We start from the raw sequence: 47,579 nt of genomic DNA on the forward strand, positions 1-47,579 counted from the left end.
GTCCTTCGGAGGGGTATGTCCGGACGGCGTGACTTACGCCGCGTGCAGGGCTCGTTGGACCCGACGACCCGGGCTGTTCACGCGGCACAAGTCAGCCTGAGTGTCCGGACACACCCCTCCTGCGGCCCCGCCCCCCTCTCGCCGTCACGTGGCGCTGTTCAAACCCACTCCCGCGGGTTGGAAGGGGGACGCGCAGGGGTCGTGGCCGGACACTCAGGCTGACTTGTGCCGCGTGGAAAGCCCGGTTCTCAATACACCAACGAACGTTGCACGCGGCGTAAGTCACGCCGTCCGGCCATGACCCCGGAGCGGCACCCGGACACCACCGCAACCACCCAGCCCGCCGCAGGCGCGAACGGCCCGCCGGGCGGCACCCGGCAACCACCCACGCCCGCCGCAGGCGACCACCTCAGACCCGCGTCCACGCCTCCAACGCCAGCCCCGGCTCCGCCTTCTGGCGGGCCACGCGCAGGGTGCCGTCCTTGGCCAGCGCCGCCATCACCACGCGGCCACGGCCGTCCAGGGCCAACGCGGGTGCGCCCACGCACTGTTCGCCCGTCGGGGTCCAGGTGACGCCCGCCGCCTCGTCCTCCGTCGGGTAGGCGGCGAGCAGGGGCCGTCCGTCGAGGCCGCGTTGGGCCAGGATCGTGCAGTCGTGGCCGTCGACGGGCGTGCGGAGCAGGGCGATCGGGCCGGTGCCGGGACCGCCCAGCGGGGCGGTCTCGCCCGTGTCGAGGCGCCAGGCGTGCACCGTACGGTCGTCGGTGTCGCGCCAGTAGTGCGTGAGCCGGTCGCCGCCGGTGCTTTCGGAGGCGAGGGTGCCGGGGGCGACGCGCGCCGCGAAACTCTTCAGGTCGCGCTCGGCCTTCGCCGCCGGCTTCGGCTGCCGCCAGCGCATCACCGCGTCGTCGGTCGGGCCCAGGGCCTCGATCAGACCGTCCTCGCCCACCACCGCCGCCGCCTCGCCGGTCATCCGGGACCCCTTGAGGTCCGCCCACGCGAGCCAGGCCCCGGTGGCCTTCTGCTGTCGGCCCGACAGGCCGCGGCCCGCGTTGCGGGCGAAGAGGTGCAGCGAGCCGTTGGCGTCGATCACGGCCGTGGGCAGCCCCAGCAGCCCTCCTCTGGCGAGGTCCTTCGGGTACGGCGTGCCGAGCGCCTGCCAGTCCCGCAGCGGGCGGCCGGTCTGGAACTGCACGGCGTACACGACGTCCGTCCGGATCTGCCCGCCGGTGGCCGGCGTGCGGCGCAGGCCCACCAGGTGGACGTAGCCCTCGGTGCCGCTGGCGATGGACAGGTACGGCAACAGGCCGGGGGCCGGGAGGAGTTCGGGGCCGGACCAGTTCGGCCCGCCGAGCCGGTCCTCCGTCCACCGCAGCACGCCGTCCTCGGTGGGCGCGTACGCGGTGAGCCTGCCGTCCTTGCCGCGCACCAGCCAGCCGGTGGTCGCGGGCAGTACGCCGTCGGCCGTGGGAACGGGGACGGATTCAGCCGGCCGGCCGCCGATGTCCGGGGCCTCGCCGGGGCTGCGACCGGATCGTTTCGACGTCCGTGCGGACCGCAGTGCCATGACCCACTGCCACCTTCCCAGCGCATGAAATTTCCCCGACGATAGCATTCGCGGGCGAACGGGAACCGTACCGCCCCAGTCGGCTGTGGCACGCTCCTGAAGTGCGGATTCTACTGATTGTCGACGGGGCGAACGTAGTCGGTTCGGTGCCCGACGGATGGTGGCGCGACCGGAGCGGAGCGGCCGAGCGGCTGCGCGACCGGTTGGTGCCGCTCGCCGGGGACGGGCTGCCCGACGCCGGGATTCCCGGGCCGCTGGAACTGGTGCTGGTCGTGGAGGGCCGGGCGCGGGGCGTGGAGTCCGTGCCGGGCGTACGGGTGGAGTCGGCGCCCGGCAGCGGCGACGACCTGATCGCGGAACTGGCCGCGGGCGCGGGAGAGCGGCCCTGTGTCGTCGTCACCGCCGACCGGGAGCTGCGGAGGCGGGTCGAGGCGTACGGGGCGCGATGTGTCGGGCCCCGTACGGTGCGTCAGCTCCCGGAGGAGCGGACGTAGAAGACCGTGCCCTCGACGGTCCCGGGGAGCGGCTCGTACTGCCCGGCCAGCAACCGCCGCAGCGTCGGGAGGCGTTCGGGGGCGTAGGGCTTGCCCCGTGAGTCGTCGACGATCAGCGCGGGCGGTCGCGCCCTCATCTCCTCGGCGAAGACCCGCCAGGCGCCCGGCACCCCGTACGCCTCGCCGACCTGCGGGCCGTCCCTGCCGCCGCTGAAGTTGGTGAGGAGCCCGGCGGTCAGATAACGGCTGGCGGGGGCTCGGTCGGCCAGGCGGTACATCTGCGGGTGTATGCCCCACACGAGGACCCGGTCCGTCGGGGCGCTGTGCTCCCGTACGGCGGTGGCGACGCGTTCGGCGTGGATGAGTTCCGAGCGGGGTGCGAAGACCGCCCAGGCCACGAAGACCGCGCAGACCCACGCCGGCACGGACAGGACGGATCTGAGCCGTTCATGGCGCAGCGACCGCAGGGTGGCGGTCGCCAACAGGGTGATGGGCGGCAGGAGTTGCAGGAAGTAGTGGCCGTAGAAGTGGAACCCGACGGTGACGGCTCCGGCGGAGGCGGCGAACCAGACCCAGAGGTCCTTGAGGGGCTTCCCGGCCGGTCGGTGGGCGGTCCGAAGGGCTCTGCGGACCGGTGGGACGATACCGGCGCAGCAGAGGCAGAGAATGAGGCTGTTCACCAACGCCCGGATGAGGACGTGGAGTTCGGAGCCGGTGAGGGAGAAGGCGTACGCCCCCGATCCGGTGACCGTCCAGAAGACGAAGCCCGCCGGGTCGGTCAGCAGCGCGGCGGCGGCGACCGGGACGGCGAAGCCGGCCGCCGTACGGAGCAGGGCCGGCCGCAGTGCGGGTCCGGCTCCGACGGTCCGCCAGAGCAGCCACAGCACCGGGACGAGGACCACGCCGCCGGTCTGCTTGGTGAGGAACGCCCCGGCGACGGCCACTCCGGCGGCGACCCAGCGGCCCCGGTCGGCGCAGAGGACGGCCGCCGCCGTGAAGGGCAGCATGACGACCTCGAAGGTGACGGCCTGGGTGTCCTGCGGGATGAACCCGACGGAGATCAGCAGGAAGAGCACCCCGGCCGTGGCACCGGACCGGTCGCCCCAGCGGCGCCGGGCGAGCGCCGCGAGCAGGGCTGCCGTGCCGAACTGGGCGGCGACAGCGAGGAGTTTCATCGCCTGGACGGATCCGTCGCCGAAGAGCGTGAACGCCGCCTCGTACAGCCAGGGCAGCAGGGGCGGCTTGCGGTCGACGACGGTCTCGTACAACTCCCCGCCGTTCGCCAGTATCCGGGCCTGCACGGCGAGATAGCCCTCGTCGGGGCTCCAGAAGGGGTGCAGGAAGGACGGGAGCCTGATGGCGAGGGCGACGGCGGCCAGGACGGGCAGCAGTCTTCGCCAGAAGCCGTACGCGGGCGTACGGCCGGGCTGTCGCCGGGCGGGGTGCGGCCTCGTGGGTGCGGGGCGTGGTGCGGTGGACGGCGGCTCGACGGACATGCGTGACTTTCGTACGGGGGGTAAGAACTGACGTACTGTCAGCCGGACTTGCCCAGGCGGCTGTTGCCCCGCCCGTAGGCGAAGTACACGACCACGCCGATGGCCATCCAGATGGCGAAACGCAGCCAGGTCTCGGCCGGCAGGTTGAGCATCAGCCAGAGCGAGGCGAGCACGGACACGGCCGGCAGCCACGGCACCAGCGGGGTGCGGAAGGATCTCGGCAGATCGGGGCGCGTGCGGCGCAGGATGACGACGCCGATCGCGACGACGACGAAGGCGAAGAGCGTGCCGATGTTCACCAGGGAGGCCAGTTCCTCGATGCTGGTGAAGCCCGCGACGATCGCGATGACCACACCGAGCAGCACCGTCGAGCGGTACGGGGTGCGGAACTTGGGGTGGACGTGCGCGAAGATCCGCGGGAGCAGTCCGTCCCGGCTCATCGCGAAGAACACACGGGTCTGGCCGAGCAGCAGGATCATGCACACGGTGGTGAGGCCGACGGCGGCTCCGAAGCTGATGACGCCCGCGTAGAACGGATGCCCGGTGGCCTTGAAGGCGTCGGCAAGGGGTGCGTCCACGGTGAGTTGGGTGTAGTGCTGCATGCCGGTGACGACGATGGACACGGCGACGTAGAGCACGGTGCAGATGACCAGCGAGCCGAGGATGCCGCGCGGCATGTCGCGCTGCGGCACCTTCGTCTCCTCGGCGGCCGTGGCGACGATGTCGAAGCCGATGAAGGCGAAGAAGACGACGGAGGCGGCGGTGAAGATTCCCATGACGCCGAAGTTGGTGGGCGCGTAGCCGAACATCAGCTGGATCAGCGGGGAGTCGAGACCGGCGCCCTCGGGCTGCTCCTGGGCCTTGGGGATGAACGGCGAGTAGTTCTTGGAGTCGATGAAGAACGAGCCGGCGATGATGACGATCAGGACGACCGCCAGTTTGACGGCCACGACGACCGCGGTGACGCGGGCGGAGAGCTTCATACCGAGGACGAGGATCGCGGTCAGCAGGAGGACCAGGAGGAACGCCAGCAGGTCGAAGCCGAAGCCGGTCTCCTCGTTGGTGCCGGCGAGGGAATCGGGCATGTGCCAGCCCGCGTTGTCGAGCAGCGACTGCACGTAGCCGGACCAGCCGACGGCCACCACGGCGGTGGCGAGGGCGAATTCGAGGACCAGGTCCCAGCCGATGATCCAGGCGGGCAGTTCGCCGAGTGAGGCGTAGCTGAAGGTGTACGCGGACCCGGCCACCGGCACGGTCGACGCGAACTCCGCGTAGCAGACGGCCGCGAGGGCGCAGACGATGCCGGCGGCGACGAAGGCGAGGGCGGTGGCGGGGCCCGCGTTGTCCTTGGCGACGGCGCCGGTGAGGACGAAGATGCCGGTGCCGATGATGACACCGACTCCGAAGACCGTCAGATCGAGCGCGGAGAGCGACTTCTTGAGCGCGTGCTCCGGCTCTTCGGTGTCCTGGATGGACTGTTCGACGGTTTTCGTGCGGAACATCGAATTTCTTCTGGGTCCCGTGTCGTGCTGGGTGCTCACCGGCGTACCTCCGAGTGCGTGGTTGCCGCCATGATCGAGAGGTGCTCGGCGGCGCCGGTGCCCGGAAGCGTTTATTTCACACGGATGGGCCGGTCGGACCACCCGTACAGGGAGTCCGACCGGCCCGTCCGCCGATGTGCGCGGTCGCGTTCGCGGCGTGTTCGGCCGCGGTCACGTCAGTCGCGCGCGACCTCCTCGACCGACGGCTCGTCGGCCATGCGGCCGTCGATCCGCGACACGAGGCCGGTGACCTGGCGTGCGATGTCCGGGGCCGTCAGACCGATCTCGGCCAGCAACTCCTTGCGCGACGCGTGGTCGAGGAAACGGGCCGGGATGCCGAAGTCCCGCAGGGGGATGTCGACACCGGCGTCCCGCAGGGACTGGGCGACGGCCGAACCGACGCCGCCCGCGCGGCTGTTGTCCTCGACGGTGACGACGACGCGGTGCCGCTCGGCGAGCGGCGCGAGCGCCTCGTCGACGGGCTTGACCCAGCGCGGGTCGACCACGGTCGTCGAGATGCCCTGCTTGTCGAGGAGATCGGCGATCTCCAGACACATCGGGGCGAGCGCGCCGACCGAGACGAGCAGGACGTCCGCCGTGCCCTCGGCGGGCCTGCGCAGCACGTCCATGCCGCCGACCTTGCCGACGGCGGCGACCGCGGGGCCGACGGCGCCCTTGGAGAAGCGCACCACGGTCGGGGCGTCCTCGACCTCGACGGCCTCGCGGAGCTGCGCCCGCACCTGGTCGGCGTCGCGCGGCGCGGCGATCCGCAGGTTGGGCACGCACTGGAGGATCGACATGTCCCACATGCCGTTGTGGGAGGCGCCGTCGGTGCCGGTGACCCCGGCGCGGTCGAGGACGAACGTGACTCCGCAGTTGTGCAGTGCGACGTCCATCAGGACCTGGTCGAAGGCACGGTTGAGGAAGGTCGCGTACACGGCGAAGACGGGGTGCAGTCCGCCGGTGGCCAGACCGGCCGCCGACACCGCCCCGTGCTGCTCGGCGATCCCCACGTCGTACACCCGGTCCGGGAACGCCTTCGCGAACTTCTCCAGGCCGACCGGCTGGAGCATCGCGGCGGTGATGGCGACGATGTCGGGGCGCTCGTTGCCGAGCTTGACCATCTCCTCGCCGAACACCGAGGTCCAGTCGACGCCGGAACTGGCGATCGGCAGACCGGTGTCGGGGTGGATCTTGCCGACGGCGTGGAAGCGGTCGGCCTCGTCCTGGAGCGCGGGCTGGTAGCCGCGGCCCTTCTCGGTGAGGCAGTGGATGATGACGGGGCCACCGAAGCGCTTGGCGCGCTGGAGGGCCGACTCCATCGCCTCCAGGTCGTGTCCGTCGATCGGGCCGACGTACTTCAGGCCGAGGTCCTCGAACATGCCCTGGGGGGCGATGAAGTCCTTGAGGCCCTTCTTCGCGCCGTGCAGCGTCTCGTAGAGCGGGCGGCCGACGACCGGGGTGCGCTCCAGGATGTCCTTGCCGCGGGCCAGGAAGCGCTCGTAGCCGTCGGTGGTGCGCAGGGTCGCGAGATGGTTCGCGAGGCCGCCGATGGTGGGCGCGTAGGAGCGCTCGTTGTCGTTGACGACGATGACGAGCGGGCGGTCCTTGGCGGCGGCGATGTTGTTCAGCGCCTCCCAGGCCATGCCGCCGGTGAGCGCGCCGTCACCGATGACGGCGACCACGTGGTCCTCGCGGCCCAGGACCTGATTGGCCTTGGCGAGGCCGTCGGCCCAGCCGAGGACCGTCGAGGCGTGCGAGTTCTCGATGATGTCGTGCTCGGACTCGGCTCTGGACGGGTAGCCGGACAGGCCGCCCTTGCTCTTGAGCTTCGAGAAGTCCTGACGTCCCGTGAGCAGCTTGTGCACATAGGACTGGTGACCGGTGTCGAAGAGGACCTTGTCCCTGGGTGAGTCGAAGACCCGGTGCAGGGCGATCGTCAGCTCGACGACCCCGAGGTTGGGACCGAGGTGTCCGCCGGTCTTGGAGACGGCGTCGACGAGGAAGGACCGGATCTCTGAGGCGAGCTGGTCCAGCTGCTCGGGGCCGAGGCGGTCCAGATCACGCGGGCCCTTGATCCGGGTCAGCAGGTCCCATCCGTCGCCCACTGCCGCCTCGGGCGGTCGCGCTGCGCGCGGCTGTGTCACCGTGCCTCCTTGCGTTGAACTCATCTGGCATGCCGGTCCGCCGAGTCTAATGTTCCCGGCGAGGCGGGCGTCATCGGGCGGCGCGAGATTCACCGTACGAGCATGTGTGCGTATGTCAGACGTACGCCCCGTGAGGCCCCGCCAGGACGCGAACGTGCCCGGTACCGGGGTCCGGTACCGGGCACGGCGTGCGACGACGGCTGTCAGGCGCGACCAGCGGTCTTCTGGGTCTTCCGGGTGACCGCGTCGATGACGACGGTGGCGAGAAGCACACCACCGGTGATCATGTACTGGATCGGCGAGGCGATGCCCTGGAGGGCGAGCCCGTACTGGATCGACGTGATGACAAGCACACCGAGCAGCGCGTTCCAGGTGCGGCCCCGGCCGCCGAAGAGGCTGGTGCCACCGATGACGGCCGCCGCGATGGCGTTCATCAGCAGCTCGCCGGCGCCGGCGCCCTGGTTGGCGGAGGTGATCTTCGAGGCGATGAAGAGACCGCCGATCGCGGCGAAGGTGCCCGCGATGGAGAAGACCGCGACCCGCACGCCGATGACGCTGATACCGGCACGCCGGGAGGCCTCGACGCTGCCACCGAGTGCGAAGACCTTGCGGCCGAAGGAGGTGCGGCGGAGCACGAAGTCCGTCACCACCAGCACGACCAGGAAGATCAGCACGGCGAGCGGCAGGCCCTTGTACTGGTTGAACATGATCGCCGCGGCGAAGGCCAGGACGGCGAGCAGCGCCGTACGGACGACGATCTCGCTCAGCGGGCGGGACGGGACACCCGCGGCGGCCCGGCGGCGGTTGTCGAAGAACGACGAGAGGAAGAAGCCGACCACCGCGATCACCGCGAGCCCGTAGGCGGCGGCGACGTCGGAGAAGTAGTAGCCGGTCAGCTTGGCGACCAGGCCCTCGGAGTCCAGGTTGATCGTGCCGTTGTCGCCGAGGATCTGGAGCATGAAGCCGTTCCAGAACAGCAGACCGGCCAGGGTCACGGCGAACGCGGGCACGCCCACGCGGGCGAAGAAGAAGCCGTGGAGCGCGCCGGCGGCGGCGCCGGTCAGGATGGCCAGGATCAGCGCCAGCCACTCCGCCATGCCGTGGGTGACCGCGAGGACCGCGAAGACGGCGCCCGCCACACCGCTGACCGAGCCGACCGACAGGTCGATCTCGCCGAGCAGCAGGACGAAGACGATGCCGACCGCGATCATGCCGGTGCCGACCATGGCGACCGAGATGTCGGAGAGGTTGCCGGCGGTCAGGAAGTTCGAGTTCAGGCTGGTGAAGATCGCCCAGATGATGATCAGGCCGATGACGACCGGTATCGAACCGAGGTCGCCACCGCGCATCTTGCGCTTGAACTCCGACAGGTAGCCGGCGAAGCCCTGCTCGCGGACGAGGAGCCGGGGGTCCACCGCGACGGTGCTCGCGGCGGCGGCCGGTGCGGGCGCGTCGTCGGCGGTGCCGACGGGTGCGGAGGTCTTGTCGAGACTCACTTCTTAACCTCCACATTGCGCGCCGCGCGTCGGGTCACGGCGTTGTCCGTGGCACCGGTGATCGCGGAGATGATGTCTTCCTGCGAGGTGGTGGCGACGTCGAAGAAGCCGTTGTTACGGCCCAGCCTGAGCACGGCGACCTTGTCGGCGACCGCGCGGACGTCCTCCATGTTGTGGCTGACGAGGATCACCGCGTAACCGCGTTCACGCAGCCGCTCGACCAGGTCGAGGACCTGGGCGGTCTGCTCGACGCCGAGGGCCGCGGTGGGCTCGTCGAGGATCACCAGCTTGGGCTCGCCGAGCATGGACCGGGCGATGGCCACGGTCTGGCGCTGGCCGCCGGAGAGCGAGGCGATCGGGATGCGCACGCTGGGGATGCGGATCGACAGCGTGGTGAGCAACTCGCGGGCGCGGCGCTCCATCTCGACCTCGTTGAGGACGCCCCAGGAGCGCAGCTCCCGGCCGAGGTACAGATTGCCCACGACGTCGAGGTTGTCGCAGAGCGCGAGGTCCTGGTAGACCGTCGCCACACCCAGGGCCTGGGCGTCGTGCGGTTTGTTGATCGCGACCGACCCGCCCTCCCACTCGATGACGCCGTCATCGATGGGGTGGACTCCGGCGATCGTCTTGACGAGCGTGGATTTGCCGGCTCCGTTGTCGCCCACGAGGGCGACCACCTGTCCGGCATGGACCTCAAGCTCTACGTCGGTGAGCGCCTGCACGGCACCGAACCGCTTGGAGACCCCTCGCAACGCCAGCACGGGCGTAGCGGTCACTTGAACCATCTCCTTCGCCGCCTGGCCGGCGGGGATACCGCGCCCGGGGGTGATGAGCGCGGGGGTCGAGCAGAAGAGAGAAACGCGGGAGACGACACACGAAAAGCCGTGAAGTGGTCCGTCCGGCGCCCCGCCCGGTAGCGGGACAGTTGAGGGCGGGGCGCCGGACAGGCTTCAGGGCGGGTTTCCGTGGTCTGACGTGTCGGCTACTTGAGGCCGAGGGTGTCGCACTTGGCCTTGAACTTCGCGGTGCAGATCTCGTCGAGGGTGTAGATGCCGTCCTTGAGGACCGTGTCGTTGATGTTCTCCGTGGTCAGCGAGACGACCGGGACGAGGACCGACGGGATGCCCTTGGTGGTGGCGCTGTCGAGCTTCGTCTTGGCGATGGAGTCCAGCGCCTCGCCCTTGGCGACCTTCACGGCCATCTCGGCGGCGACGGCGGCCTCGGCCGGGTACGGCTTGTAGACGCTCATGAACTGCTCACCGGCGACGATGCGCTGCACACCGGCGAGTTCGGCGTCCTGGCCGGTGACCGGCGGGAGCGGGCTCAGACCGGCACCCTTGAGGGCGGTGATGATGCCGCCCGCCATGCCGTCGTTGGCGGAGTAGACGCCGACGATCTTGTCCTTGCCCAGGGCCGAGATCGCGCCTTCCATGTTGGCGTTGGCGTTCTCCGGCTTCCACTCCTTGGTGTCGTACTCCTTGCCGATCTTCACCTTGCCGTCCAGGACGGACTTGGCGCCCTTCTTGAAGAGGGCGGCGTTCGGGTCGGTGATCGCGCCGTTCATCATCACGATCTCACCGTCCTTCGCCTTCGGGCCCAGCTCGTCCAGGAGCGCCTGGCCCTGGACGCGGCCGACCTCTTCGTTGTCGAAGGAGACGTAGCCGTCGATCGGGCCCTCGGCGAGGCGGTCGAAGGCGATCACCGGTATGCCGGCTTCCTTGGCCTTCTTGATCGAGCCCGTGATGGCCTTGGAGTCGACGGCGTCCACGATCAGCGCGTCGACCTTGTTGGTGACCATCGTGTCGGCCTGCTGGTTCTGCGTCGACGCGTCCTGCTTGGCGTTGGCGTAGACGACCTTGCCGGTGCCGTCGGTCAGTTCGCTGACCCGCTTCTCGATGAGCGGCTTGTCGAACTTCTCGTAGCGCGCGGTCTGGTTCTCGGGCAGCAGCAGACCGATGGTCAGCGGGCCGTCCTTCTTCTTCGTCTCTTTCGCGGAGTCACCGGACTCTTCGGCGCTTCCACAAGCGGCGAGCGAGACGGCCATCGCGGTGGCAGCGGCGGCCACGGCAGCACGTCGGAGATGTGCGTTCACTTCAGAAACCTCCCTGACGAGGCCGCGACGTTGCGGCCGAGGTGGCTGGAAGTCAACTCCGCTGCGGACGCAGCGTCAAGGAGTAAATCCTTAACGAGATGACAACGGTGCCATTCGTTATCTAAGTGAAGACAGCCGAGCCGACGGGCAGCGTGCTCTCAAGAAGGGTCGAATCGCCCATTTCACTCAGTACGAGGGCGAGCGCGCCGAGCACTTCGGCCCGTCCGCCGAGGGCTCCCGGAAGCACCGAGAGCTGTCTGGCCGCACTCGGGATCGCGTACCGGGAGACCGACTCGCGTATCGGCGCCAGCACCAGTTCCCCAGCCTCGGCCAGATCACCGCCGAGCACCACCCGGCTGGGGTTCAGCAGATTGCAGAGATTGGCGACGCCGCTGCCGATGTGGCGCCCGACGTCGGCGATCACCCGGCGGCAGCCCGGATCGCCCTCCCTGGCCAGCTGCACGACCCGCTCCATGGTCAGATCGCGGCCGTGGCTGGACCTGAGCAGGGGCAGTACGTAGCGGGCCGCCGTGAACGTCTCCATGCAACCCCGGTTGCCGCAGCGGCAGACGGGGCCCGACTCGTCGAGCGTGATGTGCCCGATCTCGCCCGCCGTACCGCCCGGTCCGCGGTAGATCTGACCGTCTATGACCAGACCGGCGCCGACTCCGCTGGCGACCTTGATGTAGGCGAGGTCCTTCACCCCCCGGCCGCTCCCCCAGACCAGCTCGCCCAGCGCGCCCAGATTGGCGTCGTTGTCGACGTACACCGGCACGCCGAGCCGGCCGGCCAGCTCCTCGCCGGGGTTTATCCCCGTCCAGCCCGGCAGGATCGAGGTGGAGCCGAGCGTGCCCGAGACGACGTCGATCGGGCCCGGCACCCCGAGCCCCACGCCGATGACCTTCTGGCGGCCGATCCCGGTGGCCTCGATCAGCCTCTCCACCAGCTCCTCGGCGCGCCCGAAGCCGTGCGCCGACGAGGCGTCCACGTCGAGCGGTTCAGACTCCTCGGCGAGCACCTGGTGGGCCAGGTTGCCGACGGCCACCCGCAGATGCGTATGGCCGAAGTCGACGCCTATGACGATGCCGGCGTCGCCGCTGAGCGAGACGCTGCGGGCCCTGCGGCCCCCCGCCGAGGTGGGCGTCACCTCTACGGTGCCGCCCTCCCTGAGCTCGCGGACGATGTTGGAGACCGTGGCCGCCGACAGTCCTGTGCTCCGGGCGATCTCCGCCTGGGTGAGCGAGCCCGCCATGCGCACCGCGCGGACGACCCGCTCTAGGTTCGCCCGGTGCAGAGACGACTGCGACCCTGGAGTCTCCACAACTGATCCACTCCTGCCCTTGGCAGGCGGCACGACCACCGCCCCCGGCCGGGGTCGCGCCTATGAAACCCCGACGTATCTCCAACTTGTGAACTCTAAGCTCAGCCTTTCGGGTCGCTTCCCGTCAAGACCTTGAGCAGTGCCGGACTCGGATGAGCACCGTACTTACGCATCTGACCTGCGAACATCGCCGTTTTGTCGATTTCAGGCCACTGTCGGTGGCGAAAAGTACCCCTTCGGCTCGGGATGGATACCGAACGAACCCCCTTCGCGCGGGCCCGGAACGCCGCGAACCGCCCCCCGGCGAGAGGCCGGAGGGCGGTTCGGTGAAGAGGTGAAGCCGTGGGCCGGTTCGGTGAAACCGTGGGCGGGCTCCGCTACTTGAGCGCTCCCGCCGTCAGGCCCGCGACGACCTGGCGCTGGAAGATGATGTACGCGGCGAGCACCGGCAGCATCGCCATCACCAGTCCGGCGAAGAGACCGGAGTAGTCGCCCTTGTAGCCCTGGCTGACGGCCAGCTGCACCAGGCCCTGCGAGAGCACCTTCTTGTCCGGGTCGGTGTTGAGCACCGTCGGCAGCATGTACTGGTTCCACTGCCCGAGGAAGTTGAAGATGCCCACGCTGATCAGACCCGGCTTGGCCATCGGCAACATGATCTGGAAGAAGGTCCTGGTGTGCGAGGCGCCGTCGATGATCGCCGCCTCCGCCACCGAACTCGGCAGCGTCCTGAAGAAGGACGACAGGAAGAACACCGTGAACGGCAGTGAGTAGGCGATGTACACCAGGATCAGACCGTGCGTGGTGTTCAGCAGCCCCATGTTGTTCATGACGAAGAACAACGGGACCAGCGCCAGGATGATCGGGAAGCTCATTCCTCCGATGAAGAGGAAATAGATGAAGCGGTTCCCGGGGAAATCGAAGCGCGCCAGCACGTACGCGGCCATCGAGCCGAGCACCAGGGTGCCGATCAGCGAACCACCCACCACCACGATGGTGTTGAAGAAGTAGTCGCTCATGTGCGCCTGGGTCCAGGCCCGCGACCAGTTCTCGAAGTGGAGCTTGTCCGGCAGCGCCCAGGGCGAGCTGAAGATGGAGTTGTCGTCCTTGAAGGAGGACATCACCGCCCACAGCAGCGGCAGGACGACCAGAAGCGCCCAGATGACCAGCACACCGTGCGAGAAGACGTTGAGGACGGTGCCCTCGCGCTTCTCCTTCACCGGCGGGATGTCCACCTTGGTCACGGGCGGCCGGTCCTGCGGCTCCTCGGGCAGCGCGGCCGGAGGCGTGTCAGTGGTCTTCATCAGAACTCCAGCCGCTCGCGTCGGCCCAGCTTCGTCACGACTGCCGCGAAGGACAGCGTCACCACGAGCAGGGCGACACCGATCGTTGTGGCGTATCCGGCCTGGGCGTCCCTGAAGGCCGTTTGGTAGACGTACAGCGGCAGGACGGTGGTCGAGTAGTCGGGTCCGCCACCGCCCGGACCGATGGTCATGATCTGTACGACCGCGAACGCCTCGGCGCCGAGCGCCAGGATGCCCATGTAGATCCAGCCGGCCTGCACCGTGTCCCAGAGCAGCGGAAGCGTGATCCGGAAGAAGGTGGTGAACCGGTCCGCGCCGTCCAGCAGCGCCGCCTCGTAGTAGTCCTTCGGGATGGAGGCCATTCCGGCGGAGAAGAGGACGACGAAGAAGCCGACCGTGCTCCAGATCAGGACCGCCATCACGCACCAGAGCGCGAGATCCGGGTCACCGAGCCAGAGCGGCTGGATGCTGTCCAGACCGACCGCGGAGAGCGCCGCGTTGATGGCGCCGCTCTCCGGGTTGTAGGCGAACTGGAAAAGCAGGGCGACGATCGCGATGGAAAGCACCTGCGGAAAGAAATACGCGATCTTGTAGAAACCCGAACCGCGTACGCCTCTGATCGCGGCGCCTTTCTTCTGCCGCCCGCCGACATTGATCATGAAGGCGAGGAACAGCGCGAGGCCGAGCGTCACCAGCGGCAGCAGCAGCACGAACAACACGCTGTGCTGCAACGACTTCCAGAAGATGTCGTCCTCGAACATCTTCTTGTAGTTGTCGAAGCCCACCATCTTGAAGTCGGAACTCAGACCCGTCCAGTCCGTGAACGAGTAGTAGATGGACTGGATGAACGGCCATATGACGAAGATCGCGTACAACGCCAAGGGGGTGATCAAGAACCCCACGATGAACCGGTATTTACCGTGCTGCATGGATCCGACCCCGATCTGTGCGCGGATACCGCCGCTGGTGACGCCTGCTCACTGGTGCTTGTAGTGCTTGATGGACTGGTCCTTCGCGGCGGCATCCGCGTAGCCCTGGATCTTCTTGATGGTCTCGGCGGGGGTGGCGCGCCCGGCCATCATCTCGCCGAGGCCGGCGACACCGATCTGCTCCTTCTGGAGCTTGACGTACCAGTCCTGGATCCGCGGGTTGACGACGTTCGTCCCCGCCTTCTCCAGGGAGGCCACGGCCGACTTGAGACCCGGGGTCAGCTCGATGCCGTCCGTGCCGCCGTTCAGCGCGGTCAGCGACTTCACCTGGGAGGTGAAGTTCTTCGACGACGCCTCGCTGAGCATGATGCGCAGCTGCTCCATGCCGCCCTGCGGGTTCTTGGCCTTCCGCGGAACGATGAAGGGCTCGCCACCGGACGCCCAGAGGGTACCGAACGGCAGCGCGTCGGAGGCGTCCATGCTGGACGGCGCGCCGACGGCGAGGTTGAAGTCGGCCGGCATGGTCTTGGCCGCCTCGTTCTCCACCCACGAACCGTTCGGGATGAAGAGCGCCTTGCCCTTGCTCCACGCGGTCTGCGACTGGATGTGGTCCAGACCGGGGGTGCCCTGGAGGATGTAGCCCTTCTTGAAGAGCTCGTAGTACGCCTCGAAGGCCGTCTTGACCGCCGGGTCCTTCCAGGCGTTCGGCTCCAGGTTGTCGATCTTGTCGAGGACCTCGACGCCACCGATCTTGGCGATCAACGGGTAGAGCGAGAACGGGATGTAGTACGGGTGCTTGCCCGCGTACGTCCAGCCGGCGATGCCCTTCTTCTTCGCCTTGGCGCAGAGCGCGAGCATGTCGTCCCACGTCTCGGGGTACGTCGCGTCGAGGTTCTCCAGCGCCTTCTGCGAGTACCAGACGCCGTACACCGTGTAGGCGTAGTACATGATCCAGACGGGGTCGCCGTCGAACTGGCCCATCTCGACGATGCCGGGGCGCAGGGTGTCGCGCACCTTCTTCGCCGGGTCGTCGTACGACGGGGCGTCCATCAGCGGGGTGAGGTCGGTGAGCTGCTTCTTGCCCACCAGCACGCCCATGTCCATCTGCTCGGCGCCGGAGTTGTCGATCAGGTCCGGCGGGGTGCCGCCGTTGAACCTCGGCTGGAGCGTGGACTGGATCTTCTCGGTCGCCGCGTGCTTGACCTTCGGGGCCTTCGGGAAGGCCTCGTTGTACCGCTTCTCCGCGTCGATGGCGTACTGCTCGCCGAAACCACCGTTGAAGATGACGACGTCGAGCTGTGCCGTCTCGTTGACTCCGAGGGGGTTCTTCGCCGAGATCTTGCCCTTCTCGACCTTCTCGTCGCCGCCGCTGTCGCTGCTCGCGCAGGACGCCAGGAAACTCATCGTCGGCACGGTGATCAGGCCGACTGCGGCTGAACGCTTGATCAGATCACGACGGCCAAGGCCCTCATTGCTGTGAGCGGAGGTGGATCCCATGCTCAAGTCCTCGCCTTCTCCAGGACTCAGGCGGTGTACCGGTCGCCCGTCCTTCTCGCCTGAGGCAGAAGGGCCCCGCCACCGCGGTCAAATGAAGCTGGTCGTTCAGGATTGTGGTGCTGATTGCCGTGCGTCTTGCGGTGCTTCTCGCTGTGACTCGCTGTGCTTCTGGTTGAGCGTGTTGCCGAACGTGTTGTTGAACGTCGTACGTGACGCGCGACGTGTGATGCGTGATTACAGCAGGGACGGCCTGAATGGATGGCGGCGGGGTGCGTCGCGACGTCACGGCACCCAACCGCCCCCCGTCTCACGGTCCTTCGCCGTTCGAAACCTGGCGAGGCGGACGCCGACAGGTATAGTCCACTTCAGGTCGAGTGAGCAAGATCGAAAGCAGGTTTGGGCGGGAGTCTTTCCCTAGTTGAGACCTGGGGCGGGTTTCAGAAGGCCCGCGCGGCATCCGTACGGATCTCGCCGCATTTTCCGGATCGCGCACGGCGCGATATCCGGACCACTCGCGCGCTCTCGTCGCGGGCACTTGTGTGCACATTCCACGAAACACCTGCGGCAGAATGGCCGGTTCTTGTCATCTCACACCGGCAACACCCTTGACACCTTGCGCCCCGTGCACCACTACTTAACCGGCGCATGACTTTTGACAACGTTGTCCATCATGCTTCCGCAGAAGGAAGGCTCGGGATGCAGCCCACACCTAGACCCCGGCTCACGCAGTGCCGCAACGCCGCCCTGGTGGCTGCCGCTTCACTGCTCGTCGTCACCGCACACTCGGCAGCCGTAGCACAGCCGGCCAAAGCCGCGGCTCCCAAGGACTCGTTCGCGTCCTCTTTCGAAGAGGGCGATACCAAGCCGGACTGGCGCAATACCGTCGATAACGGACCCGATGGGGAGAAGCGATCCTCGGGCGTGACCGGCGAGTTCAACGCCGGCATACCCGGCAATGTCACCGACCGGGTCGTGGAGCTGCGCGCCAGCGACGAGAACACGAACGGCGGCGAGGGCAAGGAGAACCTGGTCGACGTCCAGTCGAGCACCAAGTGGCTGGCCTTCGAGCCGACCGCCTGGATCGAGTTCGACCTGGACGCACCCGTCAAGGTCGTGACCTACGCCCTGACCTCGGCCAACGACCACTCCGAGCGCGATCCGAAGGACTGGACGCTCAAGGGATCGACGGACGGCAAGGACTGGAAGACCCTCGACAGCCGAGTGGACCAGACCTTCGGCGAACGATTCCAGACAAAGGCGTACGACTTCGACAATTCGACCGCGTACGCGCACTATCGGCTGGACATCACCAAGAACAACGGGGCGGGTGACGCCACCCAGCTCGCCGACGTCCAGTTCTCCGACGGTGACACCACCACGCCGCCGGCCGCCGACATGCGCAGCCAGATCGACAGCGGCCCCGGCGGCTCGCCCACGGCCAAGTCCAACGCCGGCTTCACGGGCAAGCGCGCGCTGGAGTACGCCGGTTCGCACAAGCCGGACGGCCGGGCCTACTCGTACAACAAGGTCTTCGACGTCAACACGGCCGTGCGCGCCAACACGGAGCTGTCGTACCGGGTCTACCCCTCCATGGCGGAGACGGATCTCAACTACCCGGCCACGAACGTCTCGGTGGACCTCGCCTTCACCGACGGCACGTACCTGAGCGATCTGAAGGCCCTCGACTCGCACGGCGGGCTGATGAGCCCTCAGGGCCAGGGCGAGGCCAAGCGGTTGTACGTCAACCAGTGGAACGCCGTCGCCTCCCGGATCGGCTCGGTCGCCGCCGGCAAGACGGTGGACCGGATACTCGTGGCGTACGACTCCCCCAAGGGCCCGGCGAAGTTCCAGGGCTGGGTGGACGACATCGCGCTGGCGGTGAAGGCGCCCGAGAAGCGCCTCGCGCACCTCTCGGACTACGCGTCCACCACGCGCGGCACCAACTCCAGCGGTTCCTTCTCGCGCGGCAACACCTTCCCGGCCACGGCCGTGCCGCACGGCTTCAACTTCTGGACGCCGGTGACCGACGCCGGATCCACGAGCTGGCTGTACGAGTACTCCCGCGGCAACAACAGCGACAACCTCCCCACGCTGGAGGCGCTGTCCGCGAGCCACGAGCCGAGCCCCTGGATGGGCGACCGGCAGACCTTCCAGCTCATGCCGTCGACGGCCGCCGGCACGCCGGACGCGTCGCGCTCGGCGCGCGCGCTGCCGTACCGCCACGAGAACGAGATCGCCAAGCCGCACTACTACGGCGTGACGTTCGAGAACGGCCTCAAGGCGGAGATCACCCCCACGGACCACGCGGCGGCGATGCGGTTCACCTATCCCAGTGACGACGCGAGCGTCGTACTCGACAACATCACCAACGCGGGCGGTCTGACCATCGACGCGGCGAACCGGTCCTTCACCGGCTACTCCGACGTCAAGAGCGGCGGATCGGCGGGCGCCACACGGCTGTTCGTGTACGGCGTCTTCGACGCGGCGGTCACCGCCAGCGGCCGGCTGCCCGGTGGTGGCGGCAAGGACGTCACCGGCTACGTACGCCTCGACGCGGGCCAGGACCGCACCGTCAACCTGCGGATCGCGACCTCGCTGATCGGCGTCGACCAGGCGAAGAAGAACCTGGCGGACGAGCTGCCGGCCGACCTCGGCTTCGACCGGGTGCGGAAGGACGCGCAGCGCGCCTGGGACAAGCTCCTGGGGAAGGTGGAGGTCGAGGGCGCGAACAAGGACCAGCTCACAACGCTCTACTCCAGCCTCTACCGGCTCTACCTGTATCCCAACTCCGGCTTCGAGAACACGGGTACGAAGAAGAAGCCGAGGCAGCAGTACGCGAGCCCCTTCGTACCGAAGATGGGCACGGACTCCCCCACGCACACGGGCGCGAAGATCGTCACGGGCGAGGTGTACGTCAACAACGGCTTCTGGGACACCTACCGGACGACCTGGCCCGCGTACTCCTTCCTGACGCCGAAGAAGGCCGGGGAGCTGGTGGACGGCTTCGTCCAGCAGTACAAGGACGGCGGCTGGATCTCGCGCTGGTCCTCCCCCGGCTACGCCGACCTGATGACCGGCACCAGTTCGGACGTGGCCTTCGCGGACGCGTACGTGAAGGGTGTCGACTTCGACGCGGAGGCGGCGTACGAGGCGGCGCTGAAGAACGCGACGGTGAAGCCGCCGAGCGCGGGCGTGGGCCGCAAGGGGATGGAGACGTCGCCGTTCCTCGGCTACGCCTCCACGGAGACCCATGAGGGCCTGTCCTGGTCGCTGGAGGGCTACCTCAACGACTACGGCATCGCGAAGATGGGCGAGAAGCTCTACAAGGAGACGGGCAAGAAGCGGTACAAGGAGGAGGCCGCGTACTTCCTCAACCGCGCGCAGAGCTACGTGTCGATCTTCGACTCCGAGGCCGGCTTCTTCCAGGGCCGGAACCTGAAGGGCGACTGGCGGGTCCCGAGCGACAAGTTCGACCCGCGGGTGTGGGGTTACGACTACACCGAGACGAACGCGTGGGGCTACTCCTTCACGGCCGCGCAGGACTCACGCGGCCTCGCCAGTCTGTACGGCGGGCGCGCGGGTCTCGGCGACAAGCTGGACGAGTACTTCGCGACACCGGAGACCGCGGGGCCCGAGTTCGTGGGGTCGTACGGCGGCGTCATCCATGAGATGACGGAGGCGCGGGATGTCCGGATGGGCATGTACGGCCACTCGAACCAGGTCGCGCACCACGCCACGTACATGTACAACGCGGCCTCGCAGCCCTGGAAGACGCAGGAGAAGGTCCGCGAGGTGCTGAGCCGCCTCTACACCGGCAGCGAGATCGGGCAGGGCTACCACGGCGACGAGGACAACGGCGAGCAGTCGGCCTGGTACCTCTTCTCCGCGATGGGCTTCTACCCGCTGGTGATGGGCAGCGGGGAGTACGCGGTGGGCTCGCCGCTCTTCACGAAGACGACGGTGCACCTGGAGAACGGGAAGAAGCTCGTCGTCTCGGCGCCGAAGAACAACGCCGAGAACGTCTACGTGCAGGGCCTGAAGGTCAACGGCAAGAAGTGGGACTCCACGGCGCTGCCGCACGACGTGCTGGCCAAGGGCGGCACGCTGGAGTTCGACATGGGCGCGAAGCCGTCGACGTGGGGCTCGGGCAAGGACGCGGCGCCGGTGTCGATCGCGAAGGACGACAAGGTGCCGTCGCCGAGGGTGGACGCGGTGACCGGCGCGGGCGAGCTGTTCGACAACTCGTCGAAGACGGCGGGCGCGGTGGCGGGTTCGGTGGACCTGCCGGTGTCGTCGGCGACGAAGGCGGTGCAGTACACGCTCACGTCGTCCACGGCGGAGACGTCACCGGCCGCGTGGGAGCTCCAGGGCTCGGCGGACGGCAAGACGTGGAAGACGCTCGACAAGCGGTCGGGTCAGTCCTTCGAGTGGGACCAGCAGACGCGGGCGTTCACGGTGGCGACGCCGGGGTCGTACGCGAAGTATCAGTTGGTGACGGAGGGTCAGGCGCAGCTGGCGGAGGTGGAGTTGCTGCGGTAGCTCGTTGTCCGGCCTGACGGGGAGCGGGCTGTGGACCGAGGTCCACAGCCCGCTTCCTGTTCTCCGTCCGGCGGATCGCAACTGCCCGCCGGCCGGGCCTACTTGCGGATCAGGCTGCGGAGCACGTACTGCATGATGCCGCCGTTGCGGTAGTAGTCCGCCTCGCCCGGGGTGTCGATGCGGACCACCGCGTCGAACTCCACGCCCGTGTCCGTCGTGACCTTGACCGTCGCCGGCGTCGTACCGTCGTTGAGGACCGTCACACCGGTGAAGGTGAACGCCTCCTCGCCCGTGAGGCCGTACGACAGCGCCGACGCGCCTTCCGGGTACTGGAGCGGCAGTACACCCATGCCGATCAGGTTCGAGCGGTGGATGCGCTCGTACGACTCGGCGATGACCGCCCTGACGCCCAGCAGCGCCGTGCCCTTCGCCGCCCAGTCGCGGGACGAGCCCGAGCCGTACTCCTTGCCCGCGAGGACGACCAGCGGCGTGCCGGCCGCCTGGTAGTTCTGCGAGGCGTCGTAGATGAAGGAGACCGGGCTGTCCGCCACCGTGAAGTCGCGGGTGTAGCCGCCCTCCGTACCGGGCGCGATCTGGTTGCGCAGGCGGATGTTGGCGAACGTGCCGCGGATCATGACTTCGTGGTTGCCGCGGCGCGAGCCGTACGAGTTGAAGTCACGGCGCTCGACACCGTGCTCGGTGAGGTACTTGCCCGCCGGGGTGTCCGCCTTGATCGCGCCGGCCGGGGAGATGTGGTCGGTGGTGACCGAGTCGCCCAGCATGGCGAGCACGCGCGCGCCGGTGATGTCGGCGACCGGGGTCGTCTCCATCGTCATGCCCTCGAAGTACGGGGGCTTGCGTACGTAGGTCGACTGCGGGTCCCACTCGAAGGTGTTGCCCGTCGGGATCGACAGCGCCTGCCACTGGGCGTCGCCCGCGAAGACGTCCTGGTAGGACTTGTTGAACATGTCCTCGCCGATGGCGGAGGCGACGACCTCGTTGACCTCGGCCTCGGTCGGCCAGATGTCTTCGAGGTGGACGGGCTTGCCGTCCTGGTCCACGCCGATCGCGTCGCGCGTGATGTCGACCTTCATGGAGCCGGCGATCGCGTAGGCCACGACCAGCGGCGGGGACGCCAGGTAGTTCATCTTGACGTCGGGGTTGATCCGGCCCTCGAAGTTGCGGTTGCCGGAGAGCACCGCGGCGACGGCGAGGTCGTTCTCGTTGATCGCCTTGGAGATCTCCTCGTCCAGCGGACCCGAGTTGCCGATGCAGGTCGTGCAGCCGTAACCGACGAGGTTGAAGCCGAGCTTGTCGAGGTACGGCGTGAGGTTGGCCTTGTCGAAGTAGTCCGTGACGACCTTCGAGCCCGGCGCCAGGGTCGTCTTGACCCAGGGCTTGCGGGTGAGGCCCTTCTCCACGGCCTTCTTCGCGACGAGCGCGGCGGCGACCATCACGTACGGGTTCGAGGTGTTGGTGCACGAGGTGATCGCGGCGACGGTGACGGCGCCGTGGTCGATCTCGTACGTCGATCCGTCCGGCGTGGTGACCAGGGTCGGGCGGGTCGGCACACCGTTGGCGGAGGCCGGCGAGTCGGAGGCCGGGAAGGACTCCTTGCCCGCCTCCTCGTCGTCCGTCACGTAGTTGCGGACGTCGAGCGCGAACTGCTGCTTGGCGTTGGCCAGGACGATACGGTCCTGCGGGCGCTTGGGGCCCGCGATGGACGGGACGACCGTGGCGAGGTCGAGCTCCAGCTTCTCGGAGAAGTCGGGCTCGGCGGCCGGGTCGAGCCAGAGGCCCTGCTCCTTGGCGTACGCCTCGACGAGCGCCACCTGCTGCGCGTCGCGGCCGGTCAGGCGCAGGTACTTCAGCGTCTCGTCGTCGATCGGGAAGATCGCGGCGGTCGAGCCGAACTCCGGCGACATGTTGCCGATGGTGGCGCGGTTGGCGAGCGACGTGGCGCCGACGCCCTCACCGTAGAACTCGACGAACTTGCCGACGACGCCGTGCTTGCGCAGCATCTCGGTGATCGTGAGGACGAGGTCGGTGGCGGTGGTGCCCGGGGTCAGCTCGCCGGTCAGCTTGAAGCCGACGACGCGCGGGATGAGCATCGAGACGGGCTGCCCGAGCATCGCGGCCTCGGCCTCGATGCCGCCGACGCCCCAGCCGAGCACACCGAGGCCGTTGACCATGGTGGTGTGCGAGTCGGTGCCGACGAGGGTGTCGGGGTACGCCTGGCCGCCGCGGACCATGACGGTGCGGGCCAGGTGCTCGATGTTGACCTGGTGGACGATGCCGGTGCCGGGCGGGACGACCTTGAACTCGTCGAACGCGGTCTGGCCCCAGCGCAGGAACTGGTAACGCTCCTTGTTGCGGCCGTACTCCAGCTCGACGTTCTGCGCGAAGGACTCGGGCGTGCCGAACTTGTCGGCGATGACGGAGTGGTCGATGACCAGCTCGGCCGGGGCCAGCGGGTTGATCTTCGCGGCGTCACCGCCGAGCTCCTTGACGGCCTCACGCATGGTGGCGAGGTCGACGACGCAGGGCACGCCGGTGAAGTCCTGCATGATGACGCGGGCCGGGGTGAACTGGATCTCCTGGCTCGGCTGTGCCTGGGAGTCCCACCCACCGATCGAGCGGATGTGGTCGGCGGTGATGTTCGCGCCGTCCTCGGTGCGGAGCAGGTTCTCCAGCAGCACCTTCAGGCTGTAAGGGAGGCGCGCTGAGCCCTCGACCTTGTCCAGCCTGAAGATCTCGTACGACTCGTCGCCCACGCGCAGTGTGCTGCGGGCGTCGAAGCTGTTCGCCGACACGACAGTCTCCTTCATGAATGTGCGCGTACTACCGCGCCGCGACGCGTGTGCGGCTGATGCCGCGCGGTGCCGCCAACGGGCTGCTCGCCGATCCGCTAAGGTAAGGCTAAGTTAGGTTCGCCTTACTGCCTGGCGGCTGCGGTACGCCTTCGGCAGATATCTCGATGTCGAGATAACTCTAGTACATGACCGCTTCGAGGTCATGCCCGGGCGGCGTTGTCCTTCGCGGCGAAGGCCGAACATTCTCACCGAAGGCCGGTCGGTGGGCGCTTTCCCGACGAAGGCCGAGCGGGCCGGTCAGAGCCGGATCGACGAAGAGGCTGCCGCCCGACCCGGATGGGCGGACGGCAGCCCCCGTGGGCGCGTGGCGGGGATCAGCCGGGGATCATTCGGGGAGCCGGTCCATCAGCCAGGTGCACAGCTCCTCGGTGATGGCCGTGTGCGCGGTGGTCGTGGACGAACAGTGGAAGTCGTCCAGCTCGCCGTCATCCGGGCTCAGTTCGCCGATGTTCACGTACAGGTCGCCCTGCTTCTCGATGTCGCGGATCGCGACCGCGCTGACCGAGGGCACGAAGCAGACCTCCTCGTGCCGCAGGTCCGCCTTGCCGCCGAGCTTCTTCATCGTGTCGGCGAGGATCTTGTAGGTGTGCAGCGTTCCGCCCGGCGCGCCGTCCAGTTCCGGGAAGCCGTCGGTCGTGATGGTCCTCTCGGCCTTGGGGAGCCTGCGGTTGAGGTAGGCGGCCGTCACGTCGTCGCCCTGGGCCTGGGTGTAGAAGGTGGTGCCGGGGTAGATCCGGTCGATCCGCAGCGCGACTTCGCCGGGTGCCACGTCCGGCAGGCCGATCCCATCGGCGCGGCCGTTGGCCACGGCGATCTTCAACGGGATCTGCGGCCAGTTGCCGACCCGGTCCAAGGCGTCCAGGAACTCCGTGCGCTCAGGGGCGACACCGATCTTGCCGGTGTCCGCGTCGTAGTGCTGCCACAGCATCTGGCGCGCGGCCGGGCTGTTCATCTGGTCCGCGAAGTCGTTCGGGAAGGGGATGAAGTGCGAGAACGCCTGCACGCCGACCGGGATGGAAGCGCCGCGGTGCGGGCTGTCGTAGGAGAAGTACACCGCGGTCCGGTGATCCATCCGCTGCGCCTCCATCTTGGCGAGCGCGTAGCGGGTGACGATGCCGCCCATGCTGAAGCCGCCGACGACCAGGCGGGCGTCGCCCAACTGCTCGGCGCCGGCTCGCATGATGGCAGCCTCGGCCGCCTGCGCGTTGTCCAGGATCGAGGCGCTGCGCTCGTCGAAACCGAGCAGGATCACGTCCCTGCCGCGTCGGCGCAGCTCGGTGACGAACGGAAAGTCGCCGCTCTCCAGCCCTTGGTGGAGCACGTCGAGCCTGCTCCGGCCGAGGCTGAACCCGTCCGCCATGATCACGGGCCGGGAGAGGTGCTTGTTGCCCTCGCCGAGGAAGACCCAGGCGAAGCCGTTCGGCAGGGGCCACTCCTCGTGCTCCGGTACCTGGATCGTCCCGGCGGGTTCGGCGGTCAACGGACCGCCGAGAGTGAACGAACCGACGTTGGGCTCGGTCGACTCGGGCATGGTCGTACTCCTCGTGGAAGGGGGGTGGGAGATACGACGTCATCATGGGGGGCGATCCGGGCGTATCACTCTTCTGAGCTGCGAGGTTCACCACATCTGATGGAGCACGCACGGCGGGTTTGACGCGCCCGGTATATGCCGCCGGCTGTTCCTCCTACGAAGATCGCCGACGGGTCCGCGGCGGCGCCGGGCGGAGCAATCCCGCCCCCGTGCGGCGGCCAGCCCGTCCTGGGCTACTTGCGGACGCGGTACTTGAGATGGGTGGCGCCGGGGGTGTCCACCACGCGGATCGGTTCGAGGTCGTGCGAACCCAGCCCCAGGTTGTCGAACAGCCGGAGGCCGGCGCCGAACAGCACGGGGATCACGTGCAGTTGGAGTTCGTCGACGAGGCGGGCCCTCAGATACTGCTGCACGGTGTCGGCGCCGCCCGCGATGTCGACGTTACGGCCGGCGGAGACGGCCTTGGCCTGGTCGAGCGCGCTGTGGATGCCGTCGGTGACGAACGTGAAGCTGGTGCCGCCCTCCTTGACGAGGGTGGGCCCCGGCCGGTTGGTCAGCACGAAGACCGGGGCCCGGAACGGCGGATTGTCGGCCCAGAAGTCCACACCGGAGTCGTACATGAGCCGTCCCATGACCACGGCGCCGGTCGCCTCGAACCACTCGCGCATGATGTCGGAGTCCTGGTCCGCCTCACCACCGGCCAGTCCGGTGCGCTCGCGCCAGCTGGACTGTGCGTGGATCCAGCCGCCGATCCGGTCGGCGCCGTAGCCTGCGGGGTTGGCGACGCTGTGGTCGGTGCCGGCGACATAGCCGTCCAGCGACATGACCATGTCGGCGGTGACGGTGACCGTCATGAGAGTGCTCCTTCGACGCTCGGTGGTGCTGTCGGTGCTGTCGGTGCTTCGGTGGTGTCGGTTCTTCGGTGCTTCGGTTCCGAGAGTGCTGCTGTTCGTCTGTCGTGAAGGAGTCGGTCGGCGGGCGTCGATCTCGACATACGCGGCCCACTCGCCGCGGTGACGTGCGCCACTTCGCCTGGCGTACGGCACGCGGCGAGCCGAGCAGCGCGAGCGCGTCGACATCCGGACCGCCCGGCCCGGCGGTGCCGACGCGCGGGTGCCGACGAGCAGGTGCCGACCGGGCGGTGGGCGTGGCCGACGGCGTCCCCGTCGAGTCGCAGGGCGTGGGCGAGGGCGTCGATCACCGGGCCGGAGGGGCTGCGTTCCCGGCGCTGCTCCGGACGGGCGTAGTGGTCGGCGCCGACCCCGGCGAGTACGGCGACCTCCGCGCGCCGCAGCCCGGCGACCCGGCGGACTCCGGAGCTGGGCATTCCCACGTCGGCGGGCCTCGGCCGGGCGCGCCGGGCCCGCAGGAATTCGCCCGGTCCGGAACCGCTCATGGGGCAAATCGTACGTCGCGGCGCGCCGCCGGGCCGGGCCCCCGGAGCCGTCCGGAGGCCGACGTCAACGAACTCGCGATCAGGCCGACGGCCCAGGGCTGACGGCCGACGGGGGCCGGCGCTCCCGGCCGCCACCTGCCTGCGGGGCTCACCCCTCGGGCGTGTCCGACTCCAGGGTGGCGAGCGCTCGCGCGAGCCTGGCCGCCCTGACCTCCGGGGTCCGTGCGGTCATCAGCCGCAGCAGGACGCGGTATCGGGCCGACTTGTCCAGCCGCTCGAAAGCCTGCCGCGCCCGCTCACGGCCCTCCAGCGCGGCGGTGAGATCGGGCGGCACGGTCGCGTTCTTCTGCGACTCGTACGCCGCGTCCCACCGGCCGTCCGCCTGCGCCGCCCGGACCTCCACGAGACCCGGCTCGCGCATCCGCCCGGCCTCGATCAGGGTCTCGATCCGTCCGACGTTCACCTTCGACCACACGCCCCTCGGCCGACGCGGTGTGAACTTCTGGAGGTAGTGGTCCGCGTCGTACGACTTCGCCTGGCCGTCGATCCAGCCGAAGCAGAGGGCGACTTCGACGGCGTCCAGGTAACTGAGCGCAACCTGACGGCAGTTCTTCTTGCCGATCTTCAACCAGATTCCGGACTGGAGCGTGTGGTGGTCCGTGAGCCACGCCTCCAGCTCGGCGCCGTCCCCGAACGCGAGGATCTCTACTCCGCCGATCGTTTCCATACGGCCACGCTAGTCCCCATCTAGGCCAGTTCCCGTCCTAGATCGGAGCCTGCTCCCGTACGTCAGGTGACTCTCCTTCAATGTCACTGCCGGCACACATGCATGAGGACCCACGGGTAACCCGTACTCCCGACAGGGCTCCACCGAGGCCGACTTGAGGAGAACACCGTGCCGATCACCTTCCGTAAGAGCTTCCGGATCCTGCCGGGCGTACGCCTCAACATCAACAAGCGCTCGTGGTCCATCACCAGCGGCAGCAAGAACGGCCCGAAGCACACCACGAGCAGCACCGGCCGACGGACGACCTCGATGGATCTGCCCGGCCCGTTCGGCTGGCGCAAGACCACGAAGAAGCGCCGCGGCCACTGATCCGGGGCGCGCCACCCGTCCGGCCGTACTCCGCTCGCCGGGGCGGTCGCGTCGGGTCAGGATGGAGTGCGAGGCTCGCGTGTGAGCCTCGGCCGGGGCTCCACGAATGGCGGACCTCAACCACTCTCTCATCTCACATATGAGATAGCCTTTCGCCATGGCAGACGACTACCTCGTACGCATCGGCAAGCTCATCCGTGACGCCCGACAGCACAGGGGCTGGACTCAGACACAGCTTGCGGATGCGCTGGCCACCAGCCAGAGCGCCGTGAATCGCATCGAGCGCGGCAACCAAAACATCAGCCTTGAGATGATCGCGCGCATCGGTGAGGCGCTCGACAGTGAGATCGTGTCGCTCGGATATGCGGGGCCGATGCACCTTCGCGTGGTCGGCGGACGCCGGCTCTCCGGTTCCATCGACGTCAAGACGAGCAAGAACGCCTGTGTGGCGCTGCTCTGCGGTTCGCTGCTCAACAAGGGCCGTACGGTCCTGCGACGGGTGGCGCGTATCGAGGAGGTCTACCGGCTCCTCGAAGTGCTCAACTCCATCGGCGTACGCACCCGTTGGATCAACGACGGCATGGATCTGGAGATCGCGCCGCCGGCGGAGCTGGACATGGCCGCCATGGACGCGGACGCCGCGCGCCGCACCCGCTCGATCATCATGTTCCTCGGCCCGCTGCTGCACCGCATGGACAACTTCCGGCTGCCGTACGCGGGTGGCTGCGACCTCGGTACGCGCACGATCGAGCCGCACATGATCGCGCTACGCCGTTTCGGTCTGGACATCACGGCGACCGAGGGGCTGTACCACGCGGTGGTCGACCGCTCGACGTCGCCGGACCGGCCCATCGTGCTGACCGAGCGCGGGGACACGGTCACGGAGAACGCGCTGCTGGCCGCCGCCCGGCACGACGGCGTCACCGTCATCCGTAACGCGTCGTCGAACTACATGGTCCAGGACCTGTGCTTCTTCCTGGACGCGCTCGGGGTACGGGTCGACGGCGTCGGCACCACCACGCTCACCGTGCACGGTGTGCCGAGCATCGACACCGATGTCGACTACTCCCCCTCCGAGGACCCGGTCGAGGCGATGAGCCTGATCGCCGCCGCGGTGGTCACCGAGTCCGAGCTGACGATCCGCCGGGTGCCGATCGAGTTCCTGGAGATCGAACTCGCGGTGCTGGAGGAGATGGGCCTGGACCACGACCGTACGCCCGAGTACCCGGCGGACAACGGCCGTACCCGGCTGGTGGATCTGACCGTACGGCCCTCGAAGCTGGAGTCGCCGATCGACAAGATCCACCCGATGCCCTTCCCGGGGCTGAACATCGACAACGTGCCGTTCTTCGCGGCGATCGCCGCCGTCGCACAGGGCACCACGCTGATCCACGACTGGGTCTACGACAACCGCGCCATCTACCTGACGGACCTCAACCGCCTCGGCGGCCGGCTCCAACTCCTCGACCCGCACCGGGTCCTGGTGGAAGGCCCGACCCGCTGGCGCGCCGCGGAGATGATGTGCCCGCCGGCGCTGCGTCCCGCGGTGGTGGTGCTGCTGGCGATGATGGCGGCGGACGGCACGTCGGTGCTGCGCAACGTCTATGTGATCAACCGCGGTTACGAGGATCTGGCGGAGCGACTGAACTCGGTGGGCGCGCAGATCGAGATCTTCCGCGACATCTGAACCGCCGGTGGCGCCGCACCTCTCCCCCACCGCCGTGAAGTGGGCCGGGGAGAGGTGCGGCGGTGCCGTGTGTCCGCCAGGGGTCTTCACGGCTCTCTTTTACGACAACCTGTCGTAATGTTTACGACAGGTTGTCGCGTAAAGGCGTGGGCGCTGTGGTGCGTGCCATCGCGAGCGCGGCGGAACAGACGCTCCGACGTCGCCCAGTGGATGGAAAAGGACTCTCGCCCGGCTTCGACCGCGAGCGAACTCGACGTCCAACCCGCCCTGATACGTGGGGCGTTGCGACCCCGTCCCGATCGCGCTGCCGCGCCGCCTCGCTCCGGGAGCCGTCCGGCGGGTGGCACTACGGTTGGCCGACCATGACCGATCTCTTCGGAATCAACCACCTGACTCTGTCCACGACCCACCTCGACCGACTCGTGACGTACTACACGGAGTTGCTCGGCGCGACGCTCGCCTTCGAACGCGCCGCGACCGCCGCTGATCCTCGGTTCGCAGTCATCGACGTCGGCGGGGACGACCACCTGATGATCGTCGAAACCGCTACCGCCGCCACCACGGGTCTCGACCCCCTCGGCAGGGCGGGATGGGGGCTGCGCGTGGGAACGTACGCGCGACTCTGTGAAGTCCGCGAACGAATCCTGGATGCCGGGTGGCCGGCCGGACCGATCGAGACACTGCCCACGCAGTGGACGATGACAGCCCGCGATCCCGACGGACGTCCCGTGGACGTCCGGGCCCATCGCCCCCGCCCCGGATCGCCACCGCCCGTCGGCTGACGCCCGTCCCGACTCCCAACACATGTCGCGGTGCCGGTCCTTGGGCTCAGGCCGGATCAGCGAGCGGGGTCCGGCCGGCACTCGCTGCGGCGTCGGAGTCGCAGTTGGCGTCGCAGTCGGAGTCGGTCAAGTACGTCCAGTACAAGGGACGATCGTCCGCCGTGTCAGAACCGGCGGCCCACAAACGGTGTGTCGCCAACACGGCGGGTACGAAGGGCGTTTGTTCGTCCCTCGTAGTCCGCCGGATGCCCGGGTGTGGCAAAGTCGTGCCGGTGGATGAGCTGCGACCTCAAGATCCGGCGCGAATAGGCGTGTGGCAGATTCTCGCCCGGCTCGGCGCGGGCGGCATGGGACAGGTGTATCTCGGCCGTTCACCCGGCGGCCGGCTGGTGGCGGTGAAGGTGATCCGCGACGAGATCCGGGACCATCCGGAGTCGCTGGCCCGCTTCCGGCGGGAAGCCGCGACCATGGAAGCCGTACGGAGCCCCTACACCGCTCAGTTGATCGAGGCGTCGCTCGACGCGTCCCCGTACTGGCTGGCCACCGAGTACGTCCCGGGACCCACACTGCGCGACGCCGTACGCGCGAGCGGCCCGTTTCCGCCGGAGAGCGCGCTGCGGCTGTTCGCCGCGCTCGCCGAGGGGCTGGCCACGGTCCATGTCCACGGCGTCACGCACCGGGACCTGAAGCCGCAGAACGTCATCCTCGCGCCGCAAGGACCGCAGCTGATCGACTTCGGCATCGCCCGGGGGCTTGAGCTGACGATCCTCACCCAGGTCGGCATGGCCGTGGGGACACCCGGTTACACCGCGCCCGAGGTCCTCCTCCGTAATGAGGTCGGCCCGGCGGCGGACATCTTCGCGCTGGGCGCGACGATCGCCTACACCGCGACCGGCCGGCCTCCGTACGGAGGCGGGGATGCCTCGGCGGTGAGCTACCGGACCGTGCACGAGGACATCGACCTGACGGGAGTACGGGACGACCTGGCCGCGCTGATCCGGCGATGCGTCGCCAAGGACCCTGCTGAACGGCCCGAGTTGGCAGCCGTGATCGCCGGATGCGCGGTGGACTCGGCGCTGGCGGCGGACGCGCACTACCGGTCGGTGGCCCGCGACACGGACGCTGGGCCCGAAGCCGTACCGGAGCACGTATCCGTATCCAAGCCCGAGCCGGTGTCCGCCGCGCGGCCGGCCGAGACCGGGCGCTGGGGATACGACGAGACCACCCCGTACGGCGTGCCGGGCCATCAGCCGCCCCCCGCCGCCGCCAGGACCGGACGTCGCAAGGGCTGGCTCGCGGTATGCGCGGTGGCGCTCGTCGTGCCGTTGGCGTTCTGGCTGCTTCCCGGACTCGGCGACGACGATCAGGATCCCGGAGCGGCGCCCACCACCGGGACCACCGCGTCCGTGCCGGGCGCATCCGGGCCGAGCACGTCCGGACCGGCCGCCAAGGACGAGTCGGCGAAGCGCCCACCGGACCACATCGTGAGCGACCGTGTCTCGCAGGACCGTTGGACCCTGTCGGACGATACGAAAGAGGCCTCCCAGGGCATGGGCTCCTGCGATCTGGCCAGTATCGCCGACTCCTATCCGCCGATGGGATTGCAGTCCTCCGTCTCGCACACCACCGGCTCGGGCACCGCCTCGATGTCCTTCCGCCCCAAGGCCGCCGGGAGCGGGAAGCGCCCCGCGCCGTACTACGTGTCCGTCGGGATACGCCCTCCGCACGAGACCGACCGCACCACCGGGCGCCCCCTCAAGTCGGCGGGGAAGGGCATCGGCTTCACCAGCAAGCCCGTCGACCTCTACTCGCGGTGGTCCTCGGGCGGCACCATCAAGCTCAGGTACCCCGACGACTTCCGGGCCCACTTCGACGCCCGGACCGTCGACGCGATCCCGGTGAGCGACGATCCGGGTGACTGGACCGTGGTGATCTACCACGTCGAGGGCGGACCGAAGAAGTTCACGTCCATCGTCTGCAGCGGCTTCCACGCGTAAGGGATCACGCTCGCGCGCCCGGCGGTGCGGGGACGCCAGTTCCGGCCTTCTGGGGTGTGGCGCACGGTGGTTCGGGAGGCAGCAGGGCGCTGTGGTGGTGGCGGAGCAGACGTTCGTGGGCCGAGGTGAAGAGTTCGCGCCCGATGCCCACCGCGAGGTCGTCGGCGGCAGCGTCTGACGGTGGCGGTGGGATGTCGACCGCCTCGGGCGGGGCGGGATGGCCGGTGGCGCGCAGGAGCCGGGTGAGGGCCTGTGCGCGGGCGTCGGTGGAGCCACCGAGGGCGGGGCCGGCGAGTTCTTCGTGGGTGATCACACAGACCGCCGGGTGGTGGAGCAGCCACTGGCCGCGGTGGGCCTCTCGCATGCCGGGGAAGCCGGGGTCCGTCAGGGCGAGCGTGATCTTGTCGTCCAGAGTGGGCCGGGTGGCGAGGATGTCGCGGTAGATGAGGTGCTGGGGAAGGGAGCCGACGCGGTCCACAGGCTGGGAGAGGGCGCGGATCTGGCTGATGATCCGGTCCCGGATGTCGCGGTGGTGGTGGACGATCGGCGGCTGGGACCGGGTGTGCCAGGTGCGGAGGAAATCCGCGTCGGTGTTGTGGAGGTCCAGGCCGGTGACGTACCAGCAGCCCCGGCCCGGCAGCAGGGTGAGCAGCGTGGTGTCCGGCAGGCGGGCGAGGCGGGACTCGGTGTCCGGGTCGGCGGGTGAGGCGTGGGTGGTGGGCTGGCCCAGGCGGGACCACCACACCCGCCACAGGGCGCCGACCGCCTGCTGGAAGGCGGATTCCAGGGCATCACGGTCGTGCCGGGGATCCAGCAGAAGCGCCGTCCGGTCCGGGCCGTAGGCGGCCGTGAGCAGGGAGTACACCTCACCGGGGCCGGGATGCCCGGCGCCGGCGGCCGGGTCGCCGCTCATCGTGCCGTACGAGGTGTAGCCGAGGGCGCCGGTGACGTCCGCCAGCAGCGAGGTGCCGCTGCCCGGCAGGGAGACGGCGATCATCTGGGGCACGGCCATGGAACATCTCCCGGAAGAAGGCGGAGCCGTCCCGGCCCCGCTGCGGCTACTGGCCCCACCCTGGGGCGCGTTCAGCGGGGCACGGCCGCCGTGACGGACGTGGTGCGGGTGAGGAGCAGGTCCTCGTAGGTGTGATGACGGCGGGTGGTGGTGCGGTCGTGGAGCAACCGGGCCGCACGGGCGCCCTCGCCTGCGTCGGCCAGCGCGCGGGCGAGGGTGTCCTGGATGATCTCGCGCTCCACCCGCACCCCGCCGACCTGCTCCGCCTTGGCGCCGAGTCCGGTCAGCAGGTCCGCCGCCGTCCGGGGGCGGCCGGCGGTGACCTCCGCGAGCGCCTGAACCACGGGTGCCAGGACGTCGCGGAACGTGGGGCGTTCGTCGGCGGCGGCGCGGTGGGCCAAGGCGTACAGATCGTCGGTCGCGGCTTCCACGGCCAGAGCGAGTGCCAGGTTGAAGGTGTGGAAGATCTCCGCCGTCCCGCCCGGCTCGGTCAGCAGGCGCCGTACCTGGTCCAGATCGCAGCGGCCTGCCGGGGTCTGTCCGGCCAGCAGCAGCCGCCAGTTGGCCGCGGCCCGCATCCCCACATCGCCGCGCGTCAGGGCCGTGTCCGCGCGTCGCCGCGCGTCGGTGAAGTCGCCGGAGGCGATCGACTGGAGTGCGGCATGCCAGTTCAGGTGCCGCGACTGCACCGCCCTCGGGTCCGCCGCGAGCCAGTCGTCCAGGAAGTCGACGCACGCCGGGCCGGTTCCCAGCTCGTGCTCCGCGTGGGCGAGGGCGTGCGCGGCCACGCCCGAGCGCGGGTACAGGGTCAGCGCCCGCTCGGCCAGCCGGTGGGCCTCCCGCGCCCGGCCCTGCTCCGCCCGGGTGGCGGCGAGCCAGCTCATCCAGGGCCAGTTGGCCGGGCCGGCCGACGCCGCTTGTTCCTCTACGAGGGCGTCGCCGTACGCGCGGTAGGCAGGGTCCTCGCAGGCGTGGAAGGCGCCCAGCATGAGTCCGGCCACCTCGTCGGCGGGCCAACGGGCAAAGTGCGCCACGAGATGATCGGCGCTGAGCCGGTAGTGCCGGTGGGTATGGAGGAACACTCCGTGGACGAGGCTCGCCTGCCGCTCCCCCACGGCCCGCGCGTCCCGGTGCGCGACGACCAGTTGCTCCTTCAACTCGGCGTCGCCGAGCCCGTCCCCGGTCGCCAGCATCAGCAGCGCACGCGCCACACCGCTGTCCGGCTCCCCGGCCGCCCACTCCTTCAGCAGCGGCAACGCCCGCCCGCTCAGTGCCAGAAGCTCCGTCACCGCACGTGCCTCGACTCCGGCTGCCGAGGTCTGCCCGCCGCCGCCCCTCACCACCATTCGGCTGATCTCCCGCCGCCCGCCTCGCCCTTCGGACATCGAACCTTCGGACCCTCTGGCCTTCGGACCCTCTGGCCTTCGGGTCAGACGCTGGACCGGAACAGCGCGGTGCAGACGATGCCGCTACTGCCGCAGTGGTTACGCGGCAGACTCAGCGGCAGACCGGCCTGGTTGCCGCCTCCCAGCCCGCTGCCGGCCACCGTGGCACCCTCGGAGCGCGCGCCCGGCTGGTCCTGGATGGCGCAACCGTTGCCGAACACCGCGTTCCCGATCCCGACCACGCTCGCCTGCGCGGCGCCCGCCGGAAGGAGCGCCGCCCCGGCCACCGCACCCACCACCGCGGCCCGTACGCCCGCCTTGGCCACACCCGTCCTGGCCACGCCGCCGCTCATGACCCGCAACTCCACACCCATCGCTGCTCCTTCGTCCCCGGGAACTGATCCCGATGCCTGCCACAACACGTGCCGGACGCATATTCGTTCGGCCGCACCCGATCAACGACCCACCGGCGGCTCCGACACGCTCCGGCACGACGGACGCGGAGTGCGCCCGCGCACTCCGTTCAGCAAGTTGAGCAACTGCCCCCGCCGGGCGTCGACCGGCTGCCTGGCGGGCGTGCGGGCGGGGGCGGGCCCCGTGACGTCGGCGACGGGCCGAGGCTCGGTGCCTCGGCCCGTTCAGGACACGTGCTGTTGCCCCGTTGGCGTTACCGGATTGTCAGCGGTCGCGGACGCCGAGTGCGACGATCTGGGTGACCCCGTCGTCGGCGAAGTTGTCGTCGCTGACCAGGAGCAGCGTCCGTTCGCCGCCTCGCAGTGCCGGACCCCAGGTCATGCCCTCGGTGTTGTCGACCGTGGACAGGCCCAAGTCGTGGAAGTCCGCGACGAGCTTCTTGCGCATCGGCACGACTCGCTGACCGACCAGGGAGTCGATGTTCCGTACCTCGGTCGCGCCACGGGTGGTGGCGTCGTAGACGCGGATCTTGTAGCCCGAGCCCGCCACCCACGAACGTTCGAGTACGAGATAGCGGCTCGGGTCCTCGGGGAAGGCGAGGATCGAGGGCACTCCGGTGTCCGGGGCCCACGGGCTGGACGGGTCGGACTCGGCGAAGATCTTCTCCAAGGGGTAGGCGAACTGCGCGAGCACGTCGCCCGCCCGGCTCTGCTGGGTGACGCGGACCAGGGCACCGCGTTCCAGGGTGGGTTCCGGGCCGTCCTGGAGCAGCGGGCCTTCGACGGCGCTGGTCAGCACGCGGTCCTTGTCCCCGAACGTGATCGCTTCGACCGCCTTGTTGGCCCGTGGGCCCCGATCGCCCCTGGTGATCTCGTAGTTGGGCGGCATCGGGAGTTGGCCGCGGTAGGCGCCGGACCGGTCGGCGAACTGGATCGACGGCTGGATCACCGGGGCACTCGACGACCTCGGCCGGTCGCCCTCCTGCGCCCACCAGTACCGGCAGCTCCTCGGGTCCACCCGTACCTCTTCGGGGTCCACGACCTTGCCGTCGCCGGCGCTCGCCGGCGGGTAGACCGAGCCGTCCGGCTGGAGGAACGGGTGGGTGCCGGTGAAGTCGACGGAGTGCACCCCGGCGCCGTCCACCTTGATCGAGGCGGTGTAGAAGCGGGCGGGCTGAAGGACCGAACGGTCGTCGCTGATCATGACGTATTCGCCCGTGCAGGGATTCCGGTCGATGCCGGACAGCCCGCCGACTGTCGTGCCCTGGAAGGCGAGTTTGCGCGGAACGATCTTCTCGCCCAGCAGCCGGGCCTTCGCCCCGATCGCGGACTTCACGGCGGTGTCGGACCTCGCGGCCTCGTCGGGCCTCGCGGCGGTGTCGGGCCTCGCGGCGGTGTCGTCCGACTGGGCCGCCACCGCGGGGACCATCGTCGTCGCCAGCACCAGGGCCGCGACAGACGCGCGGCGGATCAAGGAGGATTTCATGTAAGCGATCTTGGCCTCGTACATGCACCGAGCGCAGTCACCCATACGCGTGATCAGGTCACGCAGCGGAGTGACGTGCGTCCGCAGGGGGCGGCGTGCGCGGCCCCTCGCGGACGGGCTCAGCGGGGCCTACTGAAAGGCGTTGCGGTACGCCTGCGGGCTCACGCCGGTGATCCGCTTGAAGCGGTCGCGGAATGTGGTGGGCGAGCCGAAGCCGACCTGCCCGGCGATCCGGTCGACCGGGTGTGCCGTGGTTTCGAGCAGGAACTGCGCCTGCCGGACCCGGGCGCGGTGCAGCCACTGGAGCGGTGTGGTCCCGGTCTGCTCGCGGAAGCGGCGCAGCAACGTGCGTGTGCTCATCCCGCTGTGCCGGGCGATCTCCTTCAGGGACATGTCGCGCGCCGCGTTGTCCTCCAGCCATCGCAGCAACGGTTCCAACACCGAGCCCTGTGGGGTCGGCGGTTGCTCGTGGACGATGAACTGCGCCTGGCCGCCCTCGCGTTCGAGCGGCATCACGGACAGGCGGGCGGCGTCGGCGGCGACGGCCGAGCCGTGGTCGCGGCGGATCAGGTGCAGGCACAGGTCCAGCCCGGCGGCGGCGCCGGCCGAGGTGAGGATCTGCCCGTTGTCGACATAGAGCACATCCGGGTCGACCTCGATCGCCGGGTATCGCTCGGCGAGGGCCGCGGCGGCGGCCCAGTGCGTGGTCGCACGCAGGCCGTCGAGCAGCCCGGCCGCGGCGAGCGTGAAGGTTCCACTACAGATCGAGGCGATCCGGGTCCCCGCGGCGGCCGCCGTACGCAGGGTGTCCAGGACGTCGTCCGGGACCGGGGTCAGGACGGAGCGGCCCGGCACGATGATCGTGTCGGCGGCGGCGAGCGCGTCCAGGTTCCACGGCGCGTCGATACGGAACAGCCCGGCGTCCACCGGGGAGTCGGCCGCGCAGACACGGACGCGGTAGCCGGAACGTCCATCCGGGAGACGGACCCGGCCGAACACCTCCAGCGGAGTGGCCAGGTCGAACGGAACGACCTGTTCGAGAGCGAGTACGACCACCGTGTGCATGGCGACAACGTACGTCACCACGGACTGGCTGCCAACGCCTCGCGGATGGCCTGAACTGCCGGAATACCGCCTGGCGATAACTCGGTGAAGGTTGGCATCAATGCCACTGTCCGGGTCGCCGACTGATCACTGACGTCGGTGTGGTCACAGCCGTCAGCCCGGGGATTCCGAATCCCCCCGAGCCACCCACGGCCACCAGCACTTCGCTGCCCGGCCGGCCTCGATGAGGACACCGCCAAGATGACCCAGCTGATGCTGGAGTACGCCCCGGCCCCACCCTTCGACGCCGGCACACCGGTCCGGAGACTCGGGAGGCCGAGCAGACGACAAGTGCCCCCCACTCGCGGCGATCGGCAACTGCCTTGGTGAGCGGCCCCGTTGTCAGAGGTGGTCAGTAATGTCGGAACGACACGGACGACCGCCCGGGCCCCCGGCCGCGCGTGGTGTCCTGGACGAATGTGAGGAACCGCAGTGGACCCCGTACTCGCCGATTTCGCCGCCCGGCCCGCCGTGATGTCGAACGCCATCGTTCGTCAACACCGTTGCGTTGTCGCCCCGTCGTACGTCGTGGTGGCGTGCGGAGGCTTCCTCAAGGTGGACTTCGCGGTGCCGGACGGTGAAGGCTCGCCGATGCCGTGCTGCGTATCTCGGTGCTGGGTGCCGCCGCCCCGATGGACGTCGCGCTGAACGGCGAGCCGGTGGTCAAGGGCTTCCGGCTGCCCGCCGACGAAGTGTCCGGCACCGTACGGGAGTACACGCTGACCGTGCCCGGCGCGGTGCTGCGGCCGGGTGTCAACATCCTGGAGATACGCAACGCCGACGAGGAGGACGACGGCGTACTGCGCCTGGGGACCGTCACGGTGGAATCCGCCGAGCACGACGACCGGGCTCGGCGTCAGTCCGGAGACGGGGCGGGTGATCAGTCTGTGTGGACCTTCGCCACCGAGCATTGTCCTTTGGGAGCCACCACCTGGCAGCCGGCGCCGGATCTGCTGTTCCGTCTCGATCGGAGCGAGAGCAGCCACGACGTGGGCAAGCGGGAGCCCGCCACCCGGCTGGCATGGCGTGAGACCACAGGAGCGGAGTCGTCCATAGCGTTTCGTAGCGACATGTCAGGTTTCCACGGGCACTTCCGAAGCGCGGGCGGCTCCGTGGGTGAGGTGCGCGGCACCCGTACCGGACAGCTGCCCCACCCGGAGGGTGCCGGAAGTGCCGGGGTGCGGCATTTCACCACCGAGGAGTCGCACGACGGCGTGTGGGCTCCGGCAGGGCGCCTGCGGCTGGTGCTCGACAGCGGCGGCGCCCCGGTGGAGCGTGTGACGTGGAGCGACAGACTGGGTGACACCACCTCGCTCTCCCTGCTCACCGCCGCCGCTTCGGGCTCCGGCCCGGCGGCCGACGAGCGGCGTGACATCACCGACCGGGTCTCCCGGGTGCGGGCCAGCGACGAGTTCACGGCATTCGGCGAGGTCGCGGAGAATCAGCTGCGGGACAGCAGCAAGTGGCTCGCCCACGAGTCGGACCCCGAGCTGCACTTCACCTTCGACGGTCCCGTCGCCGTCAGCGGCTACAACCTGACCTCCGCCAACGACGTCCCCGAACGCGATCCGTCCGACTGGGTCCTGGAGGGCTCCTTCGACGGCCGGGACTGGACATCACTGGACGGCCGGCGAAACGAGGTCTTCCCCGGGCGCCACCAGACCAGGGAGTTCGAGGTCACCCACCCGAGGGCCTATCCGCACTACCGTCTGCGGATCACCGCCAACCGTGGTGAGGACGAGACCCAGTTGTCCAGGGTGCGTTTCTTCGACGGCGGTGCCGCGTCACCGGACCCCGGCGCCTGCGACTTCGTCGGCTACCGGCAGAGCGCCGGCGCGGAGCCGGTGGGATACCGGGGAACGAGGATCCCCGCTCCGCTGTCCGGAGCGGAGGAGGACGGCCACGGCAACGGCGAACTGCTCGCCGGGGACTTCGCGAACACCGCTCGAAGCCTCCAGGACGCCGCGCGGCTGCTGACGCAGCTGACCCAGTACCTGCGTAACTGACACCGGCGCGCGCCGACACCGCCACGGACCGCGACCCGGCCGTCCGGCCACCCGATCGCCCGATCGCCCGATCGCCCGCCGGCAGACGGCAGACGGCAGACGAGGGGTCTGCCGGTGATCTCCCACCAGGACGTACGAGCCTTCTGGGGCTTCGCCCCGTGCTCCACCCGGCCGAGACGGGACAGCAGTCCCCCCGGTTGGCCCGTCCGGTCCGGCGCAAGCCCGTCCAGTCGCAGCAGGCAGCCAGGCCGATCGCGAGTGCGGTCGCGCCCAGCGCGGACGGGACGGTGGAGATCACTGCGATGCCGAGCAGGCGGCGGCCAGCGTCACCTGCTCGCGCGGGGTCATGTCGCGGGCGAACAGGATGGGTTCGACCAGCGAAGCCACGCGGCGCCGGTCGCCGCCGACGGTGCCGAAGCTTCGCGATGTCGGCGGAGGTTCACCCATGTACGGCCCACGTACGGCCCGTTGACGCCCGCCGCCTTCCAAGTCGGCGGTCTACGCTCGCGGCATGACCATCACGTACGAATGGCGGGGCGACTTCGAGAACACAGCCGTCAACGTGTTGCACGCGGAGGGCTTCAGTCACCGGACCCTGGACGTCGACTGGCTGACGCGGGTCCACCGCCACAGCCTCGGCTGGGTCTGCGCGCGGCGCGAGGGTGAAGAGGGCGAAAAGGGGGAACTCGTCGGCTTCGTCAACGTCGCGTGGGACGGCGACGTCCACGCGTTCATCCTGGACACCATGGTCAGCGGCGATCTCCGGCGCTCGGGGATCGGAGCCGAACTCGTCGCCACCGCCGCCAGGGAGGCACGCGCGGCAAAGTGCGAATGGCTGCACGTCGACTTCGACGACGGCCTGCGGGCGTTCTACTTCGACGCCTGCGGATTCAAGCCGACGAACGCGGGTCTCATCGCGCTCTGAGCGAGCACGCACGGTCCGCCCCGAAGGAGCCAGAAAGGGGCCGATGGCTCTGGAGCAGCGGCCGGAAGGTGGGAGTTGCCGCGCTCAAGTTCGGTCTGTCGGCCGACGAGCCGGTGAGGGCCGCGTGGGGACTCGCACGTATGGTGCCGCCTCAGCGGCCGGCGTGGCGGATCTTCAAACGGCCGAAGCCCATCGTCCCGGAGATCCGGATCGTCGGGCCGCCGGGGCGGGCGTGCCGTGGGGGCTTGTAGCGCGTGTCCTTCCAACCGGTGTACAGACCGTCGATCTCGACGATCGCGTCGCGAGGCACCGTGATCTTGGCCCTGCCGGTGCCGAGTTGCAGCTCGATGTCGACCACCCGGTGTTCGACGACCGCCCGGGACAGGTCCAGATGCACCCTTCCGAAGGCGGACTCGACCTTGAGGTTCCGGGGTACCCGCCATGCGCCGCGCCGTTTGATCCGGCCGCCCTGGGCGGCGATCGTGGATGTGGTGGCCGCCTTCTCCGCCGGGAGCGAGGCCAGTACCGGGACCAGCTCGTCGTGGGTCTTGGCGGTGAGCGCGGTGTGGAGGTGTCCGTCCATCTCCTCATGGGAGATGTGCCCTTCGGCGTACGCCTCCTGGAGCCGCCGCACGGCCGTGTCGCGGTCGTCTTCGCTGATCGGTCGCTGCGGGTTCTCCGGCAGGGGGGTCACCGCTTCACTCTAGTGGGCGATGGTGCCGGACCGGCCCGAGACTCCGAACACGGCCCCGGCCGCCTCCTGTTGGAACCGCGGCGCCAGTTGCCGCGGTGCTGTGGCTGCGGACCGTTCGGATGGTGGGCCCGGTACGGCGGAGGCGCCGTCCCGGGCCGTGTGTCGGACCGCGTGTTGCGCTGTGTTGGGTCAGGCGGTGTAGCCGCCGTCCACCGCGAGGGATGTGCCGGTGATCCATGCCGTGTCCGGGCCCGCGAGGTAGGCGACCGCGCCGGCGGTGTCCGAGGCCGCGCCCAGCGACTTCGTGGCCGTCCGCAGACGTTCCTCCTCGATCTCCGGTGTCCCGGCGGGATTCATGTCGGTGACCGTGGGCCCCGGGTCCACGATGTTGGCCGTGATCCCCAGCGGCGCCAGATCGTGCGCGAGGCCCTTGGTGAAGCCGTTGAGGGCCGACTTGCTCATCGCGTAGAGCGTCACGCCGGGCACCGGAACACGGTTCGACCAGCAACTGCCGATGCTGATCACCCTGCCGCCCGGCCCCATGTGCCGCACGGCCGCCTGCGTGGCCACGAACACCCCCCGCACATGGACGGCGAGCGTCCGGTCGATCTCCTCAAGCGTCACGTCCTGGAAGGGGCCGTAGGGGAAGACACCCGCGTTGTTGACCAGGATGTCGATGGACCCGAACTCGGAGGCCGTACGCTCGACCGCCGCCACGACAGCCTCGGGATCCCCGCTGTCCGCGCGCACCGCCAGCCCCCTGCGCCCCGCCGCCTCGACCGAGGCGACCACCTCGCGGGCCCGGTCCGCGGCGTTCAGATAGGTGAAGGCGACATCGGCGCCCTCCCGGGCCAGCCGCTCGGCGATCGCCGCCCCGATCCCACGGCTCCCTCCGATCACCAGCGCGGTCCTGCCGACTAGCTGAGACATGCCTGGTCCCCCTGCGAGTTGAATTCCGTAGTGAATGCTGCGTAAATAGCTAACAGGCCCGATACACACCGGTCAACTCCCCTCCCCCGGAGGGGCCGTCGAAGGAGAAGGGGGACAGGGATGGCGGAGCGGGGCAGACCGCGCACCTTCGATCGCACCGCGGCACTGCGGCGCGCGATGGAGGTGTTCTGGGAGTACGGCTACGAAGGCACCAAACTCACCGATCTCACCGACGCCATGGGCATCAACACCACCAGCCTCTACGGCACGTTCGGCTCGAAGGAGCAGCTGTTCCAGGAGGCCGTCGAGCTGTACGGCACCACCACCGGCTCCGCAACCGACCGCGCCCTGCGTGAGGCGCCGACCGCACGGGGCGCCGTCGAGGCCATGCTCCAAGGCAACATCGACGCCTTCGCCGACCCCGACACCCCGAACGGCTGCATGATCGTCCTCGCGGCGACCAATTGCAGTGCGCGCAACAAGGCCGTCGGCGAGTCCTTGGCGCGGCGGCGTCGGGACACCGTCGCAGCACTGGAGGAGCGACTCCGACGAGCGGCCGACGAAGGCGAACTGCCCGCCGGTACGGATGTGGTCGCAGTGGCGGCCTTCTACGCCACCGTCCTCCACGGGCTGTCCGTCGAGGCGCGGGACGGCGCACACCCGACGAAGCTGAAGTCGGCGGTGCGCACGGCGCTGGCGGCGTGGCCGCTCCTGGTCCGACAGCCCGCTAAGACCCTCCGGAAAGAGCGGGGATGAAGCCGCCGATGACCCGGCACGCGAGGTGCGCACCGCGCGGGCCGTCGCCGTACCCCGGAAACCGCCTTGCACGGCGGCCGGGGCCGGAGTCATGATCCCGGGATGGTTGAGAGCCCGTACACGGACGGTCGCGCAGGGATCGACGCGGCGCTGGTGGGACGTCTGATCGCGACCCAATTCCCGCAGTGGAGCGGCCTGTCCGTCACACCGGTCGAGGTGGACGGCTGGGACAACCGGACCTATCGGCTCGGCGACACGATGACCGTGCGTCTTCCCACCGCCGAGGGATACGCCCCCGCGGTCGACAAGGAGAACCGGTGGCTGCCGAAGCTGGCGCCGTCGCTGCCCGTGCCCATCCCCCCGGTCCTGGCCGTGGGGAAGCCCGGGGAGGGATATCCGTTCAACTGGTCGGTCCGGGGCTGGCTGGACGGCACGACCGCGACTCCCGACCGCATCGACGACATGACGCGCTTCGCGACGTCGGTGGGCGAATTCCTCCTCGCCCTCCAGCGCATCGACACCACGGACGGCCCCCGGGCGGGCGCGCACAGCTTCTACCGGGGCGCTCCGCCGGCTCACTACGACGACGAGACGCGCCGGTCCCTGGCCGCGCTCGCCGATCGCGTGGACACCGGCCGCGCCACGGCCGTCTGGGAGGCCGCCCTCTCCACGAGCCGGCATGAGCCGCCTGTGTGGTTCCACGGCGACCTCAGCAGCGGCAACCTCCTCGCGCGGAAAGGGGAGTTGGCCGCCGTCATCGATTTCGGTACGTCGGGTGTCGGTGACCCCGCGTGCGATCTGGTGATCTCGTGGACGATGTTCTCCGGCGACAGCCGTGACGCGTTCCGCCGCACCGTCGGTCAGGACCAGGGCACTTGGGCGAGAGCCCGGGGATGGGCACTGTGGAAGGCCCTGATCTCCCTGGTCGATGCCGTCGGCACCGACCCGGAGGGGGCGGCCACCCAGCACCGTGTCATCGATGAGGTCCTGGCGGACCACGAGCTTTTCGGCTCAGCCGCCACCTCCGCCATGACGCCGCCGGCCCGGCCGCCGGGCCCGCCGCCGCCGTCTCCCTGACGGCGGGGCGGGGGCCCCGGACGGATCGGTTGTCTCGGATATCTCAGGCGGATGGGACGGATCGGGTGGATGGGACGGATCGGATGGCTCAGACGGTGAAGGCTTCGATCAGCGTCCAGATGGCAAGCCCGGCCATGCACGCCGCGCCGATGCGCTGCACCGTCTTGAGGGGGACGCGCTGGGCGATGAAGCGGCCCGCCAGCAGGGCGAGGGCGGAGACCGACATCAGCGCGAGGGCCGAGCCGATCGCGGTGGGCAGCCAGCCGTTGCTGGCGGCCAGGTTGGCGGTGGTGATCTGGGTGAGGTCGCCCCATTCGCTGATGAAGACGGCCATGAAAGCGGTGGTGTAGACCGGCCAGAAGCCGGTGACGGTCTTGCCCGCGCCGTCTTCGTCGTCATCGTCCCCGCTGCGCAGCAGGACGACGGCGCCGAACGCGAACAGGGCTGCGGAGACCAGCTTGACGGCCATCTCCGGGAGCATCCCCAGCAGGCTGCCGGCGCCGACGGCGATGACGACGTGCACGATGAAGGCCGTGGAGGTGCCGAACCACACGTACAGCGGCCTCATCCGGGTGCCCATGGCCAGTGAGGCGAACATGGTCTTGTCGGGGAGCTCCGCGAGGAAGATCAGCCCGAAGGCGGTGAGGATCGCCAGGGGGTCGAAGGTCATTCTCTTGCTCTCTGCCGGGGCCGGGCCGTCAGCTCGTACGGCACCCGGAGGGCGACGGGAAGAACCACTCGACCCGGCACGATGGATGACCCCCACAGAAGTGCGGGCCGGATCATGCCTTGGCCGAAGGTCTCGTCCGCCCCGCAGAGTATGCGGTGGCCCGGTGGCCGGGGCGCCCTAAGGCGTCCAGTGTGTCGACCAGCGGTTCTCGGGACTACTCCCCTTCGCTGCCAGACAGCCTAACAGGCAGGGTCGGCGCCTCGGCCGAGGCCGCCGCCCCTTGGCTGTGCATCGGCACGTACAGCAGCGGGTCCACGTGCGTCGACGCCGGGCAGCAGTACGTCCACGAGGGCTTCAGCCAGTACAGCCGCGAGGTCGCCCCGGCACGTTCTCCTACTACCTGTACGTCCGCCAGGCACCACGTCACACGCTCCACACAGGTGGACACCGCCCCCGCCGGTTCCACACCGGCGGTGGCCGAGGGCGCGGCGCTGCGCCGTCAGACGGTTCGGACGGCGCGGGCCAGGAAGTACGCGCGGGCGTCCTCGTAGCGGTCCAGCCGCCAGCCGCCGGCGTCCAGCATCGGCCGCAGGTTCGGCTCGGCCAAGGGGTCGGCGGGGCTGGGCAGGCGGCCGTGGCGGGCGGCGCGTTCCGTGCGGCCCGAGGGGTGGAAGAGCAGCAGGGTGCCGCCCGGTCGCACGACGCGCGCCCACTCGCGCAGCGCGGCGGACGGTTCGGCGAGATGGTCCAGGAGCCCGGCGGAGAAGATGCCGTCGACCGTCCGCGACGGCAGCGGCAGCCGGAGACAGTCGGCGAGCAGCAGGTGGGCCGGGCCGCCACCGCGTCCCTCGCGCGCCGCCGCGGCGAGCATGGCGGGGGTGACGTCCACACCGAGGACCGTGCCCCTGTCCCCCACTTCCCCACGGAGCGCGGGCAGGACGCGTCCGGTGCCACAGCCCAGGTCCAGCGCGGTCTGTCCCGGCCGCAGTCCCATGCGGGCGACGGCCGACACGTACGCCGGGGTGTCGGCGGCGAAGCGCGCCTCCCAGCGGTCCGCCTTCGGGGTGAAGAACGTACGGCTCGCGGTGTGCTCGGCGCGGTCGGCCACCAGCGCGGCGAACCGCTCCAGTATCCGGTCCCGGTGCGGGGCCAGCGCCGCCAGTGCGGCCGGGGTGTCCTCCCGCAGGCCGGGAACGGTGGCGGCGTCCGCCGGGAACGCGGCCACGAAGACATCCGTGGTCGCCTCGTCCGCCTCCAGATGGAACTGAAGCCCCCACGCGGCGCCGCCCACCCGGAACGCCTGCACCGGATAGCGGTCGCAGGAGGCCAGCAGGACCGCCCCGTCCGGCAGGTCCATGGTGTCGCCGTGCCAGTGCAGCACCCCCAGCCGCTCGGGCGCCCCCGCCAGCAGCGGATCCGTGGCGGCCGGCGGCCCGGTGCGTACCTCGCCCCATCCCACCTGGAGTCCCGAGCCCGTACGAGCGGAGCCTCCCGCCGCCACGGCCAGCAGCTGCGCGCCCAGGCACACCCCCAGCACGGGCACCTCGGCGGCCAACGCCGCACGCAGCAGGGCGAGTTCGGCGCCGCGGGTAGGAAAGCCCTCGTCACTGTGCGCGGCCGTCGGGCCGCCCATCACGACCAACGCCTCGATCCCGACCAGGCTTTCGGGCAGCGGATCGCCCGCCCACACCCGGCAGAGCCGTATCCGCAGCCCGGCCGCGCCGAGCGCGGCGCCGATCGCGTACGGCCCCTCCCCCGGTACGTGCTCCACCACCAGCACCGCCACAGCCCCGCCCCCTGTCCGCAGGTGCGGCCCTCCACATCGACATCAGACAGTACATCCGAGACGGATCCGGCGTATCGGCTCGCACCTGCGGGATTGCGGGGGCGGAGTCATTCCGCCTCGGCCGTCACCCGCCCCGTCCTCACCGCGGTCACCAGGGCCGCGTGGTCGCGCTCGTTCTGGTCGGCGTAGCTCTCCGCGAAGTCGGCCAGCGCGTTGTCGAACGTGGGGCCGCCGCCCAGATACGCGGCGATGGCGATCCGGTCCCCCGAGCGGGCGTGGGCGCGGGCGAGCGTCGCGCCGCACAGTTCGGCGAAGACCCGCATCCCGTTGGGAATCATGTCCTGAGGTGTCAGGATGCCTTTCCAGTCGTGCAACTGCCTTACGTAGAAGTCCCGTTGATGCCCGCCCAGCCCGCGCACCCGGTCCCAGCCGAGGAAGACGTCGCCCACCGCCTGCATGAGCCGCTGCCCGGCGACGACGCGCTGCCCCTGGTTGCTGTACTCGCTGGCGCCCGCGTGTTCGGCCAGTACCGAGTGGTCCGCCTCCTTGGCCTGGAGGATCAGCGGATCCGTCTCGTCCTTGCCCAGCAGGAGCAGGATCCAGCAGCGCGTGCCCACGCTGCCCACGCCGACGACCTTGCGGGCGATGTCCACCACGCGGTACTGCCGGAGCAGCTGCCTCCGCTCGGTGGACAGGCTCCTGCCGTACCGGTCGACCAGCTTGTGGAGCTCGCGTGCGAACGTGTCGTGCTGCCCGCCCCGCAGCAGGTCGTCGAGCGGCACGACCAGCGGCGGGTCGGCCTCGAAGCGGCGCTCCCCGTCGCGCGTGCGGGTCAGCTTCTCGAACGCCTGGAGGCTGTCGCGGCTGCGCGCCTTCGTCATCGACCTCGACAGCCGCTCCCGGCCCCTCCCGCCGAGCCGCCGGTCGGCCAGCGGCTGGATCTCCTCCATGTCGGCGCGGGTGTACCAGACGTCGAGATTGCCCATTCCGGCGAAGACGCGCATGCGCTCGCGGTAGGACCGTACGGCCGCCCGTACGATCATGGACCGCTCCTTCGCGGAGTAGCCGTTCTCCCGTCCGGCGATCACCAGGCTGGCGGCCAGCCGTTTGACGTCCCACTCCCACGGGCCCGGCAGCGTCTCGTCGAAGTCGTTGATGTCGAAGACCAGCCGGCGCTCGGGCGAGCCGAGGAGCCGGAAGTTCATCAGATGCGCGTCGCCGCAGAGCTGGGCCCTGATGCCGGAAACCGGGGTGGCCGCCAGATCACCCGCCATGATCGCGGCGGCGCCCCGGTAGAAACGGAAAGGCGATTCCGTCATACGCCCGTACCGGATGGGCACCAGCTCCGGGACCCGGCTCTGGGACTGCGCGTCGACCACCGACACCGGGTCGGGCCGGTCGCGGCCCGCCTCGAACCCGGCGTGACTCGACCTCGGCGCGATCTTGCGCGCCGCCTTCCCTCGCTCGGCCCGCTCGGCGGGGGACGCGTGGACCGCCCGAGGCCGCCGTACACCCACGCCGGTGTGACTGCTGGAGTTCCTGCCGCTCCTGGT

Annotated in this window: 37 protein-coding genes and 1 pseudogene; 10 read left to right on the forward strand and 28 right to left on the reverse strand. The window is 69.5% G+C overall.

Annotated elements, in window-relative coordinates; genetic code table 11:
• Nucleotides 1-409 precede the first annotated feature (409 nt).
• Nucleotides 410-1,567: a PLL family lectin gene (locus P3L51_RS11795; protein ID WP_354605086.1), complete on the reverse strand. Its 1,158-nt coding sequence runs from the start codon at nucleotides 1,565-1,567 to the stop codon at nucleotides 410-412.
• Between the two features lie 101 nt (nucleotides 1,568-1,668).
• On the opposite strand from P3L51_RS11795, the gene P3L51_RS11800 reads away from it, so the two are divergent.
• On the forward strand, nucleotides 1,669-2,061 hold the full coding sequence (locus P3L51_RS11800) for an NYN domain-containing protein (RefSeq protein ID WP_354605087.1): 393 nt from the start codon (nucleotides 1,669-1,671) through the stop codon (nucleotides 2,059-2,061).
• On the opposite strand, the gene P3L51_RS11805 is transcribed toward P3L51_RS11800, so the two are convergent.
• The 10 genes from P3L51_RS11805 to ngcE all read right to left on the reverse strand — a co-directional run bounded on the left by P3L51_RS11805 (nucleotide 2,037) and on the right by ngcE (nucleotide 15,881).
• Nucleotides 2,037-3,557 carry a glycosyltransferase family 39 protein gene (locus P3L51_RS11805; protein WP_354605088.1) on the reverse strand — a complete coding sequence of 507 codons (1,521 nt, stop codon included), beginning with the start codon at nucleotides 3,555-3,557 and terminating at the stop codon, nucleotides 2,037-2,039. The two genes, P3L51_RS11800 and P3L51_RS11805, sit on opposite strands and share 25 nt — an antisense overlap.
• A gap of 38 nt (nucleotides 3,558-3,595) precedes the next feature.
• Nucleotides 3,596-5,098 (reverse strand): amino acid permease, encoded by a 1,503-nt coding sequence (locus P3L51_RS11810; protein ID WP_435594434.1) that lies wholly within the window; start codon nucleotides 5,096-5,098, stop codon nucleotides 3,596-3,598.
• 176 nt (nucleotides 5,099-5,274) lie between these two features.
• Complete coding sequence (gene dxs, locus P3L51_RS11815; RefSeq protein ID WP_354605119.1) at nucleotides 5,275-7,206, reverse strand: 1-deoxy-D-xylulose-5-phosphate synthase; 1,932 nt, start codon at nucleotides 7,204-7,206, stop codon at nucleotides 5,275-5,277.
• A gap of 242 nt (nucleotides 7,207-7,448) precedes the next feature.
• On the reverse strand, nucleotides 7,449-8,741 hold the full coding sequence (locus P3L51_RS11820; RefSeq protein WP_354605090.1) for a sugar ABC transporter permease: 1,293 nt from the start codon (nucleotides 8,739-8,741) through the stop codon (nucleotides 7,449-7,451).
• Entirely contained in the window at nucleotides 8,738-9,526 is a 789-nt protein-coding gene (locus tag P3L51_RS11825; RefSeq protein ID WP_354605091.1) for an ATP-binding cassette domain-containing protein, read from the reverse strand. Before P3L51_RS11825 ends, P3L51_RS11820 begins: the two co-directional genes overlap by 4 nt.
• 197 nt (nucleotides 9,527-9,723) lie before the next feature.
• On the reverse strand, nucleotides 9,724-10,785 hold the full coding sequence (locus P3L51_RS11830; RefSeq protein WP_354605120.1) for a substrate-binding domain-containing protein: 1,062 nt from the start codon (nucleotides 10,783-10,785) through the stop codon (nucleotides 9,724-9,726).
• A 169-nt stretch (nucleotides 10,786-10,954) separates the two neighbouring features.
• On the reverse strand, nucleotides 10,955-12,154 hold the full coding sequence (locus P3L51_RS11835; RefSeq protein WP_354605092.1) for an ROK family transcriptional regulator: 1,200 nt from the start codon (nucleotides 12,152-12,154) through the stop codon (nucleotides 10,955-10,957).
• 377 nt (nucleotides 12,155-12,531) lie between these two features.
• Nucleotides 12,532-13,455 (reverse strand): carbohydrate ABC transporter permease, encoded by a 924-nt coding sequence (locus tag P3L51_RS11840; RefSeq protein WP_354605093.1) that lies wholly within the window; start codon nucleotides 13,453-13,455, stop codon nucleotides 12,532-12,534.
• On the reverse strand, nucleotides 13,455-14,384 hold the full coding sequence (locus P3L51_RS11845) for a carbohydrate ABC transporter permease (protein ID WP_354605094.1): 930 nt from the start codon (nucleotides 14,382-14,384) through the stop codon (nucleotides 13,455-13,457). Before P3L51_RS11845 ends, P3L51_RS11840 begins: the two co-directional genes overlap by 1 nt.
• Nucleotides 14,385-14,432: 48 nt before the next feature.
• Nucleotides 14,433-15,881 carry an N-acetylglucosamine/diacetylchitobiose ABC transporter substrate-binding protein gene (gene ngcE, locus P3L51_RS11850; RefSeq protein WP_354605095.1) on the reverse strand — a complete coding sequence of 483 codons (1,449 nt, stop codon included), beginning with the start codon at nucleotides 15,879-15,881 and terminating at the stop codon, nucleotides 14,433-14,435.
• A 696-nt stretch (nucleotides 15,882-16,577) separates the two neighbouring features.
• Here ngcE and P3L51_RS11855 point away from each other — a divergent pair.
• On the forward strand, nucleotides 16,578-20,420 hold the full coding sequence (locus tag P3L51_RS11855; RefSeq protein WP_354605096.1) for a GH92 family glycosyl hydrolase: 3,843 nt from the start codon (nucleotides 16,578-16,580) through the stop codon (nucleotides 20,418-20,420).
• Nucleotides 20,421-20,518: 98 nt separating this feature from the next.
• Here the strand turns inward: P3L51_RS11855 and acnA are convergent, their stop codons facing one another.
• From acnA to P3L51_RS11880, 5 genes and pseudogenes are all read right to left on the reverse strand, one after another.
• Nucleotides 20,519-23,233, reverse strand: a complete 2,715-nt coding sequence (gene acnA / locus P3L51_RS11860) for an aconitate hydratase AcnA (RefSeq protein ID WP_354605121.1) — start codon at nucleotides 23,231-23,233, stop codon at nucleotides 20,519-20,521.
• A 385-nt stretch (nucleotides 23,234-23,618) separates the two neighbouring features.
• Nucleotides 23,619-24,824 (reverse strand): esterase/lipase family protein, encoded by a 1,206-nt coding sequence (locus P3L51_RS11865; RefSeq protein WP_354605097.1) that lies wholly within the window; start codon nucleotides 24,822-24,824, stop codon nucleotides 23,619-23,621.
• A gap of 233 nt (nucleotides 24,825-25,057) precedes the next feature.
• Nucleotides 25,058-25,678: a dihydrofolate reductase family protein gene (locus P3L51_RS11870; RefSeq protein WP_354605098.1), complete on the reverse strand. Its 621-nt coding sequence runs from the start codon at nucleotides 25,676-25,678 to the stop codon at nucleotides 25,058-25,060.
• Nucleotides 25,679-25,970: 292 nt separating this feature from the next.
• Nucleotides 25,971-26,220, reverse strand: a pseudogene (locus P3L51_RS11875) (helix-turn-helix domain-containing protein); the annotation flags it as partial.
• Nucleotides 26,221-26,368: 148 nt separating this feature from the next.
• On the reverse strand, nucleotides 26,369-26,947 hold the full coding sequence (locus P3L51_RS11880) for a YdeI/OmpD-associated family protein (RefSeq protein ID WP_354605099.1): 579 nt from the start codon (nucleotides 26,945-26,947) through the stop codon (nucleotides 26,369-26,371).
• Nucleotides 26,948-27,115: 168 nt separating this feature from the next.
• Between P3L51_RS11880 and P3L51_RS11885 the strand changes: the two genes are divergently transcribed.
• From P3L51_RS11885 to P3L51_RS11900, 4 genes are all read left to right on the forward strand, one after another.
• Complete coding sequence (locus P3L51_RS11885; protein WP_354605100.1) at nucleotides 27,116-27,316, forward strand: DUF4236 domain-containing protein; 201 nt, start codon at nucleotides 27,116-27,118, stop codon at nucleotides 27,314-27,316.
• A gap of 157 nt (nucleotides 27,317-27,473) precedes the next feature.
• On the forward strand, nucleotides 27,474-29,003 hold the full coding sequence (locus tag P3L51_RS11890; RefSeq protein ID WP_354605101.1) for a helix-turn-helix domain-containing protein: 1,530 nt from the start codon (nucleotides 27,474-27,476) through the stop codon (nucleotides 29,001-29,003).
• A 362-nt stretch (nucleotides 29,004-29,365) separates the two neighbouring features.
• Entirely contained in the window at nucleotides 29,366-29,785 is a 420-nt protein-coding gene (locus tag P3L51_RS11895) for a VOC family protein (RefSeq protein ID WP_354605102.1), read from the forward strand.
• 272 nt (nucleotides 29,786-30,057) lie between these two features.
• Entirely contained in the window at nucleotides 30,058-31,782 is a 1,725-nt protein-coding gene (locus tag P3L51_RS11900) for a serine/threonine-protein kinase (RefSeq protein ID WP_354605103.1), read from the forward strand.
• Between the two features lie 4 nt (nucleotides 31,783-31,786).
• On the opposite strand, the gene P3L51_RS11905 is transcribed toward P3L51_RS11900, so the two are convergent.
• From P3L51_RS11905 to P3L51_RS11925, 5 genes are all read right to left on the reverse strand, one after another.
• Nucleotides 31,787-32,794 (reverse strand): hypothetical protein, encoded by a 1,008-nt coding sequence (locus tag P3L51_RS11905; protein WP_354605104.1) that lies wholly within the window; start codon nucleotides 32,792-32,794, stop codon nucleotides 31,787-31,789.
• A 71-nt stretch (nucleotides 32,795-32,865) separates the two neighbouring features.
• Nucleotides 32,866-34,083 carry a tetratricopeptide repeat protein gene (locus P3L51_RS11910; RefSeq protein ID WP_354605105.1) on the reverse strand — a complete coding sequence of 406 codons (1,218 nt, stop codon included), beginning with the start codon at nucleotides 34,081-34,083 and terminating at the stop codon, nucleotides 32,866-32,868.
• A gap of 140 nt (nucleotides 34,084-34,223) precedes the next feature.
• The gene (locus P3L51_RS11915; protein WP_354605106.1) at nucleotides 34,224-34,553 is read right to left on the reverse strand and encodes a chaplin family protein; all 330 of its coding nucleotides are present in this window, start codon (nucleotides 34,551-34,553) and stop codon (nucleotides 34,224-34,226) included.
• 304 nt (nucleotides 34,554-34,857) lie between these two features.
• Nucleotides 34,858-36,078 carry an esterase-like activity of phytase family protein gene (locus P3L51_RS11920; RefSeq protein ID WP_354605107.1) on the reverse strand — a complete coding sequence of 407 codons (1,221 nt, stop codon included), beginning with the start codon at nucleotides 36,076-36,078 and terminating at the stop codon, nucleotides 34,858-34,860.
• A 129-nt stretch (nucleotides 36,079-36,207) separates the two neighbouring features.
• Nucleotides 36,208-37,143 (reverse strand): GlxA family transcriptional regulator, encoded by a 936-nt coding sequence (locus tag P3L51_RS11925; RefSeq protein ID WP_354605108.1) that lies wholly within the window; start codon nucleotides 37,141-37,143, stop codon nucleotides 36,208-36,210.
• Between the two features lie 635 nt (nucleotides 37,144-37,778).
• On the opposite strand from P3L51_RS11925, the gene P3L51_RS11930 reads away from it, so the two are divergent.
• A complete protein-coding gene (locus P3L51_RS11930) occupies nucleotides 37,779-39,188 on the forward strand; it encodes an alpha-1,2-mannosidase (protein WP_354605109.1) in 1,410 nt (469 codons plus the stop codon).
• A gap of 294 nt (nucleotides 39,189-39,482) precedes the next feature.
• Here P3L51_RS11930 and P3L51_RS11935 read toward each other — a convergent pair whose 3' ends face one another.
• Nucleotides 39,483-39,635 carry a hypothetical protein gene (locus tag P3L51_RS11935; RefSeq protein WP_354605110.1) on the reverse strand — a complete coding sequence of 51 codons (153 nt, stop codon included), beginning with the start codon at nucleotides 39,633-39,635 and terminating at the stop codon, nucleotides 39,483-39,485.
• A gap of 64 nt (nucleotides 39,636-39,699) precedes the next feature.
• On the opposite strand from P3L51_RS11935, the gene P3L51_RS11940 reads away from it, so the two are divergent.
• Nucleotides 39,700-40,113, forward strand: coding sequence for a GNAT family N-acetyltransferase (locus P3L51_RS11940; RefSeq protein WP_354605111.1), 414 nt, complete (start codon nucleotides 39,700-39,702; stop codon nucleotides 40,111-40,113).
• A gap of 151 nt (nucleotides 40,114-40,264) precedes the next feature.
• Here the strand turns inward: P3L51_RS11940 and P3L51_RS11945 are convergent, their stop codons facing one another.
• The gene (locus P3L51_RS11945; RefSeq protein ID WP_354605112.1) at nucleotides 40,265-40,807 is read right to left on the reverse strand and encodes a DUF1707 SHOCT-like domain-containing protein; all 543 of its coding nucleotides are present in this window, start codon (nucleotides 40,805-40,807) and stop codon (nucleotides 40,265-40,267) included.
• Between the two features lie 189 nt (nucleotides 40,808-40,996).
• The gene (locus tag P3L51_RS11950) at nucleotides 40,997-41,737 is read right to left on the reverse strand and encodes an SDR family NAD(P)-dependent oxidoreductase (protein ID WP_354605113.1); all 741 of its coding nucleotides are present in this window, start codon (nucleotides 41,735-41,737) and stop codon (nucleotides 40,997-40,999) included.
• Between the two features lie 120 nt (nucleotides 41,738-41,857).
• Here P3L51_RS11950 and P3L51_RS11955 point away from each other — a divergent pair, with 120 nt between their 5' ends.
• Together P3L51_RS11955 and P3L51_RS11960 are read left to right on the forward strand one after the other, a co-directional pair.
• Entirely contained in the window at nucleotides 41,858-42,493 is a 636-nt protein-coding gene (locus P3L51_RS11955) for a TetR/AcrR family transcriptional regulator (protein WP_354605114.1), read from the forward strand.
• Between the two features lie 102 nt (nucleotides 42,494-42,595).
• Nucleotides 42,596-43,570: an aminoglycoside phosphotransferase family protein gene (locus tag P3L51_RS11960; RefSeq protein ID WP_354605115.1), complete on the forward strand. Its 975-nt coding sequence runs from the start codon at nucleotides 42,596-42,598 to the stop codon at nucleotides 43,568-43,570.
• Between the two features lie 88 nt (nucleotides 43,571-43,658).
• Here P3L51_RS11960 and P3L51_RS11965 read toward each other — a convergent pair whose 3' ends face one another.
• From P3L51_RS11965 to P3L51_RS11980, 4 genes are all read right to left on the reverse strand, one after another.
• Nucleotides 43,659-44,240 carry a TMEM165/GDT1 family protein gene (locus P3L51_RS11965; RefSeq protein ID WP_354605116.1) on the reverse strand — a complete coding sequence of 194 codons (582 nt, stop codon included), beginning with the start codon at nucleotides 44,238-44,240 and terminating at the stop codon, nucleotides 43,659-43,661.
• A 214-nt stretch (nucleotides 44,241-44,454) separates the two neighbouring features.
• The gene (locus P3L51_RS11970; protein ID WP_354605117.1) at nucleotides 44,455-44,676 is read right to left on the reverse strand and encodes a hypothetical protein; all 222 of its coding nucleotides are present in this window, start codon (nucleotides 44,674-44,676) and stop codon (nucleotides 44,455-44,457) included.
• A 63-nt stretch (nucleotides 44,677-44,739) separates the two neighbouring features.
• Nucleotides 44,740-46,026: a methyltransferase domain-containing protein gene (locus P3L51_RS11975; RefSeq protein ID WP_354605118.1), complete on the reverse strand. Its 1,287-nt coding sequence runs from the start codon at nucleotides 46,024-46,026 to the stop codon at nucleotides 44,740-44,742.
• Between the two features lie 107 nt (nucleotides 46,027-46,133).
• Nucleotides 46,134-47,543: a DUF2252 domain-containing protein gene (locus P3L51_RS11980; protein ID WP_354605122.1), complete on the reverse strand. Its 1,410-nt coding sequence runs from the start codon at nucleotides 47,541-47,543 to the stop codon at nucleotides 46,134-46,136.
• Nucleotides 47,544-47,579: the final 36 nt, after the last annotated feature.

The organism is Streptomyces panacea (assembly GCF_040560175.1).
Lineage (GTDB): Bacteria > Actinomycetota > Actinomycetes > Streptomycetales > Streptomycetaceae > Streptomyces > Streptomyces panacea.

What these genes read in the sequence shown, in the direction of transcription:
- P3L51_RS11795 (WP_354605086.1), bottom strand. Translation starts at nt 1,567, where the DNA reads ATGGCACTGCGGTCCGCACGGACGTCGAAACGATCCGGTCGCAGCCCC.
- P3L51_RS11805 (WP_354605088.1), bottom strand. Translation starts at nt 3,557, where the DNA reads ATGTCCGTCGAGCCGCCGTCCACCGCACCACGCCCCGCACCCACGAGG.
- P3L51_RS11825 (WP_354605091.1), bottom strand. Translation starts at nt 9,526, where the DNA reads ATGGTTCAAGTGACCGCTACGCCCGTGCTGGCGTTGCGAGGGGTCTCC.
- P3L51_RS11830 (WP_354605120.1), bottom strand. Translation starts at nt 10,785, where the DNA reads ATGGCCGTCTCGCTCGCCGCTTGTGGAAGCGCCGAAGAGTCCGGTGAC.
- P3L51_RS11840 (WP_354605093.1), bottom strand. Translation starts at nt 13,455, where the DNA reads ATGAAGACCACTGACACGCCTCCGGCCGCGCTGCCCGAGGAGCCGCAG.
- P3L51_RS11845 (WP_354605094.1), bottom strand. Translation starts at nt 14,384, where the DNA reads ATGCAGCACGGTAAATACCGGTTCATCGTGGGGTTCTTGATCACCCCC.
- ngcE (WP_354605095.1), bottom strand. Translation starts at nt 15,881, where the DNA reads ATGGGATCCACCTCCGCTCACAGCAATGAGGGCCTTGGCCGTCGTGAT.
- P3L51_RS11855 (WP_354605096.1), top strand. Translation starts at nt 16,578, where the DNA reads ATGCAGCCCACACCTAGACCCCGGCTCACGCAGTGCCGCAACGCCGCC.
- P3L51_RS11865 (WP_354605097.1), bottom strand. Translation starts at nt 24,824, where the DNA reads ATGCCCGAGTCGACCGAGCCCAACGTCGGTTCGTTCACTCTCGGCGGT.
- P3L51_RS11870 (WP_354605098.1), bottom strand. Translation starts at nt 25,678, where the DNA reads ATGACGGTCACCGTCACCGCCGACATGGTCATGTCGCTGGACGGCTAT.
- P3L51_RS11880 (WP_354605099.1), bottom strand. Translation starts at nt 26,947, where the DNA reads ATGGAAACGATCGGCGGAGTAGAGATCCTCGCGTTCGGGGACGGCGCC.
- P3L51_RS11890 (WP_354605101.1), top strand. Translation starts at nt 27,474, where the DNA reads ATGGCAGACGACTACCTCGTACGCATCGGCAAGCTCATCCGTGACGCC.
- P3L51_RS11895 (WP_354605102.1), top strand. Translation starts at nt 29,366, where the DNA reads ATGACCGATCTCTTCGGAATCAACCACCTGACTCTGTCCACGACCCAC.
- P3L51_RS11905 (WP_354605104.1), bottom strand. Translation starts at nt 32,794, where the DNA reads ATGGCCGTGCCCCAGATGATCGCCGTCTCCCTGCCGGGCAGCGGCACC.
- P3L51_RS11915 (WP_354605106.1), bottom strand. Translation starts at nt 34,553, where the DNA reads ATGGGTGTGGAGTTGCGGGTCATGAGCGGCGGCGTGGCCAGGACGGGT.
- P3L51_RS11920 (WP_354605107.1), bottom strand. Translation starts at nt 36,078, where the DNA reads ATGAAATCCTCCTTGATCCGCCGCGCGTCTGTCGCGGCCCTGGTGCTG.
- P3L51_RS11925 (WP_354605108.1), bottom strand. Translation starts at nt 37,143, where the DNA reads ATGCACACGGTGGTCGTACTCGCTCTCGAACAGGTCGTTCCGTTCGAC.
- P3L51_RS11935 (WP_354605110.1), bottom strand. Translation starts at nt 39,635, where the DNA reads ATGGGTGAACCTCCGCCGACATCGCGAAGCTTCGGCACCGTCGGCGGC.
- P3L51_RS11940 (WP_354605111.1), top strand. Translation starts at nt 39,700, where the DNA reads ATGACCATCACGTACGAATGGCGGGGCGACTTCGAGAACACAGCCGTC.
- P3L51_RS11950 (WP_354605113.1), bottom strand. Translation starts at nt 41,737, where the DNA reads ATGTCTCAGCTAGTCGGCAGGACCGCGCTGGTGATCGGAGGGAGCCGT.
- P3L51_RS11955 (WP_354605114.1), top strand. Translation starts at nt 41,858, where the DNA reads ATGGCGGAGCGGGGCAGACCGCGCACCTTCGATCGCACCGCGGCACTG.
- P3L51_RS11960 (WP_354605115.1), top strand. Translation starts at nt 42,596, where the DNA reads ATGGTTGAGAGCCCGTACACGGACGGTCGCGCAGGGATCGACGCGGCG.
- P3L51_RS11965 (WP_354605116.1), bottom strand. Translation starts at nt 44,240, where the DNA reads ATGACCTTCGACCCCCTGGCGATCCTCACCGCCTTCGGGCTGATCTTC.